General features: G+C 69.0%; 52 protein-coding genes, 1 pseudogene and 1 riboswitch. Of the genes and pseudogenes, 13 read left to right on the top strand and 40 right to left on the bottom strand.

Annotated features, from left to right (window positions below; translation table 11 throughout):
- Nucleotides 1-129: 129 nt before the first annotated feature.
- The 6 genes from Q7T15_RS03175 to Q7T15_RS03150 form a co-directional block, all read right to left on the bottom strand.
- A complete protein-coding gene (locus Q7T15_RS03175) occupies nt 130-420 on the bottom strand; it encodes a hypothetical protein (RefSeq protein ID WP_304693191.1) in 291 nt (96 codons plus the stop codon).
- A gap of 18 nt (nt 421-438) precedes the next feature.
- Nucleotides 439-4,242 carry a DEAD/DEAH box helicase gene (locus Q7T15_RS03170; protein ID WP_370689084.1) on the bottom strand — a complete coding sequence of 1,268 codons (3,804 nt, stop codon included), beginning with the start codon at nt 4,240-4,242 and terminating at the stop codon, nt 439-441.
- A gap of 104 nt (nt 4,243-4,346) precedes the next feature.
- A complete protein-coding gene (locus tag Q7T15_RS03165; RefSeq protein ID WP_304693189.1) occupies nt 4,347-5,210 on the bottom strand; it encodes a putative RNA methyltransferase in 864 nt (287 codons plus the stop codon).
- Between the two features lie 4 nt (nt 5,211-5,214).
- The gene (locus Q7T15_RS03160) at nt 5,215-5,733 is read right to left on the bottom strand and encodes a GNAT family N-acetyltransferase (protein ID WP_304693187.1); all 519 of its coding nucleotides are present in this window, start codon (nt 5,731-5,733) and stop codon (nt 5,215-5,217) included.
- Nucleotides 5,730-6,473, bottom strand: coding sequence for a CDP-alcohol phosphatidyltransferase family protein (locus Q7T15_RS03155; protein WP_304693185.1), 744 nt, complete (start codon nt 6,471-6,473; stop codon nt 5,730-5,732). The genes Q7T15_RS03160 and Q7T15_RS03155 overlap by 4 nt, the downstream gene beginning before the upstream one ends.
- A gap of 22 nt (nt 6,474-6,495) precedes the next feature.
- A complete protein-coding gene (locus Q7T15_RS03150) occupies nt 6,496-7,227 on the bottom strand; it encodes a tyrosine-protein phosphatase (protein WP_304693200.1) in 732 nt (243 codons plus the stop codon).
- A 113-nt stretch (nt 7,228-7,340) separates the two neighbouring features.
- On the opposite strand from Q7T15_RS03150, the gene Q7T15_RS03145 reads away from it, so the two are divergent.
- Nucleotides 7,341-7,673 carry a ribonuclease E inhibitor RraB gene (locus Q7T15_RS03145; RefSeq protein WP_304693183.1) on the top strand — a complete coding sequence of 111 codons (333 nt, stop codon included), beginning with the start codon at nt 7,341-7,343 and terminating at the stop codon, nt 7,671-7,673.
- On the opposite strand, the gene Q7T15_RS03140 is transcribed toward Q7T15_RS03145, so the two are convergent.
- Genes Q7T15_RS03140 through Q7T15_RS03125 form a run of 4 tightly spaced genes read right to left on the bottom strand, consistent with a single transcriptional unit; the run spans nt 7,660 to nt 11,671 of the window.
- The gene (locus Q7T15_RS03140; protein WP_304693181.1) at nt 7,660-8,433 is read right to left on the bottom strand and encodes a hypothetical protein; all 774 of its coding nucleotides are present in this window, start codon (nt 8,431-8,433) and stop codon (nt 7,660-7,662) included. The genes Q7T15_RS03145 and Q7T15_RS03140 overlap by 14 nt on opposite strands.
- A gap of 23 nt (nt 8,434-8,456) precedes the next feature.
- Nucleotides 8,457-8,834, bottom strand: a complete 378-nt coding sequence (locus Q7T15_RS03135) for an iron chaperone (RefSeq protein WP_304693179.1) — start codon at nt 8,832-8,834, stop codon at nt 8,457-8,459.
- A 51-nt stretch (nt 8,835-8,885) separates the two neighbouring features.
- Nucleotides 8,886-10,610: an amidase gene (locus Q7T15_RS03130; RefSeq protein WP_304693177.1), complete on the bottom strand. Its 1,725-nt coding sequence runs from the start codon at nt 10,608-10,610 to the stop codon at nt 8,886-8,888.
- Entirely contained in the window at nt 10,607-11,671 is a 1,065-nt protein-coding gene (locus Q7T15_RS03125) for an agmatine/peptidylarginine deiminase (protein WP_304693175.1), read from the bottom strand. Before Q7T15_RS03125 ends, Q7T15_RS03130 begins: the two co-directional genes overlap by 4 nt.
- 100 nt (nt 11,672-11,771) lie before the next feature.
- On the opposite strand from Q7T15_RS03125, the gene Q7T15_RS03120 reads away from it, so the two are divergent.
- Nucleotides 11,772-12,470, top strand: a complete 699-nt coding sequence (locus tag Q7T15_RS03120; RefSeq protein WP_304693173.1) for a TetR family transcriptional regulator C-terminal domain-containing protein — start codon at nt 11,772-11,774, stop codon at nt 12,468-12,470.
- A 260-nt stretch (nt 12,471-12,730) separates the two neighbouring features.
- Here the strand turns inward: Q7T15_RS03120 and Q7T15_RS03115 are convergent, their stop codons facing one another.
- The 4 genes from Q7T15_RS03115 to Q7T15_RS03100 all read right to left on the bottom strand — a co-directional run bounded on the left by Q7T15_RS03115 (nt 12,731) and on the right by Q7T15_RS03100 (nt 16,867).
- Nucleotides 12,731-13,543: an ABC transporter permease gene (locus Q7T15_RS03115; protein ID WP_304693172.1), complete on the bottom strand. Its 813-nt coding sequence runs from the start codon at nt 13,541-13,543 to the stop codon at nt 12,731-12,733.
- Between the two features lie 12 nt (nt 13,544-13,555).
- A complete protein-coding gene (locus Q7T15_RS03110; RefSeq protein ID WP_304693170.1) occupies nt 13,556-14,425 on the bottom strand; it encodes an ABC transporter permease in 870 nt (289 codons plus the stop codon).
- Nucleotides 14,426-14,525: 100 nt separating this feature from the next.
- The gene (locus tag Q7T15_RS03105; protein WP_304693168.1) at nt 14,526-15,704 is read right to left on the bottom strand and encodes an extracellular solute-binding protein; all 1,179 of its coding nucleotides are present in this window, start codon (nt 15,702-15,704) and stop codon (nt 14,526-14,528) included.
- A gap of 122 nt (nt 15,705-15,826) precedes the next feature.
- Complete coding sequence (locus Q7T15_RS03100; RefSeq protein ID WP_304693166.1) at nt 15,827-16,867, bottom strand: ABC transporter ATP-binding protein; 1,041 nt, start codon at nt 16,865-16,867, stop codon at nt 15,827-15,829.
- 129 nt (nt 16,868-16,996) lie between these two features.
- On the opposite strand from Q7T15_RS03100, the gene Q7T15_RS03095 reads away from it, so the two are divergent.
- Together Q7T15_RS03095 and Q7T15_RS03090 are read left to right on the top strand one after the other, a co-directional pair.
- Nucleotides 16,997-17,854 (top strand): FadR/GntR family transcriptional regulator, encoded by an 858-nt coding sequence (locus Q7T15_RS03095; protein WP_304693164.1) that lies wholly within the window; start codon nt 16,997-16,999, stop codon nt 17,852-17,854.
- Nucleotides 17,851-18,567 carry a cache domain-containing protein gene (locus Q7T15_RS03090; protein ID WP_304693162.1) on the top strand — a complete coding sequence of 239 codons (717 nt, stop codon included), beginning with the start codon at nt 17,851-17,853 and terminating at the stop codon, nt 18,565-18,567. The genes Q7T15_RS03095 and Q7T15_RS03090 overlap by 4 nt, the downstream gene beginning before the upstream one ends.
- Nucleotides 18,568-18,586: 19 nt before the next feature.
- On the opposite strand, the gene Q7T15_RS03085 is transcribed toward Q7T15_RS03090, so the two are convergent.
- Complete coding sequence (locus tag Q7T15_RS03085; protein WP_304693198.1) at nt 18,587-19,669, bottom strand: Glu/Leu/Phe/Val dehydrogenase dimerization domain-containing protein; 1,083 nt, start codon at nt 19,667-19,669, stop codon at nt 18,587-18,589.
- A 178-nt stretch (nt 19,670-19,847) separates the two neighbouring features.
- Here Q7T15_RS03085 and Q7T15_RS03080 point away from each other — a divergent pair, with 178 nt between their 5' ends.
- Complete coding sequence (locus Q7T15_RS03080; protein ID WP_304693160.1) at nt 19,848-20,318, top strand: Lrp/AsnC family transcriptional regulator; 471 nt, start codon at nt 19,848-19,850, stop codon at nt 20,316-20,318.
- Nucleotides 20,319-20,328: 10 nt separating this feature from the next.
- Here Q7T15_RS03080 and Q7T15_RS03075 read toward each other — a convergent pair whose 3' ends face one another.
- Nucleotides 20,329-21,288 carry a sodium-dependent bicarbonate transport family permease gene (locus tag Q7T15_RS03075; protein WP_304693158.1) on the bottom strand — a complete coding sequence of 320 codons (960 nt, stop codon included), beginning with the start codon at nt 21,286-21,288 and terminating at the stop codon, nt 20,329-20,331.
- Between the two features lie 171 nt (nt 21,289-21,459).
- Here Q7T15_RS03075 and Q7T15_RS03070 point away from each other — a divergent pair, with 171 nt between their 5' ends.
- Nucleotides 21,460-21,738 carry a helix-turn-helix domain-containing protein gene (locus tag Q7T15_RS03070; RefSeq protein WP_304693156.1) on the top strand — a complete coding sequence of 93 codons (279 nt, stop codon included), beginning with the start codon at nt 21,460-21,462 and terminating at the stop codon, nt 21,736-21,738.
- 3 nt (nt 21,739-21,741) lie between these two features.
- Here the strand turns inward: Q7T15_RS03070 and Q7T15_RS03065 are convergent, their stop codons facing one another.
- The gene (locus tag Q7T15_RS03065) at nt 21,742-21,999 is read right to left on the bottom strand and encodes a zinc-ribbon domain-containing protein (protein WP_304693154.1); all 258 of its coding nucleotides are present in this window, start codon (nt 21,997-21,999) and stop codon (nt 21,742-21,744) included.
- 137 nt (nt 22,000-22,136) lie between these two features.
- On the opposite strand from Q7T15_RS03065, the gene Q7T15_RS03060 reads away from it, so the two are divergent.
- Both Q7T15_RS03060 and Q7T15_RS03055 read left to right on the top strand, forming a co-directional pair.
- Nucleotides 22,137-22,715 (top strand): PadR family transcriptional regulator, encoded by a 579-nt coding sequence (locus Q7T15_RS03060; RefSeq protein WP_304693152.1) that lies wholly within the window; start codon nt 22,137-22,139, stop codon nt 22,713-22,715.
- A gap of 82 nt (nt 22,716-22,797) precedes the next feature.
- Nucleotides 22,798-24,432, top strand: a complete 1,635-nt coding sequence (locus Q7T15_RS03055) for an AarF/ABC1/UbiB kinase family protein (protein ID WP_304693196.1) — start codon at nt 22,798-22,800, stop codon at nt 24,430-24,432.
- Nucleotides 24,433-24,437: 5 nt separating this feature from the next.
- Here Q7T15_RS03055 and Q7T15_RS03050 read toward each other — a convergent pair whose 3' ends face one another.
- Complete coding sequence (locus Q7T15_RS03050) at nt 24,438-24,779, bottom strand: hypothetical protein (protein WP_304693150.1); 342 nt, start codon at nt 24,777-24,779, stop codon at nt 24,438-24,440.
- 149 nt (nt 24,780-24,928) lie between these two features.
- Between Q7T15_RS03050 and Q7T15_RS03045 the strand changes: the two genes are divergently transcribed.
- Nucleotides 24,929-25,261, top strand: coding sequence for a YciI family protein (locus tag Q7T15_RS03045; protein WP_304693148.1), 333 nt, complete (start codon nt 24,929-24,931; stop codon nt 25,259-25,261).
- 7 nt (nt 25,262-25,268) lie between these two features.
- Here the strand turns inward: Q7T15_RS03045 and Q7T15_RS03040 are convergent, their stop codons facing one another.
- Nucleotides 25,269-25,973: a class I SAM-dependent methyltransferase gene (locus tag Q7T15_RS03040; RefSeq protein WP_304693146.1), complete on the bottom strand. Its 705-nt coding sequence runs from the start codon at nt 25,971-25,973 to the stop codon at nt 25,269-25,271.
- 69 nt (nt 25,974-26,042) lie between these two features.
- On the opposite strand from Q7T15_RS03040, the pseudogene Q7T15_RS03035 reads away from it, so the two are divergent.
- Nucleotides 26,043-26,333: pseudogene (locus Q7T15_RS03035) on the top strand (DUF5655 domain-containing protein); the annotation flags it as partial.
- Between the two features lie 162 nt (nt 26,334-26,495).
- Here the strand turns inward: Q7T15_RS03035 and Q7T15_RS03030 are convergent.
- The 7 genes from Q7T15_RS03030 to Q7T15_RS03000 all read right to left on the bottom strand — a co-directional run bounded on the left by Q7T15_RS03030 (nt 26,496) and on the right by Q7T15_RS03000 (nt 33,845).
- Complete coding sequence (locus Q7T15_RS03030; protein ID WP_304693145.1) at nt 26,496-27,383, bottom strand: NAD(P)-dependent oxidoreductase; 888 nt, start codon at nt 27,381-27,383, stop codon at nt 26,496-26,498.
- Between the two features lies 1 nt (nt 27,384).
- Nucleotides 27,385-28,020: a DAK2 domain-containing protein gene (locus Q7T15_RS03025; RefSeq protein WP_304693143.1), complete on the bottom strand. Its 636-nt coding sequence runs from the start codon at nt 28,018-28,020 to the stop codon at nt 27,385-27,387.
- A gap of 6 nt (nt 28,021-28,026) precedes the next feature.
- A complete protein-coding gene (locus tag Q7T15_RS03020) occupies nt 28,027-29,028 on the bottom strand; it encodes a dihydroxyacetone kinase subunit DhaK (protein ID WP_304693141.1) in 1,002 nt (333 codons plus the stop codon).
- Entirely contained in the window at nt 29,025-30,173 is a 1,149-nt protein-coding gene (locus Q7T15_RS03015) for an ABC transporter permease (RefSeq protein ID WP_304693139.1), read from the bottom strand. The genes Q7T15_RS03020 and Q7T15_RS03015 overlap by 4 nt, the downstream gene beginning before the upstream one ends.
- On the bottom strand, nt 30,170-31,213 hold the full coding sequence (locus Q7T15_RS03010; RefSeq protein WP_304693137.1) for an ABC transporter permease: 1,044 nt from the start codon (nt 31,211-31,213) through the stop codon (nt 30,170-30,172). Before Q7T15_RS03010 ends, Q7T15_RS03015 begins: the two co-directional genes overlap by 4 nt.
- Before the next feature lies 1 nt (nt 31,214).
- Nucleotides 31,215-32,726: a sugar ABC transporter ATP-binding protein gene (locus Q7T15_RS03005; RefSeq protein ID WP_304693135.1), complete on the bottom strand. Its 1,512-nt coding sequence runs from the start codon at nt 32,724-32,726 to the stop codon at nt 31,215-31,217.
- Nucleotides 32,727-32,801: 75 nt separating this feature from the next.
- On the bottom strand, nt 32,802-33,845 hold the full coding sequence (locus Q7T15_RS03000) for an autoinducer 2 ABC transporter substrate-binding protein (protein ID WP_304693133.1): 1,044 nt from the start codon (nt 33,843-33,845) through the stop codon (nt 32,802-32,804).
- A 380-nt stretch (nt 33,846-34,225) separates the two neighbouring features.
- Between Q7T15_RS03000 and Q7T15_RS02995 the strand changes: the two genes are divergently transcribed.
- Entirely contained in the window at nt 34,226-34,975 is a 750-nt protein-coding gene (locus tag Q7T15_RS02995) for a DeoR/GlpR family DNA-binding transcription regulator (RefSeq protein WP_304693131.1), read from the top strand.
- 14 nt (nt 34,976-34,989) lie between these two features.
- Here the strand turns inward: Q7T15_RS02995 and Q7T15_RS02990 are convergent, their stop codons facing one another.
- The 5 genes from Q7T15_RS02990 to thiO form a co-directional block, all read right to left on the bottom strand.
- Entirely contained in the window at nt 34,990-35,832 is an 843-nt protein-coding gene (locus Q7T15_RS02990) for a phosphatase PAP2 family protein (protein ID WP_304693129.1), read from the bottom strand.
- A 380-nt stretch (nt 35,833-36,212) separates the two neighbouring features.
- Entirely contained in the window at nt 36,213-37,397 is a 1,185-nt protein-coding gene (gene moeB / locus Q7T15_RS02985) for a molybdopterin-synthase adenylyltransferase MoeB (protein WP_130486175.1), read from the bottom strand.
- Nucleotides 37,394-38,185 carry a thiazole synthase gene (locus tag Q7T15_RS02980; RefSeq protein ID WP_130283566.1) on the bottom strand — a complete coding sequence of 264 codons (792 nt, stop codon included), beginning with the start codon at nt 38,183-38,185 and terminating at the stop codon, nt 37,394-37,396. The genes moeB and Q7T15_RS02980 overlap by 4 nt, the downstream gene beginning before the upstream one ends.
- 2 nt (nt 38,186-38,187) lie before the next feature.
- The gene (thiS, locus tag Q7T15_RS02975) at nt 38,188-38,442 is read right to left on the bottom strand and encodes a sulfur carrier protein ThiS (RefSeq protein ID WP_241969257.1); all 255 of its coding nucleotides are present in this window, start codon (nt 38,440-38,442) and stop codon (nt 38,188-38,190) included.
- On the bottom strand, nt 38,435-39,661 hold the full coding sequence (thiO, locus tag Q7T15_RS02970) for a glycine oxidase ThiO (protein ID WP_304693121.1): 1,227 nt from the start codon (nt 39,659-39,661) through the stop codon (nt 38,435-38,437). Before thiO ends, thiS begins: the two co-directional genes overlap by 8 nt.
- Nucleotides 39,662-39,822: 161 nt before the next feature.
- Here thiO and thiE point away from each other — a divergent pair, with 161 nt between their 5' ends.
- Entirely contained in the window at nt 39,823-40,479 is a 657-nt protein-coding gene (gene thiE, locus Q7T15_RS02965; protein ID WP_130486243.1) for a thiamine phosphate synthase, read from the top strand.
- A 10-nt stretch (nt 40,480-40,489) separates the two neighbouring features.
- Here the strand turns inward: thiE and thiD are convergent, their stop codons facing one another.
- Together thiD and thiC are read right to left on the bottom strand one after the other, a co-directional pair.
- Nucleotides 40,490-42,010 carry a bifunctional hydroxymethylpyrimidine kinase/phosphomethylpyrimidine kinase gene (gene thiD, locus Q7T15_RS02960; protein WP_304693194.1) on the bottom strand — a complete coding sequence of 507 codons (1,521 nt, stop codon included), beginning with the start codon at nt 42,008-42,010 and terminating at the stop codon, nt 40,490-40,492.
- Nucleotides 42,011-42,097: 87 nt separating this feature from the next.
- Nucleotides 42,098-43,831 (bottom strand): phosphomethylpyrimidine synthase ThiC, encoded by a 1,734-nt coding sequence (gene thiC / locus Q7T15_RS02955; RefSeq protein ID WP_304693117.1) that lies wholly within the window; start codon nt 43,829-43,831, stop codon nt 42,098-42,100.
- A riboswitch (TPP riboswitch) is annotated at nt 43,829-43,936 on the bottom strand. Its footprint overlaps the gene before it by 3 nt.
- A 252-nt stretch (nt 43,937-44,188) precedes the next feature.
- Between thiC and Q7T15_RS02950 the strand changes: the two genes are divergently transcribed.
- The gene (locus tag Q7T15_RS02950; protein ID WP_304693193.1) at nt 44,189-45,592 is read left to right on the top strand and encodes an IS30 family transposase; all 1,404 of its coding nucleotides are present in this window, start codon (nt 44,189-44,191) and stop codon (nt 45,590-45,592) included.
- Nucleotides 45,593-45,842: 250 nt separating this feature from the next.
- Here Q7T15_RS02950 and Q7T15_RS02945 read toward each other — a convergent pair whose 3' ends face one another.
- From Q7T15_RS02945 to Q7T15_RS02915, 7 genes are all read right to left on the bottom strand, one after another.
- Nucleotides 45,843-46,754: a cation diffusion facilitator family transporter gene (locus tag Q7T15_RS02945; RefSeq protein ID WP_304693115.1), complete on the bottom strand. Its 912-nt coding sequence runs from the start codon at nt 46,752-46,754 to the stop codon at nt 45,843-45,845.
- Nucleotides 46,751-47,455, bottom strand: a complete 705-nt coding sequence (locus Q7T15_RS02940; protein ID WP_055897041.1) for a cation transporter — start codon at nt 47,453-47,455, stop codon at nt 46,751-46,753. The genes Q7T15_RS02945 and Q7T15_RS02940 overlap by 4 nt, the downstream gene beginning before the upstream one ends.
- Complete coding sequence (locus Q7T15_RS02935; protein WP_055897039.1) at nt 47,452-47,790, bottom strand: helix-turn-helix transcriptional regulator; 339 nt, start codon at nt 47,788-47,790, stop codon at nt 47,452-47,454. Before Q7T15_RS02935 ends, Q7T15_RS02940 begins: the two co-directional genes overlap by 4 nt.
- 120 nt (nt 47,791-47,910) lie before the next feature.
- A complete protein-coding gene (locus Q7T15_RS02930; RefSeq protein WP_055897036.1) occupies nt 47,911-48,813 on the bottom strand; it encodes a hypothetical protein in 903 nt (300 codons plus the stop codon).
- Entirely contained in the window at nt 48,810-49,433 is a 624-nt protein-coding gene (locus Q7T15_RS02925; protein WP_304693111.1) for a DUF305 domain-containing protein, read from the bottom strand. The genes Q7T15_RS02930 and Q7T15_RS02925 overlap by 4 nt, the downstream gene beginning before the upstream one ends.
- Nucleotides 49,434-49,501: 68 nt before the next feature.
- Entirely contained in the window at nt 49,502-49,960 is a 459-nt protein-coding gene (locus tag Q7T15_RS02920) for a hypothetical protein (RefSeq protein ID WP_156376730.1), read from the bottom strand.
- Nucleotides 49,961-50,037: 77 nt separating this feature from the next.
- On the bottom strand, nt 50,038-50,460 hold the full coding sequence (locus Q7T15_RS02915; protein WP_055897030.1) for a hypothetical protein: 423 nt from the start codon (nt 50,458-50,460) through the stop codon (nt 50,038-50,040).
- Nucleotides 50,461-50,749: the final 289 nt, after the last annotated feature.

Raw genomic sequence — 50,749 nt, 5'->3', positions numbered from 1 at the left:
GTCTATCGGTCAGTCATCGCCGCCGCCCGCGCGGCCGCCCGCAACGAGTGACCGATCGACGGTCGGCATGACCGCGTCACGGCCGCCTGATGCTCGACGAACCCGCGAGTCGCGGTCGCCCCGCGCCGCTCAGTAGTGCGGCGGCTTCTCGGCCGTCAGCCGCGCGTCGTTCTCGTCGACCCGGTGGCGCTCGGGTTCGGCGATCGGGCTCGGGTCGGAGCCGGGCGGGGGCGGGGTCGTCGCACGCCTGCGCTGCCGCGGGCGGCGCATCGGAGTGCGCGTCGGCTCGGCGTCGCGCGAGCTCTCGTCAGCCGCCTGCTCCGAATCGCGCGCTCGCGCTCCCGTCGCTGACCGGTCCTCGGGGAGCGAGTCGTCGGCAGGGATTCCGTCGGGCGCGTCGGCGCTGCGGTGATCGTCCATCTCTCGTGCGGCGCAGCCCTACTGCGGCATCGGCGGCAGCGCGTCGATCGGCTGCGTCTCGGTGAGCGCGGCCCGGTGCCGGGCCGCGGCGGCTTCGGTCGCCGCCGACGGGCGGCCCGTGGAGCCTGCACTGGCTCCGGCCATCGCCGCGATGCGGTCGGCGACCGCGTCGGGCTGGCTGAAGAGCTCGAAGACGTGCACGCGCGCGTAGTGCCAGCCGAGTCGCCGCAGCAGGTCGGGGCGCAGGCGCAGCGATTCGCGCAGGCTCATGTCCATGAGCGAGGCGTCGGTGTCGACCGCGATGCAGTAGCCGCCGCGGCTCGCCACGAGACGGAACTTGCCCCGGTGCCCGAGCGACACGCGCAGGCCGCGCGCCTCGAGCCGACGGGCGAGGTCGATGAGCATCGGGTCGCTGTCGTCGGGCAACTCGATGCGCGACCGGCGGGCCTCGATGTCGGCGAGCAGGTCGGCGAGGGCGCGGGCGCCGTGCGACATGCGGTCGTCGTCGAGGTCCTCCGCGCGGACGCAGCTCACGATGCGCACGAACCGGCGGGCGCGCGTCATCGCGACCGCGAGCAGGCGGTCGCCGCCCGGGCGGCCGAGCGCGCCGAACTCGCTCAGCACGCGGCCGTGCGGCGTGCGGCCGAAGCCGATCGAGAAGATGACGCGGTCGCGGCTCTGCGCCACCGCCTGCTCGATCGTGAGGACGGCGAAGGGCTCGGGGCGATCGCCGAGCACGAAGTCGTGGAGGTCGGGGCGCGTGCCGATCGCCTCGAGCACGGCGGCGTGGACGCGCGACGCATGCTTCGCGCTCGCGGTGATGACCATGAGCGACTCGTGCGGCCGAGCGGTCGCGTGCTCGAGCACGAGGTCGACGACGCGCTCGACCTCGACGTCGACGCTCTCGACCGCGCCCGACTCGTCGTCGGGCATCCCGACGCCGTCGGCGAGGTGGTCGACCGCGATCGAGGGGTGGCCGAGGAAGGACCCCGCCCACGGCAGCGAGTCGATGCGGCCGGCGTAGAAGCGGCGGTTGACGAGCTCGGCGAGATCCTCGCCGCCCGCGCGGTACGAGCGCGTGAGCGACATCGACGGCAGGAGCTCGGCGAGCTGGAAGAGGGCCGAGGCGGCGTGCCGGGCATCCACGTCGGATTCGACCTGGGGCTCGTCGGCGTCGAGCGCGACGGTGAACGGCGAGGGGCTCTGCGTCACCGGGTCGCCGACGGCGACGACCTGGCGGGCGCGGCGGATGGCCCCCGCGACCTCGGGGATCGTCACGGCGCCCGCGTCGAGCAGGAACACCGCGTCGAAGGGGATGTCGTCGCTGATGCGGTGCACGTCGTACGGGGAGGCGAGCCACACAGGGGCGATCGGCCGACTGAGGTGCGGCGCGCACTTCTGCAGGTCGCCGGAGGTGAGCATGCCCGCCTTGAGCAGCGCCTTGAGCGCGGCCGCCTCGTCGGGCCAGTCGGTGATGCCGATCGACCAGTTCTCGGCGAGCTGCCACCCCAGGAGGGAGGCGGTTCCCGCGGCGTGCGCCTCGTCGACGAGGCGGAAGTCGGCCTCGAGCCGGTCGAGCACGGCGGTGTCGGCGCCGAGGAGCGCGCGGTCGCTCTGCAGCAGGGCGTCGAGCGCCGAACGCCACCACGCGAGCTCGAGCTCGGCGGCGACCTGGTCGTGCGGCACGTGGCGCGCCGACAGGTCGCTCAGCAGCGGACCGACCTCCCAGCGCTCCATCTCGCGCAGCAGCTCGGTGCGCTCCTGCAGGTTGTTGAGCACGTCGCTCTCGGCGGCGAGCGAGGCCACGAGCTCGACGAGGTCGGCGACGCGGCGCTGGCGGAGCAGCTGGGGCTTCGACTCGTGGCCGAGCGGGGCATCCAGCGCATCGAGATCCTGCTCGACCTGCTGGAAGGCGTGATGGACGTCCGCGATGCCGACCGGCACCTGCGGCGTGATGCCGACGGGCACGAAGCGCTGCCACAGCACGCGCTGCTGCTGGATGCGCGTGAGCGCCTCGTGCAGGTCGCTCACGTGGACGCCGGGGCGCAGGTACTCCTTCGCGAGCGACTTGAGGCGGCGACGCGTCGCGGCCGGCATCGACGAGCCCTCGCGGCGCGGCGCCGTCGCGGCGATGAGCTCGCTGAGCGACCGGTCGAACACGGACGGTTGGAACTTGTCGAGCGTGTCGCGGATGTCGATGAGCAGGCGCAGGTAGATGCCGAGCTCGGCGACCGACTCGAACGGGCGCATGTGGGTCGAGCCGACGAGCGCGTTGGCGCGCTCGAGCAGGCGCGGCAGCAGCTCGTGGTGGAGGCGCTTCGCGCGCTCGTGGGCGCGCTCGGCCTCCTCGCCCGTCGCGAAGCGGGCGCCGTACCAGGGCGAGTCGTCGGGGCCGTACTTGAACTGCCCGAGCTCCGCGGCCTGGACCATGACCGAGCTCGCGTGGGCGCGATCCCGCGCGAGGAGCTCGACGGCCTGACGGCTGAGGCGCGCGCGCGTGGTCGGCGGCGTCGGCAGGAGGGCGAGCCGGCTGAGCTCGGTCACGCAGTCGTAGACGCTGATGCCGAGGGCGGCGTCGGGCCGCGCGAGCGCCTCGCGGTAGTCGACGAGCACGCCGCGCAGGCGGGCGAGCGCCTCATTGACGTCGGCGACCTGGGGGCGCGAGGCCTTCTCGTTGCGCGAGATCGCGCGGATGACGTCGCGCCGCAGCGACCGCGCCGTGACGGCGAGGCCGGGCAGCCCGATCTCGGCGAAGCGGCTCGCGACCGATCGCACGCTCGCGCGGCGCGGGCTCACGACGAGCACGCGCTTGTTCTGCGCGACGAGGGCGCCGACGGCGTTGACGACCGTCTGCGTGCCGCCCGTGCCCGGCAGGGTCTTCACGACGAGCGAGTTGCCGGCCGCGATGCTCGCGATCACCTGCTCCTGCTCGGCGTCGGCGTCGAGCAGCAGGAGGTCGGTCTCGGGCGGCCGCTTGTCGGCGTGGACGAGCTCGACGGGCGTCGTGCTCTCGCGCACGGCCCAGCGGGCGCTCTGGTTGCCCGCGAGGGCGTCGAGCACGGGATGCGCGAGGTCGTGCGCGTCGGCCGCCATCGGGGCGCCGATCTCCGCGAACGTGCTCACGACCAGACGCGGGGCGATCGTGAACCCGTCGAGGTGCGCGGTCAGCCCGCGGAGCCGGTCGAGGGGCGGGTTCGGCTTGAACGTGCCCTCGTCGTCGGTCAGCGCGACGAAGGCGTGCGTGTCGAGGTGCAGCGAGAACTGCTGCGAGAGGGCGCGGACCAGGGCGGGGTTCACGGCGACGTCGCCGCGGAGGGTGAGCTCGACATCCCTGCCCCGACGGCGCAGCCGCAGCGGGCGCAGCAGGAGCGGCGCGCGGTAATCGGTGCCGTCGTGGTGCCACGCGACCATGCCGATGCCGAGGGCGACGGCGTCGATGCCGCGCACGCTCGCGAGCTCGAGGCCCTTGTCGGCGATGCGCTCGGCGGCGAACCGCGCCCGGCGCAGCGCGATGTCGTCGCGCACGAGGTTGCTCAGGAGGGTCGGGCTGCCGGCGATGAAGCGGGCCAGCCCGCCGGGGTGGCTCGTGCCGAGCTCGATCCGCGTGCGGTCGGAGTCGTCGAAGTGCAGCAGCGGCGAACGGCCTCCGAGGCCCGCGAGCTCGTCGCGCCAGCGCTCCCAGACGGGGGTCGCGATGTTCCCGACGCTCACCGTCGGATCCCCGATCGTGAGCGCGCTCGCGCTCGTCCCGCCGGCTGCGGCGGTCGCGGGAGCGTCGTCGTCAGCGACATCGGGATCGTCGTATCGGTCGGCACGCCACACGCGGACACCCTACGCGCGGTGCGGGCAGTCTCCCGGGATTGCGCACCGTTCGGCGGCAAATCAGGCGCGGCGGCGGAGCGGGCCCAGCGGGGTCGGCTCGGGCCTCAGTCGACCTCGAGCACGACGACGCTCACGGCGATCGTCACGGCGACGGGCGCGGGCCGCTCGGCGAGGCGGTCGGCGAGCGCCGCGCGCTCGTGGTGGAACGCGTTCGGCCCCATCATCACGAGGTCGAGCACCTCGTCGCGGCCGAGCTCGTGCACGGCGCTCACCCGCGTCGTCGAGAGCACGCGGGCGCCCGGGATGCTCGCCGCGGCCTCCTCCGCCTTGCCGGCCGGCACGCGCAGGAGCCCGAGGGTGTCGACGAGCTCGCGGTGATGGTCGGCCTCGGGCACGACGATCACGACGCGCGCGCCCGGGGCGAGGATCCGCTCGAGCTCCGCCGCACCGCGCTCGCCGCCGCCCGGCGCGAAGACCCGGAGCGCGACGTCGACGCTCGCGTCCTGCACCGGGATGCCCCGCCACACGTCGCTCGCGACGGCGGCGAGGCGCTCGTGGGCGCGGGCCGCGCGTCGCAGGGCGGGCACCGAGGCGTCGAGGACGACACCGCGCAGGCCGGGTCGCGCGTCGAGGACCCGGGCGGCGTGCCAGCCGGTGCCGCCGCCGAGATCCACGATCCAGCGGGCGCCCTCCGGCACGGCGTCGACGATCGCCGCGACGATGCCGTCGTGCGCGCCCGAGGCCTGCACCCGCTCGCGCGCCTCGACCATCGCGACCGTGTCGCCCGTCGCGGTCGAGGCGCCGCCGCGCATGCTCGCGTAGCCCTGCCGCGCGACATCGAAATGGTGGCCCGCCTCGCAGCCGACTCCGCCGTCGACGCGCTCGAGTGCCTCGCGGCAGAGCGGGCACTCGAGGATCTCGAGGGCGGCGGTCAGAGCGTCGGGGTCGTGCGGCGGGGCCGGGGTCACGCCGCTACTGTACGGGGCGCTCGAGAGCGCTCCAGACGACCTCGCCCCGCTCGTCGTGCGTGACGTGCTGGGCGATGAAGCCGACCTTCGCGGCGACCCGGAGAGACGCGGCGTTGCTCGCCGCGATCGTCGTCCACAGCCGCGCGCGGCCGGTTCGCCAGGCGGCGTCGGCGAGCGCGCGGGCCGCCTCGGTCGCGAGCCCGTGGCCGTGAACGGCGGGAAGCAGCTCCGAGACGAGCTCCGGCTCGTCGACGGTCGCCCGCCCCGGGATGAGGGCGACGTAGCCGACGGGCCACCGCTCCCCCGCGAGCCGCAGCATCCGGAGCCCGAGCCGGTGATCGGCGAGCTGGTGCTCGAGGGCGGGAACGCGATCGAGGACCTGCGCGGCCGTCGCGGGCTCGCCGCCGCGCGCCGTCCAGATGGCGGCGTACGCGACGGCGTCCTCCGGCTGGAACGGGGTGAGGCTCAAGCGGTCGGTCGCGAGCTCGGCATCGAGCGGCCGGTACGGCAGCGGCGCGCTCATGCCGCGACCTCCGCGCGCTCGAGCCGGGCATCCCGCCGCCTGCTCACGAGCCGGCCGATCGCGCGCGCTCCGATGATGACCTCGACGACGGCCGCGGGGCGGACCCACGCCGAGCGCGGCAGGTCGACGACGCCGCCGCGCGCGAAGCTGACCGCGGCGAGCGCGGCCACGGGGGCGGCCCACGCGGCGAAGGTGATGACGCGCCACGCGGTGCTCGGCTCGTGCTTGAGGACGAACCACGTCCAGAGCACAGTGTCGGAGAGGTAGTCGCCTTGCGTTCCGAAGCGCGTGACCGTGCCGGTGCCGCGCGCGAGCTTGCCGTCGACGAAGTCGGTCGCGAGCGCGAGCACCGGGATGGCGCCGCCGAGCCGGGCGGAGGCCGCGGGCAGGTTCGCGCGCGCGATGGTGAGCAGATTGGGGGCGCCCATCGTGCGGCGCTCCTCGAGCATCCCCAGGTGGGTGACCGTCATGAGCCAGCTCGTGAGCACCCACGCTCGGCCCCGCGGGTGCGCGAGGGCCGCCATCGCCGCGTGCACGGCGGTCGCCTCGACGACCGCGCGCGGCCGCTTGCGCGCCTCGAGGATGCTGCGGGCCGTCGTGTCGGCCGCGAACCGACCCCACGCGGCGGGCCCGAATCGCCGCTCGCGCAGACCGTCGAGCAGGGCGTCGGACGCCGCACGGCTGTCGTCGCCCGTGAGGGCGCGATGACGCGCCTCGTCGCGCGCGCGCGTTCGGGTCATGCACACCTCCCCAGAGAGAAGGCTAGGCGGAGCGCGAGGAGAACTCGATACCCGCGTCAGGGTGCCATTCGTCGCGGAGTCGCGTGCGGAGGGGCTCGACGAGATCGGCGGCGCCGTGATCGCGCAGCCAGGCCTCGGCGTCGAACGCGTCGAGGAAGAGGTGGAGCTCGCCCGTCACCCGGTCTAGCCACGGCCCGAGCTCGCGGTTCGACCGCCACGGGTCGTGCGGGCGGGGGTTCTCGCGCAGGTGGAAGTTCGCCGCGATGACCGCGAGCCAGTAATCGTTGACGATGCCGGCGCGCATGACGCCCGCGAGCTGGAGCAGCATCGCGGCGATGAGACCCGTGCGGTCGCGGCCGCCCGCGCAGTGGATGAGCACGGCGCCGTCCGCGGGCGCCTCGGCGACCGGGCGCAGCGCACTTATGACGAGGTGCGGCCAGCGGCGCAGCACCTCCGGGTAGTACCGCGGCGAGTTCAGGTGCTCGCCGTAGCGGGCCATGAACTCGACGTCGCCCTGATCCTCGATCGGGGCGCGGTGCACCGTGATGCCGGCCGGGACGCCGATGCGAGCGACCTCGTCGTCGTTGCGCAGATCGACGATCGTGCGCACGCCGGCCTCGAGCAGGGCATCCCACCCCTCGTCGTCGAGGGCGTCCAGGCGAGGCGACCGGTAGACGCGACCGCGCACCGTGTCGCGGTCGGCGTCGTCGAGCGGGAGGCCGCCGAGATCCCAGGCGTTGTGGAGACCGTGGATGGGGAGCGCGCGCGTCTTGGAGTCATAAGAACATGAATCCTCAGTTTTCGCGAGTCCTGAGCGATCCGCGTCGGCTTCGCGGGCGCGCCCGGTCGGGTCTATGCTCGACCGCCGTGGGAGACATCCGGCCGCACCTGACCTCGAACGTCGAGCAGTTCAGCCAGCGCATCAAGATGCGCGACGATGTCGACCTGCCGCGCGAGGTCGAGCACTTCGCCAATTTCGCCGCCATCAAGGACGCCCGCTCCGCCGCGCGCGACCTCGAGGCGCTCGGCTACGAGGTCGCCGTCACGCGCCGCATGCTGTTCCGCGCGACGCTGCGCGCGACCAAGCAGTCGACCGTCGACATCGAGACCGCCGACGCGATGGTCGAGGAGGTCTTCGCCGTCGTCGAGGTGCGCCGGGGCGATTACGACGGCTGGGGCGCGCCGGTCATCCAGCGGTAGGGGCGGGCTCGGGCCGCTGCTTCTGCTCGACGTCGTCGCTCGGCGCGGGCGCCGGCGCGGTCGTCGGCTCGGGCGCCGACTCGGGCGCCGATTCAGGCTCGGTGCTCACGGGGCCCTCGAGCTCGATCTCGTGCGGCTGCGCGAGAGGGCCCTCGGGCTCCTCCTTGATCCCCGAGAGCTCGCGGAGCTGCGCCGTGATCGCATCGCGCAGCGGCTGATGCCCGGGCTTGTAGGCGTGGAGCTCGTCCGTCCAGTGCGTCTCGCGGTAGTCCCAGACGGGGCGCTCGGCCTTCGGGCCCTCCCACTCGTAGCGGGGGAAGACGTGGGCGTGGACGTAGGCGTCGGTGTTGCCGAGGATCTCGATGTTGACGCGGCGGAAGGCAGGATCCTTCTCGATGCACGCGCGCTCGACCGCGATCGCGAGGAGGTCGAGATCGGCCAGGAACTGCAGTCGCTGCTCGCGCGTGAGCTGGCTGAGCATCTCCGCGTCCCGGTGCTTGCTGATGAGCAGCGAGTAGCCGGGGAGGAACTGCGTGTCGCCGATGACCGCCCAGCCGCTCGAGAGCTCGAGCATGACCATGGGGTTCTCACCGCGCGCGCTCGCGCCGACGCGGTCGTCGCGCCAGGAGATCGCGGCGTCCTCCGAGGAGGAGGACGAGGAGGGTCGCGCGTCGCTCGCGGCGGCGGAGTACGCGTCGGCCGCGTCGCCGAGATCGGCGTCTGCGGGGCCGGATTCGGCCTTCTTCGAGAAGAGGTTCATGGGGCGACCCTACTGAAGACGATTCAGCCGCGCGCGGGGGTTGCGTGGGCAGGACGCGCATGCACCGCGGAGTGCCGTGCCGCGTGCTCGGCGATGCGCGTCACGAGCTCGAACGGGATGGGCTTCGAGTAGAGCAGGTTGACGGTGTCCTTCGCCGACCGGTACTCCGCGATCGCGGCCTCGAAGGCCTCGTCGCCGCGCGGCACCGGGTAGATGCCGACGTGGTTCTTCCACCCGGCGAAGTGCAGCCAGTAGCCGCTCTCGAGCTCGACGGCGGGCATCCCGTACCGGATGCGCTCCTCGCCCGTCGGGGCGGCGCTGCGGATGGCGCTCCGGATGCCGCGCAGGATGGTCTGGACGTCGGCCGGGAACCGCGCGAGATAGTCATCGACGTCGCTCATGGTGCCGCCAGCATGAACCCCGGGCGAGGGAAGGTCAAGAGTCGGATCGGATCACAGCTCCGGCGTGCGCGGCGCCGGGACGCGCGTCGACCCGAGCGCGGAGCCCTCGCGGTTCGCCGACGCCTCGAACCCGGCGGCGAGGGCGAGGAGCCGGGCGTCGTCGTAGGCGCGACCGGCGAAGGTGAGCCCCACGGGCATCCCGATGTCGGTCGTGAGGCCCATGCCGACCTGCACGCACGGGATCCCCAGGTGGCGCGGCACCAGATTGCCGTTCGCGACCCACGTGCCGTTGCGCCACGCGAGCTCGGCGCTCGCGGGGTTCACGTCGGCATCGGCCGGGCCCACGTCGGCGACCGCGGGGAACACGACGGCGTCGAGGCCGAGGTCGTCCATCCAGGCCTCGAGGTCGATGCGGCGCGCCTCCTCGAGACCGTGCAGCCCCGCCTCGATGTGCGGGATGTCCGCGAGTGCCGGCACGCCGTGTCGGCGAGCGCGATGGACGTACTCCTCGAGCGGCACATCCTCCGGGGCGAAGCGGCTCAGGTGGTCGTCGTAGCGTCCGGGGAGCGACCCTGGCGGGGCCGGGAAGATGAGCTCGGGCTCGACGTCGACGAGGTGCTGCAGGCGCGGGTCGCCGTTCGCCTGGAGGAACTCCTCCCAGCCCCACATCGAGAGCTCCCACAGCTCGGAGTCGGCGAAGCCCTCGGGCACGAGGCCGCGGGCGGGCAGCGAGCGGTCGGGCGTGCGACCGCGGCTCTCGTAGTTCGTGACGACGGGGAAGTCGACCTCGACGACCTCGGCGCCGGCGGCCTCGAGATCGCGGCGGGCCTTCTCCCACTGCGCGATCACGGTCGCGCGAGTCTCGATCGGGTCGTCCGAGTCGGGCTCGGCGCCGATGTACATGCGCGGCACACCGACCCGCGCGCCGCGCAGCGCGGTCGCGCGCGCTGCCGACGTGCCGAGGGCGGCATACGAGAGAGGGCGCACGGTCGAGGCCGCGGGGATGCTCACCCACGGCTGCACGCGCCAGAAGTCGCCGCGCGCCTCGAGGTCGTCCGCCACGATCTGGTCGAGCACGAGCAGCAGGTCGTCCATCGAGCGCGCGTAGGGCACGACGACGTCCATGGTCGGCACGAGGGGCCAGTTGCCGCGCACCGAGATGACGCCGCGGCTCGGCGTGTAGCAGCACAGGCCGTTGTTCGACGCGGGGCCGCGACCGCTCGACCAGGTCTCCTCCGCGAGCGCGAACGCGCACAGGCTCGCGCCCGCCGCGGTGCCCGAGCCGTTCGACGAGCCCGAGCCGAACGGCGCGGTCAGGTAGTCGGGGTTGTACGGGCTCTCGGCGCGGCCGTAGAGGCCGCGCTGCATGCCGCCGTTCGCCATCGGGGGCATGTTGGTGAGGCCGAGGCAGATCGCTCCCCCGGCGCGCAAGCGGTCGATCGTGAACGCGTCGCGCTGGGCGACGAGGTCGGCGAAGGCGGGCGAGCCGCTCGCGACGGTGAGCCCCCGGACCATGTAACTGTCCTTCGCCCCGTACGGGATGCCGTCGAGCGGGCTCAGCACCTCGCCGCGCGCGCGACGCTCGTCGCTCGCGCGCGCCTCGTCGAGCGCCTCGGGGTTCATCACGACGAAGGCGTTCAGGTGCGGGCCTCCGGCGTCGTAGGCGGCGATGCGATCGAGGTAGCCCTCGACGAGCTCGACCGCGGTCGTGCGGCCCTCGTCGAGCGCGCGCCGCAGCTCGCCGATCGACGCCTCGACGAGCGGGATGCCCGTCACCGGTCGCCCTCCCCCGTCGCCGTCGCGAGTCCGAGCGTCGCGAGTCCGGCTCGCGGCTGCTGCTGCGTGATGCAGTGGATCCCCCCGCCGCGCGCGAAGATCTCGCGCGCATCGACCGTCACGACCTCGCGGCCGTACGCGTCGGCCAGAACGGCGCGAGCGTGAGCATCCGCCGCATCGTCGCCGAAGCCGCACGCGATGATGCCGCCGTTGACGACGAGGTGATTGACGTAGCTGTAGTCGACGAAGCCCTCGTCGTCGCGCAGCTGCGCGGGGGCGGGCAGCTCGATGAGCTCGAGGGTGCGGCCGCGCGCGTCGGTCGCGGCGCGCAGGGTGTCGTGGATGACCGGCATGACGGCGTGGTCGGGGTGCGCGGGGTCGTGCTGCGCGTGCACGAGCACGCGGCCCGGGCTCGCGAAGGTCGCGACGATGTCGACGTGCCCGCGGGTGCCGAGCTCGTCGTAGTCGCGCGTCAGGCCACGCGGAAGCCAGATGGCCTTCTCGACGCCGAGGGTGCGGGCGAGCTCGGCCTCGACGCGCTCCTTCGTGGCCCACGGGTTGCGGTCGGGGTCGAGCTGCACGGTCTCGGTCACGAGCACGGTGCCCTCGCCGTCAACGTGGATGCCGCCGCCCTCGTTGACGAGCAGGCTCGACACACGAGTCACTCCCAGCTCGTCGAGGATGCGTGCGGCGATGAGCGCGTCGTTCTCGCAGTCGGCGCCCTGGCCCCAGGCGTTGAAGATCCAGTCGACGCCGCCGAGCTCGCCGGTCACGTCGTCGATGACGAAGGTGGGGCCGAAGTCGCGCATCCAGAAGTCGTCGAGCGGGGCCTCGATGATGTCGATGTCGGCGCTCAGCATGCGGCGGGCGCGCTCGCGCTCGCTCGGGTCGACGACCATCGTGACGGGCTCGAACGGCAGGATCGCGTGGGCGACGGCCGTCCAGGCGGCGTAGGTCGACTCGCGCGCGGCCGAGCTGTCGCCCATGACCTCGCCCTCGCGCGGGAACGCCATCCAGATGCGCTCGTGGGGTGCCGTCTCTGCGGGCATGCGCCAGGCCATCGTCGGCTCCTCGTCGTGGGCGGGGCCGTCATCGCCGGCCTCTTGTTGATCACGCGATCAATATCTAGACTGCTCGAAAACTACCGAGGCGGGGGCGGGCATGTCAACAGCGGGCGAGGTCGACGGCCGGGTCTCGCCGGGCGTCGCTGTCGGCCGGGTCACGCCGGGCGCCGCTGCGGCGATCGCGGATGCTCGGCCTCGCGCTTCTCGCACCTCCCCCGCCGATCGCGCCGCCCAGCTGGCAACGGCTGCCGAGGGCCTCGCGCTCGAGGAGGGCCTGCACGCCCTCACGCTGCGCGCCGTCGCGGCGCGGGCCGGAGTCGCCTCGAGCCTCGTCGCGCACTACGCCCCCAGCATGGAGCGCCTCGTCGCCGACACCTTCACGTCGATCGTCGGGGCCGAGCTCGCCGAGGTGCGCGCTCACGCGATCGCCGTGCGCGATCCGAACGCCCGGCTGCAGGCGCTGCTCGCGACTCTGCTCGACGGCAGCCGCGACGACGTCACGGGGGTGTGGGTCGACGCGTGGAGCATCGCGCGCCGGTCATCCGTGCTCGCCGAGGCGGTGCGCGAGCAAATGACGGCCTGGCACTCCGCGATCGTCGACGCGCTGCGGGCCGCCGCGCCCGCGTCGATGCACGTGCGCGAACTCGACCGCGTCGCGGCGCACGTGCTCGCAATGGTCGACGGGCTCAACGCGCACGAGCTCGTCGACTACGGTCCGACCGGCTCGGGGCTCGCACTCATCGCGCGCGTCGTCGAGCGCGAGCTGTCGCTGCCCGAGGGTGCGCTGACCCGCTGATGCGGGCAGAGCATTCGACGGCTGGCGGGTTCGCGCACAGAACCGCGTCCATCGGGCACTTGTTGCGGCCTCCCACCGAGAGGAGCGCAACAACTGCCCGATAGACGCCTGCAGCGCACGATCGGCCAGCCCAGGCCGCCCACCACGACTCGCGCCACCCGCCCCTCGCGACCGCCCCCCACCGCGACACGAGGGGCAGGGGCGCTGACGCGCGTGAGCGGATGCTCGAGCCCGGGCCGCGACCCGCGCCGAGCATCCTTCTACCGCTCGTCCTCCTGTGCCCGGGTGAGGCGCTGCGAGACGTAGACGGGGATGAACGACAGCAGGATGAGCACCGTCGCGATGACGTTGACCTGCGTCGCCTCGTTGGGGCGCGACATCTGGTTGAAGATCCACAGCGGCAGGGTGTCGACGCCGGCCGGCGCGGTGAAGATCGTCACGACGAGCTCGTCGAAGCTCAGCGCGAAGGCGAGGAGCGCTCCCGCGACGAACGCCGTCCGGAACTGCGGGAAGGTCACGAGCCGGAAGGTCTGCCAGAGGCTCGCGCCGAGGTCCATCGAGGCCTCCTGCATGCTCGGGCTCATGCGGCGCAGGCGGGCGAAGACGTTGTTGAACACCATGACGATGCAGAAGGTCGCGTGGGCGACGATCATCCCGAAGTAGCCGAGCTGGATCCCGATCGGCTCCAGCACGTTGTTGTAGGTGTTGCTGAAGGCGACACCGGTGACGACGCCCGGCAGGGCGATCGGCAGCACGATGAGCAGGTTGACCGTCTGCTTCCCGAAGAATTCGAAGCGCTGCAAGGCGAAGGCCGAGAGCGTGCCGAGCAGCAGGGCGATGACCATCGCACCGAGGCCGACGATGACCGAGTTGCCGACGGCCGTCCAGAGCGCCTGGTTGGCGAACGCGGCCTCCCACCAGCGGAGGGAGAACTCCTCGATCGGCCAGCTCGGGATGCGCGCGGCGTTGAACGAGTTGACGATGACGAGCATGAGCGGCACGTACATGAACACGAGCACGATGCCGACGACGGCGCCGAGCGCGATGCGTGCCCCGCGAGTGAGTCTGAGCATGAGCGGCCTTCCCTACATCCGCTCGAGGGCGCCGGTGCGGCGCGTGCCGAGCAGGTACACCACGACGAACGCGATCGGCACGAGGGCGAACGCCGCGGCGACGGGCGGGTTGAGGTTGATGTTGTTGGCGATGACCGAGCCGATCATCTGCGTGCGCCCGCCCACGAGCTCGGCGGCGATGTAGTCGCCGAGACTCAGCGAGAACGTGAAGACCGAGCCGGCGATGAGGGCCGGGGCGAGGAGCGGCAGGACGACGGTGCGGATGGTCGTCCAGCCCCGCGCGCCGAGATCGGCGCTCGCGTCGAACAGGTTGACGGGGATCTGCCGGATCGCCGTGTAGACGGGCAGAGCCATGTACGGGAACCACAGGTACGTCAGGGTGAGCACGACCGTGGTCTGGCTGAAGCCGGGGCCCGAGATGCCGAAGACCCCGAAGAAGGAGTTGAAGAAGCCCTCCTCGGTGAACGTCACGCGCATCGCGAGGATCTTGACGAGGTAGCCGGCCCACAGCGGGAGGGTGATGGCGACGGCGAGGAAGGCGCGCATCCACGGCGAGGCGATCTTCGCCATGTAGATCCCGAGCGGGATGGCGAACGCCGCACTCACGACCGTGACGGTGAGCGCGATGCCGAGCGTGCGCAGCGAGGTGGAGAGGTAGGCCTGGTTCGAGAGCAGCTGCTCGAAGGCGTCGAACTGGAACGCCGGTGTCACCTTCGAGGTGAACGGGTCGACGCGCCAGAAGGCCGTCGCGAGCAGCAGCGCGAGCGAGGCGATGTACAGCCCGACGAGCCACACGAGCGGCAGGGTCAGGAGCGAGCCGAGCCGCAGTCGACGGCTGCGGTACAGCAGCGTCGAGACGGGCTTGGTGGCGGTCGACGTCACGAGCGTCCTTCGGTTGCGGGGCGGGCGGGCTGAGGAGCGATGAGGGGATGCTCCGGGGCGGCGCCGTGGTTCGGCTCCGCCCCGGAGCGGTGTCTGGGCTCTAGCCCTTGACCGACACCCAGGCGTCGGTCCACTCCTGGAACGAGGTGCACGTGACGTCCGTGCGCCCGTCGAGGCACTGCTCGATCGGGGTCGTCCAGTACCAGACGTTCTCGAAGTACTCCTCGTTGAGGGCGTTGAACTCCTCGCAGTGGGCGGCGGCCTCGTCGTTGAGCTCGCAGAACGCGCCGTTGGCGGGCGCCATTCCGAAGTTCATCGCGATCTTGCCGTTGACCTCGGCCGAGCTCGTGTAGTTCATCCACTCGTAGGCGCAGTTCGGGGCGTCCGACTCGGCGGAGATCATCCAGGCGTCCGACCAGCCGGTCGAGCCCTCGACGGGCAGCGTGCCCTGGAGCCTGTCGTCGGCGGCGAGCTTGCGCAGGATCTCCCACGACGTGCCGGCGACGGTCGTGCCGCCCGCGAACGACGTGATCTGGGCGACGGGGTCGCTCCAGTACTCCGAGACGAGGTCGTTCTGCTGCTGCAGGAGCTCGATCGCCGCGGCGAGCTGCTCCTCGTCGAGCGCGTACGGGTTCTCGATGCCGAGCTCGGGCTCGTGGTACATCAGGTAGACCGCCGCGTCGGCGATGTAGATCGGCGCGTCGTACGCGGTGATCTGGCCGGCGTAGGGGCTGTCGGCCTCCCACACGATGTCCCAGCTCGTGGGCTCCTCGGTGACGACCTCCGTGTTGTACTGCAGGATGTTCGCGCCGCGGCCGATCGGGATCCCGTAGACCTTGCCGTTGATCGTGTCGTAGAGCTGGCCCTTCATGCCCTCGACGATGTCGTCGGAGAAGTTCGGGATGAGCTCGGTGTTGATCGGGGCGACGTCTCCGCCGACGATGAGGCGCAGACTCGCGTCGCCCGAGGCCGACACGAGGTCGTAGTCGCCCGTGCGCATGAGCTGCACCATCTCGTCAGAGGTGCCGGCGACGCGACGGTTCACGACGCAGCCTGTCTCGTCGGTGAACGCGTCGGCCCACTCGGGCTCGACGAAGCCCGACCAGGCGATGATGTCGACCGCGTCCTCGTAGTCGCCCTTCTCGTCGAGGGTGGGGACGTCGGGCACGTCGAACGTGAGCTCGCCGGCGCCGTTCGAGCCGGCGTCGGCTGCGCAGCCCGCGAGCACCAGCGCCGCTGCTGCTGCCATGGCGGGGAGCGCGCGATAACGCTTCTTCATGGTTCTCCTCTGTTTCTCTCGGTGGGTGATGCATGGGGGTGGGTCGGATGTTGCGGGTGGTGCGGTGACGCGATCGGGGGCGGATGCTCGGCGCGCGGTCGGCGCGAGCTCGAGCATCCGCATCAGGGCACGACGGCCGCGTGCTCCGTCGCCCAGACGACGCGCACGCGATCGCCGCGCGACCACGGCGCCGTGTCGTTCGGCGCGTGGTCGTTGTGGCGCTCGGCGATGACGCGGAGGCCGTGCTCGCCCTCGACGATGTAGCGCGTCGCGGGGCCGGTGTAGACGAGCTCGGAAATCGTTCCGAGGACGCTGGTCTCGTGCGCCGCGGGGGCCGCATCGGCGGGGGCGATGCGCACCCGCTCGGGGCGCACGGTGAAGGCGCGGGACTCGCCCGTGAGCCGTTCGGCGAGGTCGGGCGCGATGAGGTTCGAGACCCCGAGGAAGCCGGCGACGAACGCCGTCTGCGGGAACTCGTAGACCTCGCGCGGTGTGCCGACCTGCTCGACGCGGCCCTGGTTGAAGACCGCGATGCGGTCGCTCAGGGTGAGCGCCTCCTCCTGGTCGTGCGTGACGAAGATGAAGGTGATGCCGACCTCGCGCTGGATCTGCTTGAGCTCGATCTGCATCTGCTCGCGCAGCTGCTTGTCGAGGGCGCCGAGCGGCTCGTCGAGCAGCAGGACGCGCGGGCGCAGGATGAGAGCGCGAGCGAGAGCGATGCGCTGGCGCTGGCCGCCGGAGAGCTGGTGGGGCAGGCGGTCGGCCGCGTAGCCGAGCCGCACCTGCTCGAGGGCCTCGGCGACGCGCTGCTGCGTCTCGGCCTTCGGGGTCTTCCGCACGGTGAGGCCGTACGCGACGTTCTGCGCGATCGTCATGTGCGGGAAGAGAGCGTAGTCCTGGAAGACCGTGTTGACGGCCCGGTCGAAGGGCGCGGAGCGCGTGACGTCGTCGCCGTCGAGCAGGATGCTCCCGCTCGTGACCTCCTCGAAGCCGGCGATCATGCGCAGCACGGTGGTCTTGCCCGAGCCCGACGGGCCGAGCATGGAGAAGAACTCGCCCGAGCGGACGGCGAGGTCGAGCTCGGCGACGGCGGTCGTGTCGCCGAATCGCTTGCTGACGCCGCGCAGCTCGACGGCGTGAGGGGTGGCGGCGGTGTCTGCCATGGGCGGCGGCTCCTGGTGCATCGGTGGACCGAGGTGATAACTATAAACATATGGTTTCATAGGTAATGTTGCAAGGACGTAACGGTCTCGTGTCGGTCCGGTCGCGCCGGACGCGAGGAGGAGGGGTGCATGCTCGAGCACTCCCTCGCGCACGCCGCGCATCCGGACCGCGCGCCGACGGCGCCGATGGGCGCGAAGGCGGAGAATGACCGGGTGACCCCCGCCCCCCGATCCGGCCGGCCGACGCGACTGCACCGCGCGGTGTTCCAGCCGATCGGCGACGAGGGGCGCGCCGCCCTCGTCGAGCGGCGCATCGCCGACGCGATCATCGGCGGCGTCCTGCCCTCGGGCGAGCGCCTGCCCGCCGAGACCGACCTCGCGCGCTCGTTCGGCGTCGCGCCCGCCACCGCTCGCGAGGCTCTCCTCGCTCTTCGCGAGCGCGGACTCATCGTCACTCGCCGCGGCCGCAACGGCGGCAGCTTCGTGAGCGACGACGCCGACCCCGCCGCGTTCGCGCTCCGCACGCTCGCCGAGACCTCGCGCGTCGCCCTGCGCGACCTCGCGGCCCACTACCTCGCGATCACGGTCGCGTGCGTCGAGCTCGCCGCCCGTCGTGCCGACCCGAGCGAGATCGCGGCGATCCGCGCGCGCCTCGACCGCGTGCGCGACGACGACCTCGCCGCGTGGCGGCGCGCGACCGACGACACGCAGATCGAGCTCGCAGCACTCAGCCAGTCGGCGCGCCTGACGCGCGAGCAGATGCGCCTGCAGGGCGAGCTCTCGCCGTTCTTCGCGCTCGTCGACACCGACGCGGATGCCCGGCTCTCCAATCGCACCGACCTCCTCGCCCTGCTCGACGCCGTCGCCGAGGGCGACGAGGTGCGAGCCGGGGCGATCATCCGCGCCAAGATCCACCGCTGCGTCGACTGGCTCATCGACCTGCGCGAGTCCCCGTCCGCGAGCCCCGCCGAGAGGACCGCCCCGTGACCTCAGCCACCCCCGCCGCCGCAGACCGGACGGCCCCCGACCCCGTCGCGCTCGTCACCGAGTACTTCGGCCGCGCGATCGACTCGCTGTCCTCCTGGACGGGCGAGCTCGCCGCCGCTCTGCGCGACGCGGGCGGGCGCGGCGCCGTGACGACCGAGGTGCTCGACGACCTCGTCGAGCCCTACGCTCGCCGCACCTTCGACTCGCTCGACCTGCCCGTGTACGGCGCAGGGTTCATCGCCGCTCTCGACTGGCTGGCCGACGCGCGCAGCCACCTCGCCTGGTGGCAGGGCGCCGACCACGCGAAGCTCGTGCTCGCCTCGCAGTCGGTCAACAAGGAGCTCATCGACTACAGCGAGCTCGAGTGGTACCGCGTGCCGCAGGCGAGCCGCGAGCCGCACGTCGCCGGCCCCTACGTCGACTACCTCTGCAGCGACGAGTACACCATCACCGTCGCCGCCCCCGTCGACCTCGACGGCGAGTTCGTCGGCGTCGCGGGTCTCGACCTCCTCATCGACCAGGTCGAGCGCGACCTCCTGCCCCGGCTGCGCGCCTTCGGCGACGACATCTCGATCGTCAACGGCGTCGGCCGCGTGCTCCTGTCGACGAGCGCACGGCGCGAGACGGGCGACTCGATCCGGGGCGCCGCGCTCGAGGGCTTCGACCGTGGCGCGTGCCCCGGCATGGCACTCGAGGTGCTGACCGCGCGCTGACGGCCCGACCGAGCGCCGGTCAGCCGGCGAGCGCTGCGAGCGAGGACGCCGCCCGCGCCCGCTCGACGCGCTCGACCGCGAGCGCCTCCGCCGCGGCGAGCGGCGTCACGCCCTTCGCCCGAGCCGCGCAGAGGATCTCGGAGAGCGTGTCGCCGATGCCGCGCAGTCGCGCGTCGATCGCCGCGGGCGAGGCGCCGTCACCGGTGAGGGCGAGGTGGATCACGCCGCCGGCGTTGACGACGAAGTCGGGGGCGTACAGGATGCCGCGGGCCGCGAGGTGCTCGGCTCCCGACCGGTAGGCGAGGGGGTTGTTGGCCGGGCCGACGACGGCGCGCACGGGAAGCGTCGCGATCGACGCGGGAGTCAGGACCCCGCCGAGGCCGGCGGGCACGAACACGTCGGCCGGGGTCGTGAGGGCTGCGTCGACGTCGATCCACGTCGCGCCGAGGTCCGCCGCGAGCCCGCGCTTCGAGTCGGCGATGTCGGTGACGAACAGCTGCGCGCCCGCACGGGCGAGGCGCTCGGCGAGGCGCGAACCCACCTGCCCCAGACCGGAGATCACGAACGAGCGGCCGACGAGCGAGCCCGAGTCGAAGAGCTCCTCGATCACGCGCTCGATCGAGACGAACACGCCGAGGGCCGTGCCCTCCGCGGGCTCCCCCGCTCCGCCGTTGGCGGCGGGCAGGCCCACGACGTGCTCGGTGCGCTCGCGCACGACGAGCATGTCGTGCTCGGTCGTGCCGACGTCCTCCGCGGTGCGGTAGCGGCCGTCGTAGGTCTCGATGAGTTCGCCGAGGTCGAGCAGTGCTGCGCGGCGGCGCTCGTCATCGACGACGTCGTCGGGGCCGAGCGCGATGACCGACTTGCCGCCGCCGGCGCCGATGTCGGCGAGCGCGTTCTTCATCGTCATGGCCGAGGCGAGGCGCATGGCGTCGGCGACGCCGTCGATCCACTGCGGGTAGCGCCACATGCGGCAGCCGCCGAGCGCGGGGCCGATCGCCGAGGAGTGCAGGGCGACGGTGATCGCGAGGCCCGAGCGCTCGCCGCGCACGGTCGAGACGCGCTCGTGGGTGAACTCGGGCAGGGGGGCGGTCGGCATGATGACTCCAGAGTGATCGGTGCGGTCGTGGGCGGGATCGATCCGGGGCACGCGCGGGATCGCCGCTCGCGCACCGGTGCGCATCATGACCAGTGAGTCAACGCCCAACGCGCCAGTTTCGCCAGACCCGCCCGAAGAACTGGTCGATTCGACCAGCGCGAGCGCGTACAGTGAGCGCAGCATGGTCAATTCGCCCAGACTCCTGGATCGGTCGAGCCGGCGCATCCTCGCCGCTCTCGACCGCGATCCGCGCGCGACGGTCGGCTGGCTCGCCGACTCCCTCGGCCTCGCGCGCGGGACGGTGCAGAACCGCATCGGCCAGCTCTTCGACGGCCGCACCCTGCGCCCGCACTCGATCACGGCCCACCCCGAGTCGCTCGGCTACGCCGTCCGCGCGATGGTGACGGCCGAGGTCGACCAGCACCGCTTCGACGACGCGATGGTCGCGCTGCGCGAGATCCCCGAGATCATCGAGTGCGTCGCGATGTCGGGCGTCAACGACCTGCTCATCCAGGTCGTCGCGCGCGATGCCGACCACCTCTACGAGGTGGGCCAGCAGATCCTGCGGTGCCCGGGCATCCGCCGCACTGCGACGTCGCTCGTGCTCAAGGAGCTCATCGAGCACCGCATCGCCCAGCTGCTGGCCGACTGAGCGGGCGCCGTCACGCGAGCGCCGCGGCGAGCTGGGCCAGCAGCGGGATGCCCACGACGAGGTTGAACGGGAAGGTCACGCCCAGGCTCGCCGCGAGCGGGATCGCCGGGTTCGCCTCCGGCAGCGAGTAGCGAACCGCGGCCGGCGCGGCGATGTAGGAGGCGCTCGCGCACAGCACGCCGAGGATCGCCGAGCCCCCCGCCGGCATGCCGATGAGCGCACCCGCGACGACGCCGAGGGCTCCGGCGACGAGCGGGAAGACGAGGGCGAAGGCGACGAGGCCTAGCCCCGCGGCGCGCACCGAGCGCAGGCGCGTGCCCGTCTCGATGCCGAGTCCGAGGAGGAAGAGCGTCAGCACGCCGCGGAAGGGGTCGCCGAACAGCGGCTCGACGGGCGAGTAGCCCTCGGCCCCGATCGCCCACCCGAGCAGGAGACCGCCGACGAGGAGGACGATCGACTTGCCGGCGAGCACCTCGTGCACCGCACCCGCCCAGCCGACGTGGCGCGCGGCGTGCCGGTTGGCGAGGAGGAGGCCGACGATGATGCCGGGGATCTCCAGCACGGTGAGCAGGGTCGCCGCGTAGCCGGGCACCGCGGTGCCCGCCGACTCGAGGAAGACGAGGGCCGCCGTGAAGGTGACCAGAGAGGTCGAGCCGTAGTGGGCGGCGACCGCGCCGCGATCCACGGGGCCGAGCCGCGACAGCCACCGCAGCGCGCCGTAGGCGCCGAGCGGGATGACGATGCCGAGGGCGAGGGCCAGCGCGACCGGTCCGACGACGTCGCCCACCGTCTCGCCGCGCAGGGCGACGCCGCCCTTCACGCCGATCGCGAGCAGGAGGTAGATCGAGATGGACTGCGAGAGCGCCTCGGGCATCCGCAGGTCGCTGCGCACCGCGACGGCGAGCATGCCGAGCACGAAGGCGAGGACGGGGGCGCTGACGATGTTGGCGAGCACGGCGTCGAGGGTCATGGGTCTCCCGGGGGCGTGGGGCGGGGCGGGGACGCGGCGGCGCTGCCGTGATAGGTGAAGCAGGCTTCACCGGAAGTCGACAATACATGAAGCAGACTTCACCCGTCGAGGCGACGCGGCGCGGGTCGCCGCTCCCGCCCGTCCTCGGCGGCGACCTGGTTGGATGGGCGCATGGCCGGCTGGACGTTCCTGACGCACCACGCGCACGTGCTGCTCGAGGTCGCGAAGAACCCGGATGCGACGGTGCAGGAGATCGCCACCGGGGTCGCGATCTCCACGCGGTCGGCGGTGAGCATCCTCAACGATCTCCAGGCCGCCGGGTACCTCGAGCGCGAGCGCCGGGGCCGCCGCAACCACTACGTGCTGCACCCCGAGCAGCCCATGCGTCACCCGTCGAACGCGACCCACACGGTCGACGAGCTCATCCAGGCGCTCGCCGACCTGCTCTGAGGGCTAGACCATCCGACGATTGCGCTCGGCCCACTGGAGACCGTGCTCGGCCTGATCGCGCGTCAGCACCGTGGCCGCCCCGCAGTTCGCGCACACGACGGCGTGCTTGCGCCCGAGAGTGACGAGGGGGACGAAGAAGAGGGAGAGCTTCGTCGCGGTCTCGATGATCTGCTGCGGCGCGGCGACCCCGCAGTGCTCGCACACGAAGTGGACGTCGGCGAGGACGCGGTCGCGGTGGGTCGAGCCGAAGATGAAGAGCATCGCGTCAGCATAGGCAGACGCTCAGGTCCCTCGGCAGGGGCTTGCGGCCGGCGGTGAGCGCGCATCCAGCGATGCGGCGTAGCGTCGAGCGCAGCACGGCGGCCGTTCGCGCCGCCCTCTCCCGAAGGGACACCCCGATGCGCAGCTCCTCCTCCGCCGGCTTCGACCTCCGCGAGGCCGTCGACGGCCTCCGCGACGCGTTCTCGCCTCGCTCCGGCGGGCGCTCCTCCTCGACCGCGGGCCGCGGCGACATCCGCGTCGCCGTGCTCTCCGCGCTCTCCCGCGAGCCGATGAACGGCCACCAGGTCATTCAGACGATCGCGGCCGCGAGCGGCGGGGCGTGGATGCCCGGCGCGAGCCAGGTCTACCCGATGCTGCAGCAGCTCACCGACGAGGGCCTCCTCCACCCGCAGAACGACGGCGAGCGCACGGTCTACTCGCTCACCGAGACGGGCCGCGCGGCCGCCGCCGAGGCGACCGCCCACGCCGCCGCGGCGTCCGATGAGCACGACCACGAGCACGCGCGCCGCGACGAGCACGACTGGCGCCTGCCGCGCTGGGACGAGACCTCCGCCGCCGTGCCGCGCGCCGGCGCCCGCCTCGCCCAGGCCGCCGCCCAGGTCGCCCAGTCGGGCTCGCGCGAGCAGAAGGAGCGCGCGGCCGCCCTCCTCGACGAGACGCGCCGCAAGCTCTACGCCCTCCTCGCCGAAGGCTAGGAGGGTGCCGACACCCGGCGACGAATCGCTCTCCGCCGAGGTCAAGCGCGATCCGGCCCTGCGGGCACGCTACCGGCGCATCATGCGCTTCGCGGCGCGCGCGCTCGTACAGGCCTGGTGGTTCGAGCTCGTGCTGCCGCGGTTCGGCCTCGCCCGTCTCGCGGCGCGCGGGCGCATCCGTCGCCTGCAGCGGCTCTCCCGTCGCTTCCACGACCTCGCCGCCGATCTCGGCGGGCTCATGATCAAGGTCGGCCAGTTCCTGTCATCGCGCCTCGATGTACTGCCGCCGGAGATCACGCGCGAGCTCGAGGGGCTGCAGGACGAGGTGGCCCCCGAGCCGTTCACGGCGATCGTCGCGCAGGCCGAGCGCGAGCTGGGCATCCCCCTCGATCGGGCGTACGCGTTCGTCGACCCGACGCCCATCGCGGCCGCCTCTCTCGGTCAGGCGCACCGCGCGCGCCTGTCGCCGGGCATCGCCGCCGACCTGGGCTTCGAGGACGTCGTCATCAAGGTGCTGCGGCCCGGCATCGAGCAGATCGTCGAGGTCGACCTCGCCGCGCTGCGCCGCGTCGGCCGCTGGCTCTCGCGCGTGAAGCTCGTCAATCGGCGCACGGACGCGCCCGCACTCGTCGAGGAGTTCGCGACGACGAGCCTCGAGGAGATCGATTACGTGCACGAGGCGATCAACGTCGAGCGCTTCGCCGCCGACTTCGCCGACGACCAGCGCGTCGGCACGCCCGTCGTCGTGTGGGAGCGCAGCGCCCGCCGACTGCTCACGCTCTCCGACGTGACGGCCTTCAAGATCACCGACGTCGCCGCCCTGCAGGCCGCGGGAATCGACCCGAACGCCGTCGCCGCCGAGCTCGCGCGTGCGACGTTCGAGCAGATCTTCGTCGCCGGGTTCTTCCACGCCGACCCGCACCCCGGCAACATCTTCGTCACACCCGCGGCAGGCGGCGAGCTCGGCGGCTTCGCGCTCACCTTCATCGACTTCGGCATGATGGGCGAGATCGACGACGAGCTGCGCGACGGGCTGCGGCAGTTCATCTTCGCGGTCGCCGCCCGCGACGCCCGCGGGTGGGTCGCGGCGACGCAGCGCCTCGGCGTGCTGCTGCCCTCGGCCGACACGGTCGAGCTCGAGCGCGCCATCTCGGCCCTCTTCGACCGCTTCGGCGGCATGGGCGTCGCCGAGCTCACGCGCATCGACCCGCGCGAGCTCGAGGCCTTCGCCCGTCAGTTCAGCGAGGTCATCCGCACCCTGCCGTTCCAGCTGCCCGAGAGCTTCCTCCTGCTGATCCGGACGATCTCGCTCATCTCGGGCGTCACGAGCGCCCTCAACCGCGACTTCAACATGTGGGACGCAGTCGACCCCTTCGCCCGCACCCTCCTCAACGGCGGCGGGGGCGGGGCGACGGCTCGATCGCTCGGTCGCGAGGCCGTCTCGATCATGTCCGCGCTCGCCCGGCTCCCCCAGCGGGTGGATGCTCTCGCCACGCGCATCGATCGCGGCGAGCTCGCCGTCCGGAGCCCCGAGGTCGAGCACCGCCTGCGGGTCATCGACGGCAGCGTGCGCCGCACGACCTCGGCGATCCTCTTCGCCGCGCTGCTCATCGGCGGCATCCTGCTGCGGCCGAGCGACGAGGTGCTCGGCGGGGTGCTCATGGGGGTCTCGGCGGTGCCGCTGCTTCACGCCGTCGCACCCTGGCGCCTCCGGTAGCGGGCTCAGATCCCCCAGTCGTAGCCGTCGAGGCCCGACACGTCCGCGACGTCCTCGCTCCAGGACGGCCGATTCGGGTCGAGCTCCTTGGTCCGCGACTCGAGGATCTCGACCATGTGCGCGTCGGCGAGGTCGACGTCGAACTCGGCGGTGGGCACCGAGAGCATCTGGCTCGCGGGCCCGATCAGTATGTGCGCGACGCCCTTGCCGAAGTTCTCGGTGAAGGCGGGGAGGACGACGAGGTCGGACGAGCCGCTGCGCGCGAGCGCCCGCCCGTACCGCAGCACCGCCTTGCACACCTGGTCGCTGATGATGATCGATCCGCCTGCGTAGTACAGCTTTCTCATCCCGCAAGACTGGGCGCCCACGACCGATGCGAAAACGGCCTTGCCTCGGACGCCCGGGGTCGAAATAATTCGACTCCTGTCGCTGGGACCGCCGGAACGTCGCGCGCGCCGCGGCGTGTGCCGAGCATCCGAACCGAAGGAGAACCGCGATGACCAAGTACGTGATCTCGTTCCCGAGCGGCGTCATGGACGTGCCCGACGGAGAGTGGCAGCAGGTCGTCGACGAGTCGCACCAGGTGATCCGCGACATCAAGGCCGCGGGCGCCTACGTCTTCGGCGGGGGCATCAACGAGGAGGTCGAGCCGGTCGCGGTCGCCGCCGACGGCGCGGTGAGCGGGCCGGTCTACCAGCCCTTCGACGGCGGGTACACGATCATCGAGGTGCCGACGCGCGAGGCGGCGCTCCACTGGGCGCAGCGGATCGCGGCCGCGTGCCGCTGCCCGCAGCAGGTGCAGGAGTTCATGTACGACCCGGAGTCGTAGGCGCGCCTCAGCTCTTCTCGAGCACGAGGAACAGGAAGCAGAGGAACCCGCTCTTCTCGCCGCTCCGGAGCTTCGGGGGCAGGAGCTCCGGCGGCGCGTCGGGCGAGACGAGTGGCTCGGCGAGCGCCGCGATCCGGAGCCCGGCCGCGAGGACCGCATCGGTGATCGCGTGGAGCGGGCGGTGCCAGTAGGTCAGCGTTCCCGCCTGCCCGGCGAACTCGTACTCCTCCGAGAACCGCCGAGTGACGAAGTAGTCCTCCTGCGGGTAGCTGATCATGTAGACGGTCGGATGGTTCACCGAGACGATCAGCCGCCCGCCGGGCCTCAGCACGCGGCGGAGCTCGGCCAGCGGCGCCGACCAGTCCTCGAGGTAGTGCAGGACGAGCGAGGCGACGACGTCGTCGAACGACTCGTCGTCGTACGGGAGCGGCTCGGCGATATCCGCCACCTCGAGCGGCACGCCGTCTCCCAGCCGCCGGCGCGCGAGCTCGATCATCGCGGGGCTCCCGTCGAAGCCGCTCATCTCGGCGCCGCGCTCGCGCAGAGCGGCCGAGAGCGGGCCCGATCCGCAGCCCGCGTCGAGGATGCGCCGGCCACGGACATCCCCCGCCAGCGCGATCATCGCGGGCCGCTCGTAGTGGGCGTTGACGAGGCTCGAGGCGTTCTCCGCGTCGTAGGCCTCGGCGAACGCGTCGTAGTGGTCGGTCTTCATCGGGTCCTCTCGGCAGCGACGACGTCCGGGAACCCTAGCGGGCGACGCGACGACGCGTAGGGTTCCCCCATGACCGGGCCTGCTCCTGGGGAGGAGTTCTTCGCCGACGACGAGACGGCCCTCGCCGTCTACCGCGCGCTCGCCTCCGCCATCGCGCCGCTCGCGAGGGTGCGCGTCGTCGTGTCGAGGAGCCAGGTCGCCTTCCGGGCTCGTCGAGGATTCGCGTTCGCGTGGGCGCCCGGCCGATACGTGACCTCTGACGTCCCCGTCGTCGTGTCGTTCGCGCTGCGGGAGGAGCTGCGATCGCCCCGCATCAAGGAGGTCGCCCATCCCGCCCCGACGACGTGGATGCACCACGTCGAGCTGCGCGGGCCGGACGACGTCGACGCCGAGCTGCTGGAACGGCTCACCCAGGCGCACGCCGAGTCGGGCGAGTCGGGCGAGTCGGGCGAGTCGCAGCTGACGATGGCGCGTAGTGACGAGATCGTCGGCAGGCAGCTGCCGTGGGCGCGGCGAGACCTGTTAGCGCGTCAGATCGACTCCAGCCCGTGCTGCGATCGCCTTGATGAGCGCGGATGCATTCTCCTCGCCGTAGCCGGCATCCATAGCGTCATCGATGTAGCCCGCGGCGACGCTCACGCCCCGGATCGGCGCGTCGAGCTCGCTCGCGAAGGCCGTGATCAACCGCGCATCCTTCTGCATGAGGGCCAGCGCGAACGAGGGCGAGTAGTCGCCCGCTCGCACTGCCGCGCCGACGCCGTCGAAGATCGGCGAACGGAAGTCGGTCACAGCGAGCACGCCGAGCACCGCATCGAGGTCGAGCCCTGCCTTCGCCGCGAGCGAGAGCGACTCACCGAGCGCGAGCAGCTGCGACGCCACGATGAGATTGCCGACGAGCTTCATGCGCACGCCGGTTCCGGAACCGCCCATGTGGTGCACCGAGCTGCTGATGGCCTCGAGCACGGGCCGCGCGAGGCGCATCGTCTCATCGTCGCCGCCGGCGACGATCCAGAGACCGCCAGCCGCCGCTTCGCCCTTCGACCCGAAGACCGGGGCGTCGAGGAAGCGCACGCCGCGCTGCTCGAAGGCCTCACGGGCCTCCGCGCTGGCCTCGGGGCTGATCGTCGAGAGGTCGACGACCACCGTGGTCGACGGCACGACAGCGGCGATCCCGTCGGCCCCGAGCGCGACATCGCGGACCGCGGCGTCGTCCGAGAGGCAGTACAGCACGAACTCAGCGTTGGAGACGGCATCGGCGATGCTCGCCGCCTCGAGCGCACCGTGCTCGAGCAGATCGCCGGCACGGCCGGCCGATCGGTTCCAGACGGTCACGTCGTGGTCGGCGCGTAGGAGGTTGGCCGCCATCCCGCGGCCCATCGTGCCGAGGCCGATGACGGTGACGCGCGCCATCTCAGCTCACCGCCGTTCGTGCTGGGCTGTTCGCAGCCTTCCACGACTGCAGGAACCTCAGAAACGCGGTCGCTCCCGGGTCCTGCAGGCCGATGCTGCGGTCCTGCAGCCACGAGGCGCGCCCTCGGCGCGATTGCAGCTCCTTCGACGTGATGACGCCGCGCTCGGCCGCCTCGATCGCGGCGTCGAGCCGCTCGGGCCCGCTCGGGATGTCCCGCAGCGCTTCGGCCGCCGGGAACATCGCGTCGAGGATCGTCTTGTCACCGACCTGCGACTTGCCGCGCTGGCTGATTGACTCCGAGGCCGCCATCGCGAACGTGTTGACGAGGTCGGGCGTGATCGTCTCGGTGTCCGCCCAGACACGCGACCCCGCGAGCAGCGCTCCCGCGACGAGCGCGGCCATGGTCGAGGGGTTCGCGTTCGCGAAGGCCTTGGCGCAGGCGAGCACCACCTCGGTCGGCTTGGACTCGGCAGGTAGCAGCTGCAGGGCGTCGATGGCCGCCTGAGCGCCCAGCGATACGGTGATGCCGAGATCGCCGTCGCCGAGTGCCTGATCGAGGTCGCCGAGCTCGTCGGCGTGCTCGGTGAAGACGACCAGGCATTTCTGGATCGCTTGGCTCAGTTCGTTGCCGTTCATCGTTGTTCAGACCTCTCGGAAGAAGGGGGACTCTGCGGGCGCGTTGAGCAGCGCCAGCCGCTCGTCGTCGAGCAGGAGGAGGGAGATCGAGGCACCGGCCATCTCGAGGCTCGTCGCATACTCGCCGACGTAGTTCTTCGCGATGGTGATGCCCTTCCCTTCCAGAATCTGGTGGGTCCGGCGGAACAGCACGTAGAGCTCCTCCAGTGGCGTCGCTCCGAGACCGTTGACGAGGACGGCGACGCGGTCGCCGGTGGCAGTGCCCAGGTCGGTGATCAGACGCTCGACGAGATGCTCGGCGATCTCATCGGCCGTCTCAAGGGTGCCTCGGTGGATGCCCGGCTCACCGTGGATGCCGATGCCGATCTCCATCTCGTCGTCGGCCAGCTCGAAGCTTGGCTTACCCGTCGTCGGCAGGATCGTCGGCGACAGCCCGACGCCCATAGTCGCAGTGTGCTCGATGATGTCCTCCGCGACGGCGGCGACCTGATCGAGGGAATCGCCGCGCTCGGCAGCGGCTCCGGCGGCCTTGTAGGCGAAGAAGATCCCGGCCACGCCGCGACGGTCGGTCGCGCGCTCCTTCGGCTGGCTCGCCACGTCATCCCGACCGAGCACGGTCATGGTGCGGATTCCTTCGAGCTCAGCCATATCGGTGGCGAGATCGAAATTGAAAACATCGCCGCCGTAGTTGCCGTAGAGGTAGAGCACACCGGCACCGCCGTCGACGGCCTTCGTCGTCTCGAGAATCTGCGCCGACGATGGCGACGAGAAGACGTTGCCGATCGCGACACCGTCGCAGAGCCCCCGACCCACGTAGCCCTTGAACAGCGGTAGGTGGCCCGAGCCGCCACCGGTGATGATGCCGACCTTTCCCGCCACCGGCGCATCGGCCCGGACCAACACGCGGCGATCCTGCCCAGGCGCCTTCAGCAGCGTGGGGTGCGCCAGCAGGATTCCTTCGACGAACTCGTCGACGAAGGCCTGGGGCTCATTGATGATCTTCTTCACGAGTGCTCCGTATCTCTCTGTGCTGTCGCTGGGGTCGGTTCAGGGGATGCTGCACGGGCGTCCGGCGGCGCCTCGATGGCAGGACGTCGTTGTCGTCGGTTCGCCGCGACGTAGTCGAGCACCATCACGGCGATGAGGATCACGCCCTGGGCGATGGCGTACTCGTACGACGACAGCCGCAACGCGGTGAAGCCGCTCGAGACGATCTGCAGGGTCAACGTCGCGAGTACGACGCCGGCGACGGAAGCGAAGCCGCCGTTGGGGTTCGTGCCGCCGAGAACCGCGATCACGATCACGAGCAGCACGTACGAGGCGCCGTAGTCGGCCGATGCCGTCGGGTTGCGCGCCAGGAACAGCACCCCGGCGATGCCCGCGAGGGCGCCGCCGAGCGTGTAGGTACTCATGAGCACCGAGCGGCTGCTGATGCCCGAGTAGCGCGCCGCCACCGGGTTCGCGCCTTCGAGCTGGATCTTGCGGCCGAGCGACGTGGTACTCAGGAAGAGCGCCATGAGCACGGCGATCGCGATGAACAGCACGAACAGAATCGGCACCGGCCCGAGCGCCGTGCGCCCGAACGCTGTCAGCCCTTCCGGTGCACCGTAGAGGGTCGAGCCGCCGGTGGTGACGATGGCGATTCCGTTGAGGATCTGCATCGTGCCGAGCGTCGCGAGGATCGGCGTGATGCCGACGACGCTGACGAGGAAGCCGTTGAGCATGCCGCAGCCGATGCCGACGAGCACGCCCGCGACGATGATCGGCAGGGTGAGGCTCTCGGCGAGCGCCGGGTCGTTCGCGGCGATGCCCGAGTACAGCGCGACCACGGTGATCGCCGAGAGGTTCGCGATCGCGACGAGCGACAGGTCGATGCCGCCGGTCAGCATGGCGAGCATCATGGCGATCGCGATGATGCCGATCTCGGGTGCGGTCACCCCGATGTTCTGCAGGTTGAGCGGGCTGAGGAAGACGCGGGGGTTGGCGATCGCGAAGATCGAGAACGCCAGCAGCAGCGCGACGACCATCCGCCCAGTTTTCCGATTGGCGCTCGCGCGGCCGATGATGTCGCGCGTCACCGTCCCGACGCGGTCGTTGAACCGCGCCCCGTCGCCGGGAGCGGGCGCGCCCGGCGGGCTCTCATTCGCGCTCATGCCGCGCCCTCCTGAACGAGTCGGTCCGATTTGTCCTCATCGAGCGTGTGCACGCGTCGGGCCTTCTTTCGAGCGGCGACCGCCTGCACGCCGACGCCGACAATGAGTAGCAGGCCCACCGCGGCGCGCAGCCACGCGCTCGGCACTCCGGCGAGCAGGAGGCTGTTGTTGATGACCTGGATGAGGATGACGCCGAGCACGGTGCCGATCACCGACCCGCGACCCCCGAAGATCGACGCTCCGCCGAGCACGACGGCCGCGATGATGTCGAGCTCGTCGCCGACGAGATCCTGAGGGTTCGCGCTGCGGCCCATGACCATGTGCGCGATTCCGGCGATGGCGGCGAGCACCCCCACGAGCACGTAGACGAGCACCTGCGTGCGCATGACGCGGAACCCGGCGCGACGAGCGGCCTCGACGTCGCCGCCGATTGCGTACAACGAGCGTCCGAACATCGTGCGCGTCAGCATCCACCAGACCACGATGGCGAGCACGATGGCGACGACGGCCATGACGTGCAGCGAGGCGCGTCCGGTGCCGGTCTGGAAGTCGATGACGGTCATCGACGACATCGCGGCGAGCGACGGCGGCAGCTGAGCGTAGTAGGTCGCTCCGATGTAGGTGTACATGACGCCGACGAAGATGCCCTGCGTGCCGAGGGTGACGATGAGTGTCGGCAATCGGAATCGGGCGATGACGATGCCGTTGATGAGCCCCAGCCCCGCGCCAATCACGATCGCCATGGCGATGATCGCCGCCGCCGGCAGGTCGGGTGCCGTCGTGATCGCGAAGGAGACCGCTGTGTAGGCAGAGAAGATCGCGACGGCCGCGAACGAGACATCGATGCCGCCGGAGACGATGACGACGAGCACGGCCAGCGCGAAGATTAGCGGCACGGTCGCGCTGCGCAGAGTCGAGAACGCAGTGCCGGCAGTGAGGAACGCGGGGCTCAGCATCGACATCGTAATAATGAGGGCGAGCAGCACGAGGGCGAGCACGCCCTCGTTGTTCTTCCCGCGGAAGCGTCGCAGAGTCTGCATGTCAGGCCGCCATCCGCTCGTGAATGCTCTCGGCGCTGATCGCGTCTCCCTCGAGCACGTCCACGACCCGCCCGCGCGCGACGACCAGCACCCGGTGGCAGCACGAGACGAGTTCGGGCGCGTCATCCGAGATGACGACGATGGCCATGCCCGAGGACGCGGCCTTTCGCAGCAGCTCGAGGATCTGCGACTTCGAGCCGACGTCGACGCCCACGGTGGGTCCGTTGAGCAGCAGCACCTTGGGGTCCGTCGCGAGCCACTTCGCCAGCACCACCCGCTGGGCGTTCCCGCCCGAGAGCGAGCGTACGGGCGCCTCGGCGTTGGGGGCCTTGATCGAGAGCGAGGCGAACAGGCGCGAGATGGTCGAGCGAATGCGCATGCCATCGAGTCCGCGCCACCGGTTGCGGTGCCGATCGAGCGACCCCGCGATGATGTTGTCCGCGATCGACTTCTCTAGGAAGAGCCCCTGCGAGAGACGATCCTCAGGGACGTAGCCGATGCCCGCCGCGACCGCATCCGGGATGCTACGGATGCTGACGGGCAGACCGTCGACGAGGATGTCGCCCGAGGCGGCAGGCCGAGCGCCGAAGATCGCTTCGGCAATCTCGGTGCGCCCGGAGCCGAGCAAGCCCGTGACGCCGAGGATCTCGCCCGGGGCGACGGTGAACGAGACGTCGTGGAATGCGCCGGGCAGGTCGAGGTGCGAGACCGTCAGCCTCGCCCGGGCGTCCGGGTCGAGCGGGCTGACGACGCGCGTCTCGTCGAGCTCGGCGCCGGTCATGTGCTGAGCGATCGAACGCCGGTCGAAGTCGGTGGCGAGGCCGCTCGTCACGACGCGACCCGAGCGCATGATCGTCACTCGCTGCGAGATCGCGAGCACCTCCTCGAGCTTGTGCGAAACGAACACGAGGGCGACCCCGCGTGCGCGCAGCCGCTCGACCACGGTGAAGAGGCGCGCGACCTCGCTGTGCGTGAGCGCCGTGGTCGGCTCGTCCATGATGATCACCCGCGCGTCGTTGACAAGCGCACGGCAGATCGCCGTGAGCTGCTTGTCCGCGACCGAAAGTTCGCCGACCTCGGAGTCGAGGTCGAGATCGAGCCCGAGCTCCTCGACAATCGCCTGCGCCTTGGGTCTGATCGCGCGCGCCCGGTAAAAGCGCTGACGACCCGCAACTTCAGCAGTGAGGACAATGTTTTCGGCAACGGAGAGATTCGGAAAAAGTGAAAAATCCTGGTAGATGACCTGAACCCCGCTGGTGATCGCTGCCGTGGCGTTCATCCTGGAGTGCGTCTCGCCGTCCATGATGATCTCGCCGGCGTCGGGCCTCTCCACCCCGGAGATGATCTTGATGAGGGTGGACTTGCCGCATCCGTTCTCTCCCGCGAGGCAGTGGACCTCGCCCGATCGGAGCTCGAGGGAGACGCCGGCGAGGGCGGTAACCCCGCCGAATCGCTTCGTGATACCGCGCACCGAGAGCACCGGCCCCGCGGCATCCGTCTGGATGGCATCCATCGCCGGCCTTTCTGCCGAGGGGCCCCGGGAGCGCGCGAACGGAGCGCGCCCCCGGAGCCCTGCTTGATCGAGACTCTAGAAGTTGTACTGCGCAGCAGTCTCGGCGTCAGCGGCCACCGACGCGTCGCCGACGAAGACATTGTCGTAGCCTTCGAGCTTCTTGAGCGAGGTGTAGCCCTCAATGCCGAGGTCCGTTCCCTCCTCGATCGTCCCACCGTCGGCGAGGATACGCGCGATCTCGAGCTGAGCCTTGCCGGCGAGCGCCGGGTCCCAGAAGAAGATCTTGTCGATCGAACCGTCGGCAAGGTACTGGTTGGCGACCGACGGGATCGAGGTGCCCATGACGCACACGTCGTCCTCGAGTCCAGCCTCCTGCACGGCGCGGCCGATGCCGGGAACGTCATTGCCGGCGGAGCCCTGGAAGCCCTTGATGTTCGGGTACTTCGCGAGGATTTCCTTAGCCCGCTCGTACGCGGTCTCCTGGTTGTCGGTGCTCTCGATCGGCTCCTCGACGCGAGTCATGTCGGGGAAGTTCTCCGTCTGGTTCTGGTAGCCAGCCTCGACCCACTCCATGTGCGTCTTGGCGGTGAAGCCGCCGACGAACTGCACGTACTCGCCCTCGCCGCCCATGCACTCGCCGAGGTTGTCCATGATCCCCGAGCCGTAGGACGCGTTGTCGAACGCCTCGATGTTGATGTCGACGTTCTCGATGCCCGTGGCCTCGTGCGACACGACGATGATGCCCTGCTCACGCGCCTGGGCGAGCACCGACTCGAGTGCCTCGGGCGAGTTGGGGACGACCGTGATGGCGGTCGGCTGCTGAGCGATGAGGTCCTGGATGATCGCGACCTGCTTCTCGGGGCTGACGTCGTCGGCACCCTCCTGGCGAGCGTCGATGCCGGACTCGTCGGCGAACTCCTGCACGCCGACGGCCATGCGCTGGAACCACGGGATGGTCTGCGCCTTCACGACCGTCACCATCGTGTACGCGTCGGTGCCGGCGCCGGCGCCCTCATCGGTGCCACCGCCCGACCCTGCCCCGACGGTGGTGCAGCCGACGAGCAGGAGAGTTGAACTCGCCGCGAGCGCGATGCCCTGGCCAAGTCGAGTGCGATCCATACGTTTACTCCTTTGTGAACGAGTGAGTGGCGGCTTCCACCACCATCAGGACGCGGCAATCTCTGACCATGCTGTGTCTGGATGTGTCGCTGAGTGGGGACGTTAGCGACGATTCACGCATCCTGTCAAGCGATATCGCGCATCCAGTTGCGCACTTTCACGCAAATGTTCGAGTGCAGTGCGCGAGATGTGCAGTGATGCATAAGACGAGCGCAGCTTTCCGCGCTCACTCAACCAGCAATGAGCGGCGGGCGGGCGAGAGGCGAAGCGAAGAAGCTGGCGATCACCTCAACTTTGCGCACTTTCGCGCGGCGAAGGTTCACTTTGCGGCGTCGGCGGTCTAGCCTCTGAGCAGCAGTTCTCGAAGTGGAGGTGAAACCGTGTCGCGTCATGCGGAGATCGTGGATGCCCTGCAGGTCAAGGGATTCCAGTCGGTGCACGAGCTCGCGGGGCGGTTTGACGTGACGACGTCGACCATCCGCCGCGACCTCGAGCGCCTCGAGGCAATGGACCTCATCAAGCGCACGCACGGCGGCGCCGTGCCCGTTCGCCAGTCGGAAACCCCGCACCACTTCAAGGAAGAGCTGCACCGCGCCGAGAAGACCGCGATCGGCCGCGCGATGGCCGAGCGCGTGCTCGAGGGCCAGACGGTGCTGCTCGACGGCGGCACCACCAACCTCGAGGTCGCGCGGCACATGGACCATCAGCGACTGACCGTCGTAACCAACGACCTGCGCATCGCGACGGAGATCGCACGCAAGCAGACGATCCACCTCGTCTTCATCGGCGGAGAGCTGCTTCCGAACTCCTACACGATGTGGGGTCCGACCTCGGTGCAGCAGCTGTCGAACCTGCGCGTCGATGTGGCGATCTTCAGCGCGGACACCGTCAGCGACGACGGCGTATTCAACGCCAGCAGCTACGAGATCGAACTTAAGCGGCTCATGCGCTCCATCGCAAACGAGGCGTTCTTCGTCGCCGACAGCTCGAAATTCGGACGCGAGGCCCTCTTCAAGGTGTTCGGCATGGAGTCGTTCACTGCCGGCATCACTGACGATCTGCTTGACCCGTTGCGCGCCTCGCACTTCCCCATCCCGATCATCCAGGCGAGCGTGCGACGAGGTGTGTGACTGACTTCCGGTCGTCAGCGCGCGGGGGCCGGCGCGTTCTCCACGTCGGCATCCGCCGCCCGGCCGATCCGCACAGTCTCGCCTTTCGGATGCGGGCGGATCGCCCACCAGCACGCGGCGAGCCACAGCGGCGCGAAGAGGAAGCTCGCGAGCACGTCGCTCGGGAAGTGCATGCCCTGATACATGCGCGCCCACGCCACCAGCAACGGGAGCGCGATGGCCGCCGTGACGGCGACAACGCGCACCGCGCTCCGGGACCACGCGAGCACGAGCAGCGCGATGCAGCCGTAGGTCGCGATCGTCGCCGCGACGTGGCCAGATGGGAACGATGACGTCGCCGGCTCGCCCGCCAGCTGCTCGACGTCGGGCCGCGCCCGGCTGATCGCCAGCTGCGTCGCGAGGAAGATGGAGGTCTCCCCCGCCGCGGCCGCCACGACGACCAGCGCCGGCGACCAGCGCCGCGTGACGCCGTGCGCCGCGGCGGCCGCGATGATGGCCATCGCGATGATGCCTGGCGTGTTCCCGATCTGGTCGCCGATGTGCGCGAGGAAAGTCAGAGGGTCGGTCCGGCTCGCCACCAGCCCCTCAATGATCGCGACGTCCATGTCGCGCACCGGCTCCAGAGTCGTCGCGATGAGCCAGCCCAGCCCGATCATCAACGCCCAGAGGGCTGCAGCGGCGGCGACGAGGCCGACTGCGCGCTGCCATCCCGGGAGGAACGACTTCTCGCGGGCAGTGGTGGTCGGGGTCGTCGCGGGCACGATGCGCGTAGTTCGTCGTGCGATGAACCACAGCACGACCGCGACCGGGATCGCCCACCCGATTTCAGCCGCCACTCCGGCGAGAAACTCGATCATGAACGCCCCGCCTCACCGGCCTCCGAGAGGCCCCTCCGACCAGGTGCGGGATCCTGTCCCCACGCATGGTGCCGCACGTGCCCCTGCCGCAGGTTTACTACAACCCTTTTGCAAGCTCGTCAACTTCAGTGCATAAGTTGCTTATGGTTGCTCGGAGTCGCCACCGAGAAGAAGAGGACGGCGCACTCCCCCGCTCTGGTAGAGCCCGTCAGCTACGCGCATCCGAATCAGATGCGGTCGTGCGACGATACCTCGATGTACGAAACATGCGCCAGGTAGCTCGAAAGTTCCGGATGTCTCGGACGACAGTGTCGAAGGTTCTGATAGAACGAGGGATCGAGACCTCACGGAGTATGGAGCCTTCTGAGGGGTGCGTGCCACTAGTACTGATGGCGCATCGACTCGGTCTCGTGAAGCCAAGCGAGAACCCCACCGGATAAGTGCTTCATGCGGGTATACCCCTGACTCCTGAGTTCCGCCAGCGCGATTGCCGAACGCGTTCCTGCCTTGCAGTAAAGAACCAGATCGCGATCGCGTGGCAGCTCGGAGAGCACCTCTCCAGAGACAATGCGATCAAGAGTAATCAGCCGTGACCCGGGAATTGCCACGAGGTCGTGCTCGCCCCTCTCACGCACATCGATGAGTTCGAAGTTGGCGTCACCGATTTCCCCTCGCGTCAGGAGGAGTGCCACAAGCTCGTGTACCCCGATTTCGTCATCGGTTGACGCCGGTACCGCAGCGACCCCACAGAACAGTTCGTAGTCGATCAGCTCGGTTATTGGCGCGATCGATTCGTCTTTTCGTACTGTGAGCTCCCGCCAGGTGGCATTCTGGGAGTCAAAGAGAAGAACCCGTCCGAGCAGGGTGCGCCCGACACCAGTGATGAGTTTCACGGCTTCTGCGACCATCATCGAACCAATGACTCCGCAGAGCATGCCAAGGACTCCGCCCTCGCCGCAACTAAGTGAGGCGCCTGCGGGCGGAGCTTCGGGGAACAAGTCACGATAGGTCGGCCCGTGACGCTCCCAGAAAACGCTCACCTGACCTTCGAAGCGGTAGACCGACCCCCAGACATATGGCTTACCGAGGAGCGCAGCCGCGTCGTTCACGAGGTAGCGGGTTGCGAAGTTGTCAGAGCCGTCGATGATTAGGTCGTAATCGGCGAACAGCGCAAGCGCCGTGCTTGAATCAAGCCGCAACTCATGGCATCGCACAGTCACGGCGGGGTCGAGTTCGCCTAGAGCCCTCGCGGCAGATGCGAGCTTCGACCCTCCCACACTCGAGACATCGTGAATGATCTGCCGCTGTAGGTTGCTTGCATCGACCAGGTCGTCGTCGACGATCCCGATCGTGCCGACCCCTGCGGCGGCCAGATAGAGCAGCACTGGCGAGCCGAGGCCGCCCGCGCCGATGACGAGAACCCGAGCATTTTTGAGCCGACGCTGGCCGAGAGACCCAATCTCGGGAATGATCACGTGCCGTGAGTAGCGTTCCGCCTCTGCAGGAGTGAGCTCGGCTGCCGGTTCGACCAGTGGTGGGAGAGGTGTGGCGTTACGCGCGTTCACAGGTCGGGGCGCCCGTCTATCGCCGACGAGGCCTGCGCATGCTGCCTTTTGGGGATACGTCCGGCTTGCAATGCGAGCCGACCGGCGATGACCGCGTGCCGGAATGACTCCGCCATCTTCACGGGATCCTGGGCCCGCGTCACGGCCGTGGCCAGCAGCACAGCGTCGCAGCCGAGTTCCATGGCGAGCGCGGCATCCGATGCGGTGCCGATTCCCGCGTCGAGCACCACAGGCACTTGGGCACGGGACACGATCAGTTCAATGTTGTGGCGGTTGAGAATACCTAGTCCGGTGCCTATAGGCGAGCCGAGCGGCATCACTGCCGCGGCGCCGAGCTGTTCGAGCCGCAAGGCCAGGACCGGGTCGTCGTTGGTATAAGCGAAAACAGTGAAGCCGCGTGCGACGAGTTGCTCGGTGGCGTCGACTAGCTCGACCGCGTCGGGCAGCAACGTGTGCTCGTCGGCGATCACCTCGAGCTTGATCCAGTTCGTCTCGAGGGCCTCCCGTGCGAGTTCGGCCGTAATTACTGCTTCGCGGGCAGTGAAACAACCGGCAGTGTTTGGCAACACCCGGATGTCGTGGTCGACAAGCAATTGGAACAGCGACCCGGCCGTACTCGCGCTATGACGACGCATGGCCACGGTGGTGAGTTCCGTTCCCGAGGCCAACAACGCTTCCCCGAGGCCGGCTAGGTTCGACGCGCCGCCCGTTCCCATGATGAGACGTGAGTTCAGTGTGACTCCGTCGATAATCAGTGAGTCGCGGTGTGTTGATGTCGTGACGCTCATACTTAGCCTCCTTGTGCCGCTGTGACGATCTCGATGACATCGTCGGCCATGACTACGGTTGTGCCCCACTGGCCCCGCGGCACGATTTCCGCATTGCGCGCGACCGCGATGCCCAGCCGTCGACCGTCGGCCGCGTGCCCAGCGGCGGTGATCTGCCGACCGGTCTGCTTGCTCACAAGTTCTGCGACGGTCTGGCCGTCTTCCAGCGGGTGAGCCGCGCCGTTCAGGATGATCGTGGTGGTGTCGCGTTTATGCACGGGTGTGCTCCTTCAGAGAGTGCGGCGAGAAACGGTCGGGGCGGAACCGGTGCCAACGAGGGTCGCCTGGGTTGTCGAACATCTCGACACAGATCTGTGCGGCAATGGGCGTCAAGAGCACCCCGTGCCTGAAAAAGCCGGTCGCGATGATCAGACCGGGGATGTCGGCGCCTCTCGCCCCGGACGACACGCGACCGAGTAGCGGGGCGTTGTCTGGCGTACCCGGCCGAGCGCGGGTGGTCACCTCAAGCAGCTCCAACTCCGCGATGGCGGGGACGAGGGCCTGGGCGTCACGGAGAAGCTGGTAGACACCGCCGATCGGCGCGACGTCGGTGCCGTGCTCGCGCTGGGTGGCGCCGAGCACCAATGTCCCATCTGACCGCGGCACCAGATACACAGAACTACCGCGGACCAACCCGCGGATAGTCTCTGTCAGGAACGGCTGGAGGGGGCTGGGAATTCGCAGCCGCAGGATGTCTCCGAGGACGGGCCTCAGCGGCAATTCAAGCCCGCCTGGCAGACCACCCAACGCACCGGCTGCCAGACCGTTCGCCACGACGACCTCATTCGCGGCCACCGTAGATCCGTCGTGAAGGGCGACCCCAGTCACGCGCGAATGCGAGTCGCTCGGCTTCTCGTGCAGCAGGCGCACCGCATTCTGCCTTATCGCTGGCTGGTGGACCCAACCGCTCCGCCTGGCGAGCTTGGCAAGCGCAGACTGAAGGCGGGCGGCGAGTAGCCGAGGGTCGACCTGGTGGTCTTGCGCGACGCGGTAAGCGGCCGAGATGTGGGCGCTGAGCAAGGGCTCGATTTCCCTTGCTTCACGAACGAGCAGCGGGCTGGCATTCAAGCCGTGTGCGACCTGCAGCCCCCTTAAGTCGGCCAGAGTGTGGCGGTCTGCTGCATCGACGCCGACCACGAGGGTACCGGTCTCACGGTATCCGACCGTCGCGGCATCTACCCCGAGCGATTCAACAAATGAGGGATAGAGGGCGGCTGAGGTCAGGGTCAGCTCGAGAAGATCTTCTTCCTGAAAGAGCAATTCGCTTACAGCGGCCAGCATGCCAGCTGCAGCAAACGTCGCACCACGTGCGGGAGCCGCGTCGATGACGGCGACCGTGCGACCCGAGAGCGCTGCGGCCCACGCAATTCCCAGGCCGACGATGCCCGCCCCGATCACTGCCACGTCGACCGTGCTCCCATCGGTTGTGCCACTCATCGTGCCGTATCCCCACCATGCCGCGCTGTCGCAAGAGCTCGAACAACGAAAATTCTCGAGCCCGATCGGTCTCTCTGGCGTAGCCCACGGCTCCGAGCCGACCGCGCGCCGCGGCGCACAGAGTTCTCCTCGCCCCGATGGCGGGCAAACAGGCACACCCTATGGTTGAAGGCGTGACGAAGAACCTTGGCCGCCTCTACCTGTGCACTGACGCCAGGAAGAACAAGGGCGACTTCGCCGAATTCATTGACGCGGCGTTCGGTGGTGGAGTCGACATCATCCAGTTGAGAGATAAAACACTCGAGGCCCGCCACGAACTCGAACTCCTCGAAATTCTGCGCGACACAGCCGAACGACACGGGCGACTGTGGGCCGTGAACGATCGCGCCGATATCGCGATGCTTACGCACACGCCGGTGTTCCATGTCGGCCAGAGCGACCTGCCGGTGGACTCGGCCCGGCGGCTTCTCGGCGACGACACAATAATCGGGTTGTCGAGCCACACGCCCGGGCAAGTCGATGCGGCGATGTCGGCAGAAGCCCTCGACTACTTCTGTGTGGGCCCGGTATGGCCAACGCCGACAAAACCGGGGCGGGCACCGGTAGGGCTCGACTTGGTGCGCCATGCGGCCGCCCGCAGCGACAGCAAGCTCGGCCCGCCGCCGTGGTTCGCCATCGGCGGCATCGACCTCGACCACATCGACGAGGTTGTTGACGCCGGGGCCAGCCGTGTGGTGGTCGTGCGGGCGATCACCGAAGCGGACGATCCGGCCGATGCGGCGAGGCGCCTGCTCGACAGGCTTCCTCAGCTGGCCTGAACATCCCATCTCAGAGCCTCGCGTGTAGGCGTGGTGAGTCGAAGAAGTCCAGCTCGAATTGCGATGACTGCTCAAACACTGCTTTCATGTTCTGCCTCTCCCCTGACGACGCCGCTGCCGCAGCCGCATCGACGAAAGCGACAGCGCGGCGAGCCGATTCAACGAACGCCTGGTTGGAGTACGTTTCGAGCCAGGCCGCGTACGGGTGCGCCTCGGCACGACCCTGCGCAAGGATTTCGGCTTGGAGCCGCTCCCCCAATTCGGCATTTAGCCAGAATCTGGGAAGAAGCGCTGCGACGACTACCGCGTAGCTGCCCTGCACGCCCACCGCCAGCAGGTGGTCGAGATACCCCTTCGTGACAAGGCCGGGCGCTGGCTGCGGGTGATCGCCTACCCAGCTTCGATGAAGCTCAGCCTCGACTTCGAGGCATAGCTGGGCGGAGTTTGCCCAGAAGCGTTGCTCTTCTTCAGTCGGTGCCAGCCTGCTCGCGCGGGTGAGCACATGGGAGTACGTGTTGAGGCAAACCGCATCCTGGGCGAGGTAGTAGGCGAAGTCGACGCCGTCGAGGGTGCCGTTACCGAGGGCAACGATAAAGGGCAACTCAAAGATCCTCGAACGGATCGAGGTGATTCCCGCCCATAAGGACTCGCTGAACTCTCGGCCACGGGGTGCCCGATCGGCGAACAGCTGATGGAAATGGTGGATCGGACCATTGCCGCTGCCCACCTCGAGCGAATGCGCGTGAGCCAGCGCGTCGTTCAGCCACTCCTTCACACGAGAGAGCGACGCGGCCCAATCACCGGTCTGCGCCTGCACAGTCGCCATGGCAGAGGAGAGTGAGCAACCTGTACCGTGCGTATTGTTCGTAACCACACGGGGCGAAACGAACTCCACCACAGTCTCGGCAAGCAGCCCGTGTGAATTGACCAGAGCATCCGGGCAGTCTGCACCAGTGAGATGGCCGCCCTTCACTAATACTGTGACGCCGGTCGCCGTCGAGAGTCGCTTGCCTTGCTCGAGCGCTTCCGCCCAATTTGCGGCCGGTTCCTCCTGGAGGAGCACGGCGAGTTCTGGCAGGTTGGGCGTCACCAGATCAACGAGCGATACGAGGTTGCGTAGGGCCTGCTCGGCCGATGCCGCCAGGAGTCGGTCCCCGCTGGTCGACACCATTACAGGGTCGAGCACCACCAGCGGAGGGCGTGTGGTCTGCAGCCAGGAGCGCACCTCATCAATGACGGCAAGTTCGGCGAGCATTCCGATCTTGACGGCGTCGATTTGCACGTCATGACTCACGGCGTCGAGTTGCTGCCGCAGAAACTCCACGGACGGTGTGTGCACCGCTAAAACGCCGTGCGTATTCTGTGCAACGAGAGCGGTCACGACGGCCATTCCGTACCCACCATTCGCGGCGATGCTCTTGAGGTCAGCCTGAATACCGGCGCCCCCTGTCGGATCGGTACCGGCAATGCTGAGCACTCGCGGCGTGGCCCTGAGTAGCAGGCGAGAGGCGTGCTCGTTCACGTTCGACATCGGTTCGCTCGTGCTGACCAGAGAAGTTCGACGGGCCTTCAGAAGATCGGATACATCGACGAGACCGAGTCGATCAGTCACGGTGTGTCAGCGTGCGCCGACGACCGGTTCCGGAAGATAGACCTTGCCACCAGATTCACGGAACGCTGCTGACTTCTCCTCCATGCCCGCCACAATCTGCTGCTCGGACAGGCCACCGAACTGATCGCGGATGTCTTGTGAGATCCGCATCGAGCAGAACTTCGGTCCACACATCGAACAGAAGTGGGCCGTCTTCGCCGGCTCCGCCGGGAGCGTCTCGTCGTGGAATGCCTCGGCCGTGACCGGGTCAAGGGACAGTGCGAACTGGTCCCGCCACCGGAACTCGAAGCGTGCTTTAGACAGCGCGTCGTCGCGTTCGTGTGCGCCGGGGTGACCTTTCGCTAGGTCGGCGGCATGAGCGGCGATCTTGTACGTGATCACACCCGTTTTGACGTCGTCCTTGTTCGGTAGTCCCAGATGTTCTTTCGGGGTTACATAGCAGAGCATCGCGGTCCCGTACCGTGCGATCTCGGTTGCTCCGATCGCGGAGGTGATGTGGTCATATCCGGGGGCAACGTCCGTGACGAGGGGGCCGAGCGTGTAGAACGGGGCGCCATCGCACAACTCCTGCTGACGTTCGACGTTCTCCCGAACCAGATGGAACGGAATATGGCCTGGGCCTTCCACCATCACCTGGACGTCGTATTTCCATGCCCGTTTCGTGAGTTCCGCGAGGGTGTCGAGTTCCGCGAACTGGGCGGCGTCGTTCGCATCGGCAGTTGATCCAGGGCGCAGCCCGTCACCGAGGGAAAACGCGACGTCGTAGCGAGCGAAGATCTCGCAGAGCTCGTCAAAGTGGGTGTAGAGGAAGTTTTCCTGATGGTGCGCCAGACACCACCCAGCCATGATCGACCCACCACGAGAGACAATTCCCGTCACCCGCTCCGCGGTCAATGGCACGTACCGGAGCAAGACTCCGGCATGGACGGTCATGTAGTCCACACCCTGCTCGCACTGCTCGATCACCGTGTCCCGGTAGATCTCCCAGGTGAGCGCGTTTGCTTCACCATTGACCTTTTCGAGGGCCTGGTAGATCGGTACGGTGCCGATGGGCACCGGGGAGTTGCGGATGATCCACTCCCGGGTCGTGTGAATGTCATCACCGGTCGATAGATCCATGACCGTGTCTGCACCCCACTGGGCCGCCCACTGCAGTTTGTCTACCTCTTCGGCAATCGAGCTGGTCACCGCTGAATTGCCGATATTTGCGTTGATCTTCACCAGGAACGCTTTGCCGATGATCATCGGCTCGGACTCCGGATGGTTGATGCTGTTGGGAATGATCGCCCGCCCGGCAGCGACCTCAGAGCGCACCAGCTCCACGTCACAGTTCTCGCGAAGAGCGACGAAACGCATCTCCGGAGTGATCACGCCCTTCCTTGCGTAAAACATCTGAGTGACCGTCTTGCCCGGCAGCGACCGGCGAGTTACGGGCTTGTCGCCCTCCCACTCGGCGGATGCAGCACCCCTGCGGAGCGCCGCACGCCCGTCGTCATGCAGATTCCGCTCCCGCCCGGAGTAAGCCTCCGTGTCACCACGTGCCTCAATCCACTTCGCGCGGAAGGGGGGCAAGCCGCGCACCGGATCACTCCCCGGCCCCTCGGTGCGATACACCGTGAACGGCTCGTTCACCTGACCGTTCGGTGACGGTTCAAGCGCGATCTGCGTCACCGCGACACGTATGCCGTGCTCGTCATCGTGTAGATACCCGAGCGTGTGAGATGGGCTGACAGGTTCCATGCGTGGAGTCCTACTTCCTTCGCCGGCATTACCCGGACAGGTTCAACGGTCGCAGGCCGCGTCAGCCTGATCTCAGCCCATGCATGGGCACCCGTGTGGATAGAGGCACGATAACATCTCTGGGGCTGGCGCAAGCCAAGCAGCGCTTGCGGTCGCAAATCGTCTATCCGTAGCTGAACATGTAAGCGTGCCGCAGGTCGAATCAAAGCCCGGTCGCGCTGCAAGCACGATCGTGAAGACGCGCTGGTCGGTTTCCGACTCCCGATCGCTAGGCGGATTCAATCGGTCGTCGCAACACCTCGAGCAGGGAGGTGTTCAGCGATGGCGACGGCGGACTGGAGCAAGAAGACCAGCGACATGCCGGAGGGTGTGCGTCGGCAGTGGCGTGCGGATCGGGCGTTGCGGCCACCGATGCGTTCGCCCGGGAGGCCGGAGCCCTCGCGGGCGGTGCACCGGCAGTTCTGGAGGCTGATCGCGACGGGCGTCACGACTGCGGAAGCCTCGTTGTTGGTCGGCGTGTCGGTGCCGGTCGGGACTCGCTGGTTTCGTCACGCTGGCGGTATGCCGCCGATCTCACTGGCCGAGCCGACCGGGCGCTATCTGTCCTTTGAGGAGCGGGAAGAGATCGCGCTCTTGCGTGCCCAGCAGGTCGGGGTTCGCGAGATCGCGCGGAGGATCGGACGTGACCCGGGCACGATCTCCCGCGAGGTGCGCCGCAACGCGGCCACTCGCAGCGGAAGTCATGAGTATCGACCATTGGTGGCGCAGTGGAAAGCTCAGCAGGCGGCGAAGCGGCCAAAGACGGCGAGGCTCGCGACCAACGGCAGGCTGCGCGAGTACGTCCAGGAGCGGCTCGCCGGGAACGTTCGACGGCCAGACGGCAGCACCGTCATGGGGCCTGAGCCGCCGCCGTGGAAGGGGCTGAACAAACCGCATCGGCAGGACCGGCGGTGGGCGATCGCGTGGAGCCCGGAGCAGATCTCGCACCGGCTGAAGATCGACTTCCCGGATGATGAGTCCATGCGTATCAGCCACGAGGCGATCTATCAGTCGCTGTTTATCCAGGGCCGTGGTGCGCTCAAGCGTGAGCTCGTCGCCTGCCTGCGAACCGGTCGCGCCCTTCGACAACCTCGGGCTCGAGCGCAGAACCGATCGCAGGGGCATGTCACCGCGGATGTCGTGTTCTCCGAGCGTCCTGCGGAGGCTGCAGACCGCGCTGTTCCCGGGCACTGGGAGGGAGATCTGATCATCGGAGCTGGCCGCTCCGCGATCGGCACGATCGTCGAACGCAAGAGCCGCTCCACTTTGCTAGTGCACTTGCCTCGCATGGAGGGTTATGGCGAGATACCGCCCGTGAAGAACGGCCCGGCGTTGGGTGGCTATGGCGCCGTCGCGATGAACGCCGCGCTGACTAAGTCGATGACCAAGCTTCCCGAGCAACTCCGCAAGACGCTCACCTGGGATCGTGGCAAAGAACTCTCCGCGCATGCTCAATTCACTCTCGAGACGGGCACGAAGGTGTTCTTCGCCGACCCGCACTCGCCCTGGCAACGGCCGACGAACGAGAACACGAACGGGCTGCTACGACAGTACTTCCCGAAGGGCACCGATCTCTCACGGTGGTCCGCTGAGGACCTCGAGGCCGTCGCTCTCGCGCTCAACAACAGGCCCCGCAAGAGTCTCGACTGGAAGACGCCAGCCGAGGTGTTCGAGGAGCAGATACGCTCACTCCAACAACCCGGTGTTGCAACGACCGGTTGAACCTAGTCTATACCGGTCGCTATTCCGGTCGGTGGGGGGTTTGCGGAATGAGCCCGCCCTCCGCGCTTCAGGCGAACCACAGGCGAACTTCGGGCACATATCCGCAAACGAGATCGATGACGATCCCACGCTGTGGCTACAAAAATCCCATCGCTGACCGTAGCGGGGCGACACCGCGACAACAAGGTGAATCACCGGCACCCCCGATGATCAGGAGCTGACGAGCCGCGGCTCCACGATGGTTCGACGGTCAGTGGAGGTCGTGCGATCGGCCCGCTTCTGCAGGCTCCAGCTGGAAGGTCGAGTGGCCGATGGCGACAGAGAAGTGTTCTGCGACGCAGGTTTCGAGCGCCTCGGTGATTTCGGGAGCGTGGCCATCGTGGAAGCACCCGTCCTCAACGATCACGTGTGCAGTGAGAACCGGCAGGCCTGTCGCGATCTGCGTGATGTGCAGATCGTGGACGTCGACCACGTGTTCCTCGTCGAGGAGGTGCTGCCGAATGGCTTCGAGGTCGACCCCTCGTGGCACAGACTCCAGCAGCACGTCCACGGCATCACGGAGCAGTCGCACCGTGCGCGGGATGATGAGAACACCGACGAGAAGCGCGGCGATCGAATCGGCCTGCTGGAAACCGGTGGTGGTGATCACGACAGCCGCAACGATGACGGCCACCGATCCGAGCGTGTCGTTGAGAACCTCGAGGAACGCCGCCCGCATATTGAGATTCTCGCGCCGTCCCCCGGCCAGCACGACGACCGCGGTGAGGTTGGCCGCGAGCCCGATGACGCCGAAGACGAGCAGCTCGGGCCCCCCGACCTCTGCCGGGTCGCTGAGACGCTGGATCGCCTCGATGGCCACGAAGAGCCCTACCCCAAGAAGCACCGCGGACTGCGCCGTCGCTGCGAGGACCTCAGCGCGACGAAACCCCCACGTACGGCGCGAGGTCGCCGGGCGCACCATGAGTCGAGCCGCCAGGAGAGCAACAAGAAGGCCGCCAGCGTCGGTGAGCATGTGGGCTGCGTCAACCAACAGAGCGAGCGAACCGGTGACGATTGCGCCGATCACCTCGGCGATGAAAACGCTGAGCGTCAGCCCGAACGCAATCGCTAGGCGCCGAGGAGAGCTACTCGCGGTCCCATGACTGTGCGGCTCTTCGGTCATACGCCGGCTCCGCGGCTGGAGATCGCGTCGCCGCCATCGGCATCTGGATCCTTGTGCTCCATCAGCTCGCCGATCGCGGTCGAGCACGTGTCGCCGTTCCACGCTTCAATACCCTCGCGGATAGCGAAGGCGCCGATCACGAGAGCGGCGACGGCATCCGCCCATGCCCATCCGAGCGTCGCGTTAGCGACAAGACCCAACAGGACCGCCGCCGACAACAGGGAGCAGATGAGGGTCTGCTTGGAGTCGGCCACGACAGTCGCTGATCCAAGCTCTCGTCCGGTGCGTCGCTCGATCAGAGAGAGGACGGGCATCACGACGACACTGATGGCGGCGAGCGCGATCCCCACGCCGCTGGACTCGGGCGTGCTCAACCCAGTCAACGACAGGGTCGAGCCGACGATGGTATACGCGGCCAGAGCGAAGAAGGCGAACGCGATCACCCGAAGCACCGGCTTCTCATACCGTTCAGGGTCTCGTCTGGTGAACTGCCAGGCCACCGCGGTCGCGGAAAGGACCTCGACGCCGGAGTCCAGCCCAAACCCGATGAGCGCTGCCGAGTCGGCGGCGGCCCCGGCGATGAGAGCGATGACGCCCTCCACGACGTTGTAGACGATGGTGATGGCAACAATAATCTTGACCCTTCGACGCAGCGCCGATCTCCGCGCGACGTCCGGCGCGACGGTGGTTGGGAAGGTCATGCGGGCACCGATCCGGCGTGGACATCACAAGCGTCCTCGGGGTCGACGGCGAGCACGACGCCGACGAGATCCTGCAGCGCGTGACGGAGACGAGCGTCGGAGATGTCGTATAGAACCCGTCGGCCTGCCGGCTCGGCAACGACGATGCCGCAGTCGCGAAGGCAGGCGAGGTGGTTCGACGCGTTCTGTTTGGTGATCCCAAGCTCATCGACCAGATCAGCCGGATAGCGGGGTTCGTCGAGCAGTGCCAAGAGAATCGCCGCGCGCGTCGGGTCGGCGAGGGCCTTCCCGATGCGGCGAATGGCGTCGAGGCGGGACAAGGACATAGAGGTCATGGCAAAACTGTACATCGGACGATGTACTGTTCGCACCGGGGCTGGCATTTCTGGTTCGGTCTGCCGCCCGCCAGCGGAGTGGGTCCAGCACGACTGGTCCCACCCCGCCGGCACTGCGGATCAGAGAGCGACGATCAGATTCCAGGTGGTTCCGCCGTCCACTGAATGCATGACCTGTGTGGTGTCCGCCACGATGATCGCACCGGTCATGCCTACCGAGATGGCGGCCGGCTCGAGGGGGACAGCCCCGACCGCCTCCCACGTCAGGCCGTCGGTCGAGCGGTGCAGGACACCCTGAACGTCGATGCCGACCATGGTGAAGGTGTCGGACTCCGTCGGGCTCGACGCGAGAAGCACGAGGTAAGGAGCATCCGGAACCGCCTCGAAGCTCTGCCCTCGATCCCGACTCACGACCAGGCCGTTAGATGTCGTGGCGAGCAGCGCCGAAGCATCGGCATTCCACGCCACTGACGCCGCTGCGATGGCGGCGCCCTGCTGCCAGCCAGCTCCGCCGTCCGGGCTGACCATCACGCGCCCGGAGATGGAGTCCACACCGGCGAGCATGGACATCCCCGGACTGGTGCCTCCCGCTGCGAGCGAGTGAAAATCGGCCTCGCCTTCCAGGCTGATCGCTGTCCACTCATCGCCGGAGAGGTCGGACTCGCGGAGCCCGATAGCGCCCGGCCCCTCCTCAGTCGGTCCAGGGTGCCCCGAGACGAGCAGACGATCGCCCACTCGAACCAGCCCCATCGCATCGCCTCGCCAGTCTCCGAGGGGATTCGCCTCTGAGACGGTCTCGCCATCGTGCGGCATGCCCGCAAGAAGGATGCCCTCGTGGGTGGCGATGTGGACGAATCCGGTCATCTCGTCGAGGTCGATCGCGTGGACATGCGATACGCCAGCTTGGAACTCCGGCGCGGGCACCTCCTCCCGGTTGCCCTCAGCGTCCGGCGCTGTACACCCAGCGATGAACAATGTGAGGGCGGTCACGACCGCTGCGAGTGCCGCCTTCGGCGCGATCATGAGTCGAGCATCGAGCGCATCAGCTCGATCTCGGCTGCCTGATCGGAAATGATCTGGGTCGCCAGGTCGAGGACGTCCGGGTGGCGGCCGTCATCCAACACGTCCTGCGCCATGACGATCGCCCCTTCATGGTGCACGATCATCAGCTCCAGGAACAGGTCACCCGCCTCGGGGCCCGGCGCTTCCTCCAGAGCCTGCATGTCCTCCTCGGACATGCCCCTCATCGAGCCCATGCCAGAATCTCCGTGATCCATGCCGCCCATGCCCTCGGCGGGCATCGAGTCCCACTCCTTGAGCCAGGACTCCATCAACTCGATCTCAGGCTCCTGCGCTGCCTTGATCGCCTCGGCAAGCTCGATCACCTCCGACTCGACGCCGTCCTTCTCGAGGAGCATGTCGGCCATCTCGACGGCTTCTTCATGGTGCGGGATCATCATGCCGACGAACATGACGTCGGCGTTGTTCGGCTCGACCGAGGCGTCGGGGGCGGAGGATGCTGTCCGGTCGGAGTTTCCGGCGCTCATGTCCATGTCGGAGGGCATCGCGCAGGCCGTGAGGGTCGCCGCCACGGCGAGGGTCAGGGCGCCCGCGAGGGCGCGCCGCATTGCATTGGTGGTCATCATTGGTCCTTCATCTGTCGGTGTTGTCTGGTGAGCAGTGGAGTCGGCGGGAAACCGAGCTCCGCGCATCACCTGCGACTGATGCCGAGCGAGAGAAGGTTCGGGGTCGCTGCGCCGACGGCAGCAACAGCCGTCTGCGCGACCAGGAGGCCGATCGCTTCCGCAGCTCGGTGGATCGATTCGCGCCACCGGGGCATGAGCAGCAGCGTCACCGCGGACATGATGAGAAGGCCGCAAACCGTCAGCACGTGCATCTGCCCCTCAGTGAGGCAGGTCGAACACGTGTCTGTGGGAGGGACTTCGCCCGGGTTGGCAGTGAGCGCCGAAGATCCGGCGTGGTGGCTGGATGCAGGCGGCGCCTGAATGCTCGAGTGAGTGTCGATGGTGAGAGCGGCGGAGAGCGTGTGCTCGTCGTGGCTCGCCGATCCCGCGCCGTGCCCTGCCATCAGCGCTCCGAACAGGGCAAGTGCCAGCGCGATGAGCAGACTCATCGCGCGCGCGCTCGTCGTGCTCAGGCCGATTCTCACGCGGCAATAGTGCCACGAGGTGGTGCGGAATGACTGTGTGTGAGCGGGTCGCGGGGCAGCAGAGGCCCGATCTCGGCTCATCTGTCCACGCCGCCACGGTCGATGGTGCCAGCTTCGGGAGCTTGTGATCGAAGCCATCGCGTTAGCGCGACGACGTAGCCGGTGATCGCGGTCACGGCGATGACGAGCCATGTCGTGTCACCTCCCGGCATGTAGTGCGCAGATACGTGCCCGAGGAAGATGTCCATCCATGCAGCGTGAGGAGCTCCTGCCCGGAACAGCAGGTCCGGCGCCATAGCGAAGACGTGAAGCCCGAGGACGAGCATGAGGAGGAAACGCGGACCCGGTGCCTTCCGCACGCGGAGGTAGATCGCCATGACGATGATCGCCACGATCACGGCGACGAGGAAGTGGGTCGCCCAGTGGAATCGGGCGTCGTGGACGCTGTAGCTCAGGAACAGCAGGACCTCAACGACTAGCAGAAGCGCCAGCTGGATCATCAATGAACGCGGATGGAGCGCTCGATAGCTGGACGCGCCGGGCCGATGCTCTGCTCTCATTCCACGGCCCCGCTGATGACGTCGACTTCGAAGGCGTTCTTGAGGTACTGGGGGTCGATCGTTGCGTACCGCACCTGGCGGCTCGAATCGTGTCGACGACGCCCGAATTTGAGGCCGATGCGACGGGCGAAAGTGAGGCCACCGCTTCGTCGTTCTAGTGTGCCTGGTTCTGCGCTCTGATGCTCGGGAGTGTGTCGATGCCGCGGTCGCGGAGTCGGTAGCTGGCGCC

The sequence above is a fragment of the Microcella sp. genome (assembly GCF_030645145.1).
GTDB lineage: Bacteria > Actinomycetota > Actinomycetes > Actinomycetales > Microbacteriaceae > Microcella.
The sequence above is the reverse complement of the archived record's forward strand: the minus strand, read 5'-3'. Positions and strand labels throughout refer to the sequence as shown.

Coding starts and splice junctions, on each gene's coding strand:
- Q7T15_RS03075 (WP_304693158.1), bottom strand. CDS start 21,288: ATGACCCTCGACGCCGTGCTCGCCAACATCGTCAGCGCCCCCGTCCTC.
- Q7T15_RS03065 (WP_304693154.1), bottom strand. CDS start 21,999: ATGCTCTTCATCTTCGGCTCGACCCACCGCGACCGCGTCCTCGCCGAC.
- Q7T15_RS03010 (WP_304693137.1), bottom strand. CDS start 31,213: ATGCAGACTCTGCGACGCTTCCGCGGGAAGAACAACGAGGGCGTGCTC.
- Q7T15_RS02930 (WP_055897036.1), bottom strand. CDS start 48,813: ATGATCGCGCCGAAGGCGGCACTCGCAGCGGTCGTGACCGCCCTCACA.
- Q7T15_RS03155 (WP_304693185.1), bottom strand. CDS start 6,473: ATGACCCGAACGCGCGCGCGCGACGAGGCGCGTCATCGCGCCCTCACG.
- thiE (WP_130486243.1), top strand. CDS start 39,823: ATGGTTGAAGGCGTGACGAAGAACCTTGGCCGCCTCTACCTGTGCACT.
- Q7T15_RS03140 (WP_304693181.1), bottom strand. CDS start 8,433: ATGAACCTCTTCTCGAAGAAGGCCGAATCCGGCCCCGCAGACGCCGAT.
- Q7T15_RS03040 (WP_304693146.1), bottom strand. CDS start 25,973: ATGAAGACCGACCACTACGACGCGTTCGCCGAGGCCTACGACGCGGAG.
- thiD (WP_304693194.1), bottom strand. CDS start 42,010: ATGTCGAACGTGAACGAGCACGCCTCTCGCCTGCTACTCAGGGCCACG.
- Q7T15_RS03175 (WP_304693191.1), bottom strand. CDS start 420: ATGGACGATCACCGCAGCGCCGACGCGCCCGACGGAATCCCTGCCGAC.
- Q7T15_RS03095 (WP_304693164.1), top strand. CDS start 16,997: ATGCTCGAGCACTCCCTCGCGCACGCCGCGCATCCGGACCGCGCGCCG.
- Q7T15_RS03070 (WP_304693156.1), top strand. CDS start 21,460: ATGGCCGGCTGGACGTTCCTGACGCACCACGCGCACGTGCTGCTCGAG.
- thiC (WP_304693117.1), bottom strand. CDS start 43,831: ATGGAACCTGTCAGCCCATCTCACACGCTCGGGTATCTACACGATGAC.
- Q7T15_RS03055 (WP_304693196.1), top strand. CDS start 22,798: ATGCGCTTCGCGGCGCGCGCGCTCGTACAGGCCTGGTGGTTCGAGCTC.
- Q7T15_RS03080 (WP_304693160.1), top strand. CDS start 19,848: ATGGTCAATTCGCCCAGACTCCTGGATCGGTCGAGCCGGCGCATCCTC.
- Q7T15_RS02950 (WP_304693193.1), top strand. CDS start 44,189: ATGCCGGAGGGTGTGCGTCGGCAGTGGCGTGCGGATCGGGCGTTGCGG.
- Q7T15_RS03000 (WP_304693133.1), bottom strand. CDS start 33,845: ATGGATCGCACTCGACTTGGCCAGGGCATCGCGCTCGCGGCGAGTTCA.
- Q7T15_RS02980 (WP_130283566.1), bottom strand. CDS start 38,185: ATGAGCGTCACGACATCAACACACCGCGACTCACTGATTATCGACGGA.
- Q7T15_RS03030 (WP_304693145.1), bottom strand. CDS start 27,383: ATGGCGCGCGTCACCGTCATCGGCCTCGGCACGATGGGCCGCGGGATG.
- Q7T15_RS03125 (WP_304693175.1), bottom strand. CDS start 11,671: ATGGCCTGGCGCATGCCCGCAGAGACGGCACCCCACGAGCGCATCTGG.
- Q7T15_RS03045 (WP_304693148.1), top strand. CDS start 24,929: ATGACCAAGTACGTGATCTCGTTCCCGAGCGGCGTCATGGACGTGCCC.
- Q7T15_RS02990 (WP_304693129.1), bottom strand. CDS start 35,832: ATGATCGAGTTTCTCGCCGGAGTGGCGGCTGAAATCGGGTGGGCGATC.
- Q7T15_RS03120 (WP_304693173.1), top strand. CDS start 11,772: ATGTCAACAGCGGGCGAGGTCGACGGCCGGGTCTCGCCGGGCGTCGCT.
- Q7T15_RS03015 (WP_304693139.1), bottom strand. CDS start 30,173: ATGAGCGCGAATGAGAGCCCGCCGGGCGCGCCCGCTCCCGGCGACGGG.
- Q7T15_RS02915 (WP_055897030.1), bottom strand. CDS start 50,460: ATGATCCAGCTGGCGCTTCTGCTAGTCGTTGAGGTCCTGCTGTTCCTG.
- Q7T15_RS02945 (WP_304693115.1), bottom strand. CDS start 46,754: ATGACCGAAGAGCCGCACAGTCATGGGACCGCGAGTAGCTCTCCTCGG.
- thiO (WP_304693121.1), bottom strand. CDS start 39,661: ATGAGTGGCACAACCGATGGGAGCACGGTCGACGTGGCAGTGATCGGG.
- Q7T15_RS03005 (WP_304693135.1), bottom strand. CDS start 32,726: ATGGATGCCATCCAGACGGATGCCGCGGGGCCGGTGCTCTCGGTGCGC.
- Q7T15_RS03050 (WP_304693150.1), bottom strand. CDS start 24,779: ATGAGAAAGCTGTACTACGCAGGCGGATCGATCATCATCAGCGACCAG.
- Q7T15_RS03160 (WP_304693187.1), bottom strand. CDS start 5,733: ATGAGCGCGCCGCTGCCGTACCGGCCGCTCGATGCCGAGCTCGCGACC.
- Q7T15_RS03060 (WP_304693152.1), top strand. CDS start 22,137: ATGCGCAGCTCCTCCTCCGCCGGCTTCGACCTCCGCGAGGCCGTCGAC.
- Q7T15_RS03100 (WP_304693166.1), bottom strand. CDS start 16,867: ATGGCAGACACCGCCGCCACCCCTCACGCCGTCGAGCTGCGCGGCGTC.
- Q7T15_RS02925 (WP_304693111.1), bottom strand. CDS start 49,433: ATGACCACCAATGCAATGCGGCGCGCCCTCGCGGGCGCCCTGACCCTC.
- Q7T15_RS03105 (WP_304693168.1), bottom strand. CDS start 15,704: ATGAAGAAGCGTTATCGCGCGCTCCCCGCCATGGCAGCAGCAGCGGCG.
- Q7T15_RS03135 (WP_304693179.1), bottom strand. CDS start 8,834: ATGAGCGACGTCGATGACTATCTCGCGCGGTTCCCGGCCGACGTCCAG.
- Q7T15_RS03115 (WP_304693172.1), bottom strand. CDS start 13,543: ATGCTCAGACTCACTCGCGGGGCACGCATCGCGCTCGGCGCCGTCGTC.
- Q7T15_RS02940 (WP_055897041.1), bottom strand. CDS start 47,455: ATGACCTTCCCAACCACCGTCGCGCCGGACGTCGCGCGGAGATCGGCG.
- Q7T15_RS02935 (WP_055897039.1), bottom strand. CDS start 47,790: ATGACCTCTATGTCCTTGTCCCGCCTCGACGCCATTCGCCGCATCGGG.
- Q7T15_RS03025 (WP_304693143.1), bottom strand. CDS start 28,020: ATGAACGGCAACGAACTGAGCCAAGCGATCCAGAAATGCCTGGTCGTC.